47 protein-coding genes and 1 riboswitch (2 of these 48 cut by a window edge) are annotated in these 57,671 nt (G+C 68.3%); of the genes, 30 read left to right on the top strand and 17 right to left on the bottom strand.

Features of this window, described 5'->3' with window-relative positions:
- The 10 genes from POL67_RS24065 to POL67_RS24020 form a co-directional block, all read left to right on the top strand.
- Positions 1–785 carry the 3' portion of an SDR family NAD(P)-dependent oxidoreductase gene (locus POL67_RS24065; protein WP_271920928.1) on the top strand. Its footprint begins 76 nt before the window's first position, so only the last 785 of its 861 coding nucleotides appear in the window; its start codon lies beyond the left edge, outside the window; the stop codon is at positions 783–785.
- Between the two features lie 336 nt (positions 786–1,121).
- On the top strand, positions 1,122–1,400 hold the full coding sequence (locus POL67_RS24060; RefSeq protein ID WP_271920926.1) for a hypothetical protein: 279 nt from the start codon (positions 1,122–1,124) through the stop codon (positions 1,398–1,400).
- A gap of 24 nt (positions 1,401–1,424) precedes the next feature.
- Positions 1,425–2,210 carry an aldo/keto reductase gene (locus POL67_RS24055; protein WP_271920923.1) on the top strand — a complete coding sequence of 262 codons (786 nt, stop codon included), beginning with the start codon at positions 1,425–1,427 and terminating at the stop codon, positions 2,208–2,210.
- Between the two features lie 396 nt (positions 2,211–2,606).
- The gene (locus POL67_RS54300) at positions 2,607–2,963 is read left to right on the top strand and encodes a DUF6968 family protein (protein WP_373372369.1); all 357 of its coding nucleotides are present in this window, start codon (positions 2,607–2,609) and stop codon (positions 2,961–2,963) included.
- A 539-nt stretch (positions 2,964–3,502) separates the two neighbouring features.
- Positions 3,503–5,197 (top strand): serine/threonine protein kinase, encoded by a 1,695-nt coding sequence (locus POL67_RS24045; RefSeq protein ID WP_271920919.1) that lies wholly within the window; start codon positions 3,503–3,505, stop codon positions 5,195–5,197.
- A gap of 206 nt (positions 5,198–5,403) precedes the next feature.
- Positions 5,404–6,897: a serine/threonine protein kinase gene (locus POL67_RS24040; RefSeq protein WP_271920917.1), complete on the top strand. Its 1,494-nt coding sequence runs from the start codon at positions 5,404–5,406 to the stop codon at positions 6,895–6,897.
- A gap of 43 nt (positions 6,898–6,940) precedes the next feature.
- A complete protein-coding gene (locus tag POL67_RS24035) occupies positions 6,941–8,242 on the top strand; it encodes a tetratricopeptide repeat protein (protein WP_271920915.1) in 1,302 nt (433 codons plus the stop codon).
- Positions 8,242–9,711 carry a PGRS family protein gene (locus POL67_RS24030; protein WP_271920913.1) on the top strand — a complete coding sequence of 490 codons (1,470 nt, stop codon included), beginning with the start codon at positions 8,242–8,244 and terminating at the stop codon, positions 9,709–9,711. Before POL67_RS24035 ends, POL67_RS24030 begins: the two co-directional genes overlap by 1 nt.
- Positions 9,712–9,917: 206 nt before the next feature.
- Positions 9,918–10,340 (top strand): hypothetical protein, encoded by a 423-nt coding sequence (locus tag POL67_RS24025; RefSeq protein WP_271920910.1) that lies wholly within the window; start codon positions 9,918–9,920, stop codon positions 10,338–10,340.
- Between the two features lie 50 nt (positions 10,341–10,390).
- Complete coding sequence (locus POL67_RS24020; protein WP_271920908.1) at positions 10,391–10,810, top strand: SpoIIAA family protein; 420 nt, start codon at positions 10,391–10,393, stop codon at positions 10,808–10,810.
- Positions 10,811–10,814: 4 nt separating this feature from the next.
- On the opposite strand, the gene POL67_RS24015 is transcribed toward POL67_RS24020, so the two are convergent.
- On the bottom strand, positions 10,815–11,576 hold the full coding sequence (locus POL67_RS24015) for a glucose 1-dehydrogenase (RefSeq protein WP_271920906.1): 762 nt from the start codon (positions 11,574–11,576) through the stop codon (positions 10,815–10,817).
- A gap of 126 nt (positions 11,577–11,702) precedes the next feature.
- Between POL67_RS24015 and POL67_RS24010 the strand changes: the two genes are divergently transcribed.
- A complete protein-coding gene (locus tag POL67_RS24010; RefSeq protein ID WP_271920904.1) occupies positions 11,703–12,965 on the top strand; it encodes a serine/threonine-protein kinase in 1,263 nt (420 codons plus the stop codon).
- Positions 12,966–13,035: 70 nt separating this feature from the next.
- Here the strand turns inward: POL67_RS24010 and POL67_RS24005 are convergent, their stop codons facing one another.
- Complete coding sequence (locus POL67_RS24005; protein WP_271920902.1) at positions 13,036–13,401, bottom strand: hypothetical protein; 366 nt, start codon at positions 13,399–13,401, stop codon at positions 13,036–13,038.
- Between the two features lie 377 nt (positions 13,402–13,778).
- Positions 13,779–16,304 carry a hypothetical protein gene (locus tag POL67_RS24000; RefSeq protein WP_271920900.1) on the bottom strand — a complete coding sequence of 842 codons (2,526 nt, stop codon included), beginning with the start codon at positions 16,302–16,304 and terminating at the stop codon, positions 13,779–13,781.
- A 159-nt stretch (positions 16,305–16,463) separates the two neighbouring features.
- Between POL67_RS24000 and POL67_RS23995 the strand changes: the two genes are divergently transcribed.
- Both POL67_RS23995 and POL67_RS23990 read left to right on the top strand, forming a co-directional pair.
- The gene (locus POL67_RS23995; RefSeq protein ID WP_271920898.1) at positions 16,464–17,240 is read left to right on the top strand and encodes a crotonase/enoyl-CoA hydratase family protein; all 777 of its coding nucleotides are present in this window, start codon (positions 16,464–16,466) and stop codon (positions 17,238–17,240) included.
- A 126-nt stretch (positions 17,241–17,366) separates the two neighbouring features.
- Positions 17,367–17,708 (top strand): helix-turn-helix domain-containing protein, encoded by a 342-nt coding sequence (locus tag POL67_RS23990; protein WP_271920897.1) that lies wholly within the window; start codon positions 17,367–17,369, stop codon positions 17,706–17,708.
- 24 nt (positions 17,709–17,732) lie between these two features.
- Here the strand turns inward: POL67_RS23990 and POL67_RS23985 are convergent, their stop codons facing one another.
- Both POL67_RS23985 and POL67_RS23980 read right to left on the bottom strand, forming a co-directional pair.
- Positions 17,733–18,554, bottom strand: a complete 822-nt coding sequence (locus POL67_RS23985) for an NAD(P)H-binding protein (protein WP_271920895.1) — start codon at positions 18,552–18,554, stop codon at positions 17,733–17,735.
- 137 nt (positions 18,555–18,691) lie between these two features.
- A complete protein-coding gene (locus tag POL67_RS23980; RefSeq protein WP_271920893.1) occupies positions 18,692–19,384 on the bottom strand; it encodes a helix-turn-helix transcriptional regulator in 693 nt (230 codons plus the stop codon).
- A gap of 203 nt (positions 19,385–19,587) precedes the next feature.
- Here POL67_RS23980 and POL67_RS23975 point away from each other — a divergent pair, with 203 nt between their 5' ends.
- Entirely contained in the window at positions 19,588–21,972 is a 2,385-nt protein-coding gene (locus tag POL67_RS23975) for a pyridoxal-dependent decarboxylase (protein WP_271920891.1), read from the top strand.
- A 168-nt stretch (positions 21,973–22,140) separates the two neighbouring features.
- Positions 22,141–23,868 carry an amidohydrolase family protein gene (locus POL67_RS23970; protein ID WP_271920889.1) on the top strand — a complete coding sequence of 576 codons (1,728 nt, stop codon included), beginning with the start codon at positions 22,141–22,143 and terminating at the stop codon, positions 23,866–23,868.
- A gap of 43 nt (positions 23,869–23,911) precedes the next feature.
- Here POL67_RS23970 and POL67_RS23965 read toward each other — a convergent pair whose 3' ends face one another.
- Positions 23,912–24,655, bottom strand: coding sequence for a hypothetical protein (locus POL67_RS23965; RefSeq protein ID WP_271920887.1), 744 nt, complete (start codon positions 24,653–24,655; stop codon positions 23,912–23,914).
- A gap of 145 nt (positions 24,656–24,800) precedes the next feature.
- Here POL67_RS23965 and POL67_RS23960 point away from each other — a divergent pair, with 145 nt between their 5' ends.
- Positions 24,801–25,403 (top strand): glutathione S-transferase family protein, encoded by a 603-nt coding sequence (locus POL67_RS23960; RefSeq protein ID WP_271920885.1) that lies wholly within the window; start codon positions 24,801–24,803, stop codon positions 25,401–25,403.
- A 69-nt stretch (positions 25,404–25,472) separates the two neighbouring features.
- Here POL67_RS23960 and POL67_RS23955 read toward each other — a convergent pair whose 3' ends face one another.
- The gene (locus POL67_RS23955; RefSeq protein WP_271920883.1) at positions 25,473–26,099 is read right to left on the bottom strand and encodes a hypothetical protein; all 627 of its coding nucleotides are present in this window, start codon (positions 26,097–26,099) and stop codon (positions 25,473–25,475) included.
- 2 nt (positions 26,100–26,101) lie between these two features.
- The gene (locus POL67_RS23950) at positions 26,102–26,995 is read right to left on the bottom strand and encodes an alpha/beta hydrolase (protein WP_271920881.1); all 894 of its coding nucleotides are present in this window, start codon (positions 26,993–26,995) and stop codon (positions 26,102–26,104) included.
- 184 nt (positions 26,996–27,179) lie between these two features.
- Positions 27,180–27,390: riboswitch (cobalamin riboswitch) on the top strand.
- Positions 27,391–27,647: 257 nt separating this feature from the next.
- On the opposite strand from POL67_RS23950, the gene POL67_RS23945 reads away from it, so the two are divergent.
- The 7 genes from POL67_RS23945 to POL67_RS23915 all read left to right on the top strand — a co-directional run bounded on the left by POL67_RS23945 (position 27,648) and on the right by POL67_RS23915 (position 36,352).
- Complete coding sequence (locus POL67_RS23945; RefSeq protein WP_308789551.1) at positions 27,648–30,146, top strand: ribonucleoside-diphosphate reductase subunit alpha; 2,499 nt, start codon at positions 27,648–27,650, stop codon at positions 30,144–30,146.
- Positions 30,143–31,165 carry a ribonucleotide-diphosphate reductase subunit beta gene (locus tag POL67_RS23940; RefSeq protein ID WP_271920879.1) on the top strand — a complete coding sequence of 341 codons (1,023 nt, stop codon included), beginning with the start codon at positions 30,143–30,145 and terminating at the stop codon, positions 31,163–31,165. The genes POL67_RS23945 and POL67_RS23940 overlap by 4 nt, the downstream gene beginning before the upstream one ends.
- 87 nt (positions 31,166–31,252) lie before the next feature.
- Positions 31,253–32,878, top strand: coding sequence for a hypothetical protein (locus POL67_RS23935; RefSeq protein ID WP_271920877.1), 1,626 nt, complete (start codon positions 31,253–31,255; stop codon positions 32,876–32,878).
- 42 nt (positions 32,879–32,920) lie between these two features.
- On the top strand, positions 32,921–33,919 hold the full coding sequence (locus POL67_RS23930; RefSeq protein ID WP_271920875.1) for an NAD-dependent epimerase/dehydratase family protein: 999 nt from the start codon (positions 32,921–32,923) through the stop codon (positions 33,917–33,919).
- Positions 33,920–33,923: 4 nt separating this feature from the next.
- Positions 33,924–35,231, top strand: coding sequence for a hydroxyacid-oxoacid transhydrogenase (locus tag POL67_RS23925; protein WP_271920873.1), 1,308 nt, complete (start codon positions 33,924–33,926; stop codon positions 35,229–35,231).
- A gap of 29 nt (positions 35,232–35,260) precedes the next feature.
- A complete protein-coding gene (locus POL67_RS23920; protein WP_271920871.1) occupies positions 35,261–35,761 on the top strand; it encodes a cupin domain-containing protein in 501 nt (166 codons plus the stop codon).
- 114 nt (positions 35,762–35,875) lie between these two features.
- Positions 35,876–36,352 carry a hypothetical protein gene (locus POL67_RS23915; RefSeq protein WP_271920869.1) on the top strand — a complete coding sequence of 159 codons (477 nt, stop codon included), beginning with the start codon at positions 35,876–35,878 and terminating at the stop codon, positions 36,350–36,352.
- A gap of 249 nt (positions 36,353–36,601) precedes the next feature.
- On the opposite strand, the gene POL67_RS23910 is transcribed toward POL67_RS23915, so the two are convergent.
- The 4 genes from POL67_RS23910 to POL67_RS23895 form a co-directional block, all read right to left on the bottom strand.
- Positions 36,602–36,883, bottom strand: coding sequence for a hypothetical protein (locus tag POL67_RS23910; RefSeq protein ID WP_271920867.1), 282 nt, complete (start codon positions 36,881–36,883; stop codon positions 36,602–36,604).
- Positions 36,880–37,413, bottom strand: coding sequence for a hypothetical protein (locus tag POL67_RS23905; protein ID WP_271920865.1), 534 nt, complete (start codon positions 37,411–37,413; stop codon positions 36,880–36,882). The genes POL67_RS23910 and POL67_RS23905 overlap by 4 nt, the downstream gene beginning before the upstream one ends.
- Positions 37,414–37,507: 94 nt before the next feature.
- Positions 37,508–38,644, bottom strand: a complete 1,137-nt coding sequence (locus POL67_RS23900; protein ID WP_271920863.1) for an alpha/beta hydrolase family protein — start codon at positions 38,642–38,644, stop codon at positions 37,508–37,510.
- Positions 38,645–38,716: 72 nt separating this feature from the next.
- Entirely contained in the window at positions 38,717–39,052 is a 336-nt protein-coding gene (locus tag POL67_RS23895; protein ID WP_271920861.1) for a hypothetical protein, read from the bottom strand.
- A 154-nt stretch (positions 39,053–39,206) separates the two neighbouring features.
- Here POL67_RS23895 and POL67_RS23890 point away from each other — a divergent pair, with 154 nt between their 5' ends.
- The 3 genes from POL67_RS23890 to POL67_RS23880 all read left to right on the top strand — a co-directional run bounded on the left by POL67_RS23890 (position 39,207) and on the right by POL67_RS23880 (position 44,192).
- The gene (locus POL67_RS23890; RefSeq protein WP_271920859.1) at positions 39,207–40,418 is read left to right on the top strand and encodes a S41 family peptidase; all 1,212 of its coding nucleotides are present in this window, start codon (positions 39,207–39,209) and stop codon (positions 40,416–40,418) included.
- 129 nt (positions 40,419–40,547) lie between these two features.
- Positions 40,548–42,101 carry a vWA domain-containing protein gene (locus tag POL67_RS23885; RefSeq protein ID WP_271920857.1) on the top strand — a complete coding sequence of 518 codons (1,554 nt, stop codon included), beginning with the start codon at positions 40,548–40,550 and terminating at the stop codon, positions 42,099–42,101.
- A 39-nt stretch (positions 42,102–42,140) separates the two neighbouring features.
- Positions 42,141–44,192 carry a serine hydrolase domain-containing protein gene (locus POL67_RS23880; protein ID WP_271920855.1) on the top strand — a complete coding sequence of 684 codons (2,052 nt, stop codon included), beginning with the start codon at positions 42,141–42,143 and terminating at the stop codon, positions 44,190–44,192.
- Here the strand turns inward: POL67_RS23880 and POL67_RS23875 are convergent.
- The 5 genes from POL67_RS23875 to POL67_RS23855 all read right to left on the bottom strand — a co-directional run bounded on the left by POL67_RS23875 (position 44,179) and on the right by POL67_RS23855 (position 53,325).
- Entirely contained in the window at positions 44,179–49,143 is a 4,965-nt protein-coding gene (locus tag POL67_RS23875; RefSeq protein ID WP_271920852.1) for an AAA family ATPase, read from the bottom strand. The two genes, POL67_RS23880 and POL67_RS23875, sit on opposite strands and share 14 nt — an antisense overlap.
- A 115-nt stretch (positions 49,144–49,258) precedes the next feature.
- Complete coding sequence (locus POL67_RS23870; RefSeq protein ID WP_271920850.1) at positions 49,259–51,304, bottom strand: DUF4215 domain-containing protein; 2,046 nt, start codon at positions 51,302–51,304, stop codon at positions 49,259–49,261.
- Between the two features lie 73 nt (positions 51,305–51,377).
- Complete coding sequence (locus POL67_RS23865) at positions 51,378–52,319, bottom strand: DODA-type extradiol aromatic ring-opening family dioxygenase (RefSeq protein WP_271920848.1); 942 nt, start codon at positions 52,317–52,319, stop codon at positions 51,378–51,380.
- Positions 52,320–52,432: 113 nt separating this feature from the next.
- Positions 52,433–52,693, bottom strand: coding sequence for a hypothetical protein (locus tag POL67_RS23860; RefSeq protein WP_271920846.1), 261 nt, complete (start codon positions 52,691–52,693; stop codon positions 52,433–52,435).
- An 83-nt stretch (positions 52,694–52,776) separates the two neighbouring features.
- Positions 52,777–53,325, bottom strand: a complete 549-nt coding sequence (locus POL67_RS23855) for a hypothetical protein (RefSeq protein ID WP_271920844.1) — start codon at positions 53,323–53,325, stop codon at positions 52,777–52,779.
- A gap of 167 nt (positions 53,326–53,492) precedes the next feature.
- Here POL67_RS23855 and POL67_RS23850 point away from each other — a divergent pair, with 167 nt between their 5' ends.
- The 4 genes from POL67_RS23850 to POL67_RS23835 all read left to right on the top strand — a co-directional run.
- Positions 53,493–53,939, top strand: coding sequence for an acyl-CoA thioesterase (locus POL67_RS23850; protein WP_271920842.1), 447 nt, complete (start codon positions 53,493–53,495; stop codon positions 53,937–53,939).
- Between the two features lie 89 nt (positions 53,940–54,028).
- Positions 54,029–55,618, top strand: a complete 1,590-nt coding sequence (locus POL67_RS23845; protein WP_271920840.1) for an ABC transporter substrate-binding protein/permease — start codon at positions 54,029–54,031, stop codon at positions 55,616–55,618.
- Between the two features lie 11 nt (positions 55,619–55,629).
- Positions 55,630–56,322 carry an amino acid ABC transporter ATP-binding protein gene (locus tag POL67_RS23840; RefSeq protein ID WP_271920838.1) on the top strand — a complete coding sequence of 231 codons (693 nt, stop codon included), beginning with the start codon at positions 55,630–55,632 and terminating at the stop codon, positions 56,320–56,322.
- Positions 56,323–56,378: 56 nt separating this feature from the next.
- On the top strand, positions 56,379–57,671 hold the start of the coding sequence (locus POL67_RS23835) for a trifunctional serine/threonine-protein kinase/ATP-binding protein/sensor histidine kinase (RefSeq protein WP_271920837.1). Its footprint extends 4,203 nt past the window's final position; only the first 1,293 of its 5,496 coding nucleotides appear in the window; it begins with the start codon at positions 56,379–56,381; its stop codon lies beyond the right edge, outside the window.

Raw genomic sequence — 57,671 nt, 5'->3', positions numbered from 1 at the left:
GGCGCGGCGCACACCTCGTCCTCACCGCGCGTGATCGCGCCCGGGCCGACGCGACGCGGGTGCTGCTCGCCACCACCGCGCCGGGCGCGCGCGTCGACTTCATCTTCGGCAACCTTGCGCTCATGCAGGACGTGCGCCGGATGGGGGCGCAGATCGCGGACACCTATGGCCGTGTGGATATACTGATCAACAACGCCGGCATCCACGCCTTCCAGCAGCGCATCACCGCCGAGGGCTTCCCAGAAATGGTGGCGGTGAACTACCTTTCGCCCTGGCTGTTCACCCAGAGCCTGGGGGCGTGCCTTTTGGCGGCGGGCTCGGCGCGGGTGGTGAATGTCGCCTCGGAGGCGTCGCGCCGCCACGGGGCGCTCCGGATCCCCAACGACCTGACCGACACGACGCCCTTCACGGCGCGGGAGTCGTCGCTGCGCTACGGCACGACCAAGCTCTTCGACATCATGTTCACCGGGGAGCTTTCCCGCCGGCTTTCGGGCACCGGCGTCACCACCAACGCCCTCGACCCCGGCTTCAACGTGACCGGCCTGGGCCGTGAGCTCAGCTTCGCGGCCGGCCTGGAGCGGGTGCTGCGCTGGCTACGGATCGGCGACCCGGAGCGCGGGGCGGGGATCATCGTGCGCCTTGCCACCGACCCGGCGTTCGGCGCGGTGAGCGGGGGCTACTTCTCGGTGAAGGGCGCGCGGCCGCTGACGCCCGCGGCCCCCGGCGCCGACCCGGCGCTGCAGGCCGAGCTCTGGGATGCTACCGCGCAGCTCTTGGCTCGCTGAGGGCCCCTGGTTGTATAGGAGCGTTACCAGCTACGGCCGCTCGTCCGCCAGGAGGGACCATCCATCCGGAGCAGCAGCTTGATACCTCCCGCCGAAGGAGGCGATCCTCGACGCCGCCGCGGATCTCGTGCGCCGGGGCCGCGCGCGTGCGCTCATGATCTCCTGCCACAACCGCCCGGCGTTCAAGCACTTCGCCCGTGATCCGCGCATCGACCTCCTGATGGTCCCAAGGACGTCTTTCCGCACCTGCCGGATCCGCGCCCTGGCATCATCACGTACACCTCGACCTCGTGGGGCCAGCTCCTCGATCGCAAGCTCGTCCCCGCGGACGAGCGCTTGCCGCGCGCGGCGGATTGTTATCGGTTCGCCCTCTCGAACCCGAACATCGGGGCGTGCTGGGCCGGCGCGAAGGACGCGGCGCAGATCGACGAGGCGCTGAAGGCGCTCGAAGAGGGGCCGATGAGCGAGGAGGAGCTCGCGTGGATGCATCGGATCGGGGCGCGGGTGCGGGACACGACGCAGCTCCAGGCGCGCGGGATGGGGATCGCGGATCGGCTGGTCAACCTCTACTCGGGGTTTGGATTCCGCACGACATCGGAACTCGGCGAACGCTGACCGGACCGTGATAACGTGGGGGGCATGAACGACTGGTTGCATGCGACCCCCTCGGCGCTGCGCGGCAAGCGCGCGTTTCGGCTTGGCCTCGCGGCGAACTACGGCATCGACGAGGACGGCGTCCGCGCTGCGCTCGATCGGGGCGTGAACGTCTTCTTGTGGACCTCGGGGAACAAGGGGATGCGCGCGCCCGTGAAGGCGGCGATGGGCGCGCGGCGCGACGAGGTGTCGGTGATTGGCTTCGCGAAGATCGGCTGGTTCGGCTGGGGCGTGCGCTCGGGCGCTGAAAAACTCCTGCGCGAGCTCGGCACCGATCACCTCGACGTGTACCTGCTCGGCTGGCTCGGCACGGGCTCGGCGTGGACGGAGGCGACGCAAAAGGAGCTCCTCCACCTGCGCGAGAGCGGCAAGGTCCGCGCGATCGGCGTGAGCATCCACGACCGCCCGCGCGCAGGGACGCTCGCCGCGGACTCGCCGCTCGACCTTTTGATGCTGCGTTACAACGCGGCGCACCCGGGCGCCGAGCGCGACGTGTTTCCGCACGTAAAAGACCATGCGCCCTCGGTGCTCGCGTACACGGCGACGGCGTGGCGCAAGCTCCTCAAGCGCCCGAAGGGCTGGGACGGGCCTGTCATGAGCGCGGGCGACTGTTATCGATTCCAGCTCTCGAGCCCGCACGTGGACATGGCGCTCACGGGGCCGAAGAACCGGGCCGAGCTCGAGGACAACCTCGCGGCGCTCGAAAAAGGCCCGCTCACCGAGGACGAGGTGAAGTGGATGCGGGCGTTCGGGCGGACGGTGCACGGGTAGGGGCGCACCGAGAGCTGCCAGCACGGCTTCTGGCTGATTCTGGGGTTGGGCGCGCTCCTCTTGTCTGGGACGTTTGGCGGAAGATCCGTCGCGTTCGGCTCGCCGCAAGAGGCTGGATGGATGTCTGCAACGATTGCAGCACAAGCGAGGTTGCGGGACACAGCAATCCAAGCCGAGACGTGTAGCGTGTGCGAGTCGAATTGTTATCGAATCTATGAGCTGCTGTCGCGAGAGTGTGCAGACAAACGAAAGTACAGAACGAAGCTGCAACAAAGCTTGTGCCGGGGGGCGGCATCGGAGGAACACGGGCGTTGCTTGAAGCAATGTAACCACAACAAGTGAGCACGGAACATCTCGGCCGTTCGCAAAACCCACACCGGAACAGAGAGAAACGCCATGACAGCGACGCCCCCCATCGCTCTCGATCCCATCGCGGAACGCGAACTCGAGTATCGGGACACGCTCGACGCTCCTGTGCGAAAGGCTGTCATCAGGATCGGGAGGCCTCGACACGTGCCACCACCTCCAGGGGAGGAAGACGTGACGGCTGACTACTGGGTTTGCCCCTACGAGATAACGATCGAGGAGGGAAATGTCCGCTCATCGCACGCCTACGGCGCAGATTCGATCCAGGCATTACAGCTTGCCATTTCCAAGATCGGAGTGGAATTGCGGCATCTTTTTCCCGGACATTTCACGATGGACGGCAACTCCGAAATAGGCTTTCCGGTGACCGACGATGGCGTGACGTAGACGGGGCCCGCGTGCGGGCACGCTGGCTGCGGACTCGCCGCTCGACCTCTTGATGCTGCGGTCGTCCTAGCGAGACCCCCTTCGCGTCCGAGCCCTCGGCGTTCGCGTCCTAGCGAGACCCCCTTCGCGTCCTAGCCCTCGGCGTTTACGTCCTAGCGAGACCCCCTTCGCGTCCTAGCCCTCGGCGTTCGCGTCCTAGCGAGACCCCCTTCGCGTCCTAGCCCTCGGCGTTCGTGTCCGAGCGGTGCCCCCTTCGCGTCCTAGCCCTCGGCGTTCGTGTCCGAGCGGTGCACCCTTCGCGTCCTAGCCCTCCGCGTTCGCGTCCGAGCGGTGCACCCTTCGCGTCCTAGCCCTCCGCGTTCGTGTCCGAGCGGTACCCCTTTCGCGTCCGAGCCCTCGGCGTTCGCGTCTGAGCCGTTTCCCGACCGCGTGTGAGCCCTTGGCAAGCTTGACTTCGTCCACGACAGGCCGTACTGCACAGAAAATCGTTTGCGTGCAAACCATGCAACCGGAAGATTTCCGCATCGACGGAGCGCGTCGTGTCGTCTGATCTAGCAACCGGGGCCATTTTCGCGGGGTGGTACCGCGTCGAGCGTCGTATCGCCTCCGGGGGCATGGGGGCGGTGTACGAGGTCGTCCACCAGGAGACGAACCGCCGCCGCGCGCTCAAGGTGATGCACGCGAACTTCGTGCAGAGCGACGACCTCCGCGGGCGATTCCGGCAGGAGGCGCGGGTCGCCGCGGAGATCGAGAGCGAGTACATCGTCGATGTCTTCGACGCGGGCATCGACGACGCGACCGGGATGCCCTTCCTGGTCATGGAGCTCTTGCGCGGCGAGGACCTCGGCAAGCGGCTGAGCCAGACGGGCCCCTTGTCGCCCGCCGAGGCGCTCACGTACCTGCATCAGACCTCGCTCGCGCTCGACAAGACGCACCGGGCGCACATCGTTCACCGCGATCTCAAGCCGGACAACCTTTTCCTCTGCGAGCGCGAAGACGCCCCCCCGCGCATCAAGGTGCTCGATTTCGGCATCGCCAAGATCGTCGCCGCCGGCTCCACGGCGGCGGGCGCCACGCAATCCCTCGGCACCCCGCTTTACATGGCGCCGGAGCAGTTCTTGATGGAATCGTCGGTGACGCCCGCGACCGACATCTTCGCGCTCGGGATGATCACGTTCACGCTGCTCGTGGGCAAACCTTACTGGGACGAGGAATCCCGCGGGGGCGCGAACGTCTTCGCCTTCGCGACGCGGGCGGCGCTCGGGCCCCGGGAGCCGGCGACGGCGCGGGCCGCCCGGCTCGGCACAACCCTGCCGCCCGCGTTCGACGCCTGGTTCGCCTGCGCCACGGCGAAGGGGCCCGCCGAGAGGTTTCCTTCGGCCACGAGCGCCGTGAAGGCGCTCGCCGAGGCGCTCGTATTGCCACAGCCGGGGCTCGCCGGCCCTGGAATCGCGCCGCCCGTCTCCCATCCGCGGCCGAGGTCCCCTTCCCTGCCGTCCGAGGTGCCGATCGCTCCCATGCCGACCCACGGGACGACGGTCCCGATGGCGCCGCTGCGTGCGCCCGCGCCGAGCGGCGTGGCCCTCGAAGCGGCGACGTCGATGGGGCCGCCCGTGACGCCGATGGGACAGGTCGCGACGCCGATGGGCCCGGTCGCGACGCCGATCGGGAGCGGGGTGACGGCGGCTCCGGCGACGCGTCGGCCGCGGCCGACGGGGCTCATCGCCGCGGGCGTGGGGCTCGCGTGTTTGCTGGTGGCCCTTTTCCTCTTCGTGGCGGTCTTGCCGGCCGGGCATGTCGAGGCGCCCGCGCCGGCCGCTCCGGCGACGGAGCTTGCAGAGCCGGTCGCGGCGGGCGCGCCGGACGTCGCTGCGAGCGCCGATCCACCTGGCCAGGTTGCCCCCGAGATACACGACGAGCCTGCCGTCCTCGCGTCGGCCACACCACCGCCGCAGGAGGAGGCCGCCGACACGAACGCGGCCCCGGCGCCGAGCAGCGGCCCCGGGAACGGCGACCCCTCGGTCAAAGCCGCGCAGCCGGTCGCGACGCCGAATTCGCGCATGTTCACGAATTATGACGAGTCCGCGATGCGCCGGCAGCTCGAGCCCAAGGTATGGTCCGGCCGGGCGACCGAGCGGGAAATCAAGCTGCTCATCGCCATCTGCCGTCACCAGCGCGACCAGGGGTGCAGGACGCGCGCGACGGCGGCCCTCAAGCAGCAGCAGAGCAAGTAAGCCTCGCTCCGTCTCGCGCGCAGCCCGCCGCATCGCGTCCCAAGGGCCCGGCGAATCAGGATCCGTCCGAGCCCTCCCCGCGCCGCGTCCGCGCCCTCCCGCACCCCCCCGAATCTTGACTTCGCTGGCAACTGGCCGTCTACTGCATCGGAAAACCGTTTGCATGCACACATGCGGACGGTGGTTCTTTGTCGAGGGAGCGCGTCGTGTCGTCTGATCTGGCAGCCGGATCCATTTTCGCCGGGCGTTACCGCGTCGAGCGTCGCATCGCCGCAGGGGGCATGGGGGCGGTGTACGAGGTCATCCACCTCGAAACGAACCGCCGCCGCGCGCTCAAGGTGATGCACGCGAACTTCGTCCAGAGCGACGACCTGCGCGGCCGTTTCCGGCAGGAGGCGCGTGTCGCGGCGGAGATCGAGAGCGACTACATCGTCGACGTCTTCGACGCGGGCATCGATGACGCGACCGGCATGCCCTTCCTGGTCATGGAGCTCTTGCGCGGCGAGGAGCTCGGCAAGCGGCTCCGCCGGACGGGCCCCTTGCCGCCGGCGGAGGTGGTCACGTTCCTGCACCAGACCTCGCTCGCGCTCGACAAGACGCACCGCGCGCACATCGTCCATCGCGACCTCAAGCCGGACAATCTGTTCCTCTGCGAGCGCGAGGACGGCCCCCCTCGGATCAAGGTGCTCGATTTCGGCATCGCCAAGATCGTGGCCGCCGGCGCCACGGGGGCGGGCGCGACGCAATCGCTCGGCACGCCGCTCTACATGGCGCCCGAGCAGTTCTTGATGGAATCGTCGGTCTCGCCCGCGACCGACATTTTCGCGCTCGGGATGATCGCGTTCACCTTGCTCGTGGGCAAAGCCTACTGGTTCGAGGAGTCGCGCGGCGGCGCGAATGTCTTCGCGTTCGCCGCGCAGGCCGCGATCGGGCCACGGGAGCCGGCGAGCGCGCGGGCCGGCCGGCTCGGCGTGAGCCTGCCGCCTGCGTTCGATGCCTGGTTTGCGCGTGCGACGGCGAAGACGCCCGCCGAGAGGTTCCCGTCGGCCACGAGCGCTGTCCAAGCGCTCGGCGAGGCGCTCGGGTTGGCGCAGGCGGGGCTCGGCGGCCCGGGGATGTTGCCGCCGGGGGCGAGCCCGCGGCCGTCGTTCGCGTCGCACCCGTCCGAGGTGCCGATCCACGTGCTCGACGCGCAGGTGACGACGCCGATGGCGCCAAGGCGCGCGCCGCTGCCGAGCGGCGCGGAGCTCGGCGCGATGACGCCGGCGGGGCAAGCGGGCATGCCCATGGGCCCTTCGCTGACGCCCCTCGGGAGCGGGATGACTGCGGTTCCGACAGGGCGAAGGGCGCCGACGGGGCTCATCGTCGCGGGCGCGGGGCTCGCGTGTTTGCTCGTGGGGGTCGTGCTTTTCTTGGCGCTCTCGTCGCGGGAGGAAGGCAAGACGCCGGAGCCGGCCGCGGCGGCGTCTTCGGCGCAGCCTGTCGTGGCGACGGCCGTGCCCGAGGTCGTGCCGGCGGCGCCGGTGGAGACGGCGGAGGCGGCGGCCGCGCCGATCGTGTCGGCGAGTGCTGCGCCCGTGGTGAGCGCGGCTGCGAAGGCGACGACGAGCACGCCGGCGACGACGACGCAATCCACGAAGACCAGCGGGACGCCGGCCGGGAAGACGGCGAAACCGAAGTCGACGTGGAGCAGGGATTGAGGGGCTCGGACGGCCCATCCCGGCGGCGAAGGTAGAGGCGATTATGCGGCATGTACGATGGTTCTTCGTGGGGATGACCTGCACGTGCCTCGCGCTCCGGGCCGGCTTGGCGTACGGTCAAACGACCCCGGCACAGGTCGCGGCAGCGGAAAAACTCTTCGAAGCGGCCGTCGCGGAGGTGCAAGCCGGGCGTTACGCCGAGGCGTGTCCGCTGCTCGAACAGAGCCACGTGCTCGATCCGAGGCCCGGGACGTTGCACGCGCTCGCTGAGTGCGAGGAGAAGGCGCGGCACCCGGAGCAGGCTCTACGGCATTACAAGGAGTACCTCGAGCTTTACGCGAGGATGAAGAGCCCGCTGAAGGAAAAACACACCGAGCGCGCGCGGCTCGCCGAGGCGCAGGTGAAGAAGCTCAAGGCGGAGATCCTGTTCAACCAGGCCGTCGCGCACCGGGAGGCGGGCCGTATCGCCGAGGCCTGCGCCGCGCTCGGCGAGAGCCTGCGGATCGATCCGACGCCGGGTACTCTGTATTCGCTCGCCGAATGCGAGGCGACGCGGGGTCGGCTCGCCACGGCGCTCGGCCATTACAAGGAATACCTCGGCCTCTTCGCGTCGATGAAGAGCCCGCTGCGCGAGCGCCACGCCGAGCGCGCGCGGATCGCCGAGGAGCAGCGGAAGAAGCTCGACGCGGAGGCGCCTCGGCTCAAGCTCGTGTGGGCGGGCGAGGTGCCCGAGGGAGTCGTGATCAAGCGGGGGGATGCGACGCTCGATTCGAAGATGCTCGGCACCTCGGTGCCGATGAATCCGGGGGAATATGCCTTCCTCGTGGAGGTCCCGGGGCAGCCTCTGCAAGTGCGAAAGGTACGGCTGGAGAAAGGGGATCGGAAGATCCTCGAGCTCACGCCGGGCGCGACGCAGGTGGTGAAGGACGAGGCGCAGCCTTTGCTGAAGGATCCTTCGTCGACGATGCCGCAGCCCGTGGAGGCGCCGAAGCCCGGGATGCATCCGTGGAAGGTCGGCGGCATCGCAGCAATCGGCGTCGGCGGCGCGGGGTTCATCGCGGGAAGCGTGCTCGGCGGGCTCGCGGTGGGGGCGAAACGCGAGGTCGACGCAGCGTGCGACGAGAACTTCGCGTGTGGCGAAAAAGGCATGAAGGTGGTCGAGCGGTTCCAGACGCTGGGCAATGCGAGCACGGCAATGTTCATCGTGGGAGGCGTGGTGCTGGCGACAGGGGTGACGTTGTTCGTGCTGGCCCCGAAGACGCCGGCGGAGAAGGTGGGTACAGTCCGGCTGCGGGGTCTGGCGGCGCCGGGGGCCGGGTATCTGGGTGTGGAAGGGGCATTCTGATGCGTACCTGGAAGCTCTTATGGGCCTTCATTTTCGTCACGACGGCGAGCTGCGTGCAGATCCTCGACGGGGACAATCCTTACAGCGTGGAGGGCGTGCCACCGGACAAGAGCGCCGATCCGTGCGAGCGGTTTTCGCCGTGTGGGCTCTACGTATCGGCCTCTGGCAAAGACGAGGATCCGGGCACCCCCGAGCGGCCGCTGCGGACGCTCGGCAAGGCCCTCGAGAAGGTACACGCGGACGGGGCGAGGCCCATTCACGTGTGCGCGGATACGTTCATCGAGCCAATCACCTTGCGCGGCGGCGAGGAGATTCACGGCGGGTATGACTGCACGAGCGGCGCCCCGTGGAGCGCGCAATCCGGGGTCACGACCCTCTCCGCGAGCGCCAACGAGGTGCCCTTGCGCGTCCGCGCCGACGGTTCGACGGTCCTGACGAATTTCAAGGTCGTCGCTGCGGATGCCGCCCAGGCCGGGGCGTCGTCCATCGCGGTGATCGCCGAGGGGGCCGATTTGAAGCTCGTCCGGTGTCACCTGGAGGCAGGCAATGGCGCCGACGGGGAGAACCCGCCGAGCGAAGCCGTGGGCGCCAGCGACGGGGCGCCCGGGAAACTGGGGTTCGCCGCGTGCACGTACTCCACCGCGCAGGAGGTCGTGACGAAGTGTGGAACCGTCGACTCCATCGGCGGCTCGGGCGGCTTCGGGACGTCGCCCTGGGGAAAGGCTGGCCGAAATAGCTCGAACGGCAAGGACGTAAGCGGCGGCCACGGCGGCGAACCCGAAGAATTCACGCTGACCGAATGCACCGCCGGCGGGCCCGGCGCCCCTGGAGCCGTCGGCGCCCCCGGGGCCCACGGCTCCTTGCTCGGGACGATCACGGTGAGCGGTTATGAAGGGGCCGCGGGCACGAGCGGCAGCGATGGGGCCGTGGGATTGGCCGGAGGAGGAGGCGGCGCCGCGCTGGGTGGGTCCGGGACGAACAAATGCCCCACGGGCAGCGCGACGATTTATGGCGCCGGTGGCGGCACCGGAGGTGCGGGCGGCTGCGGCGGAAAAGGCGGTACGGGCGGGGGTGCGGGCGGCGCGAGCGTCGCATTGATGAGCCTCGACGCCAGGATCTCGTTCGAGGACGTCACGATCGTCACCGCGCGCGGCGGAAAAGGCGGCGACGGCGTCTCCGGCCAGGCGGGCGGAAAAGGAGGCATGGGAGGCGTCGGCGGCGCGCCGCCCCTGATTTCCCCGTTGAAACCTGGTTGCAAGGGTGGAGACGGGGGCAAGGGCGGCGATGGCGGCCACGGCGGCGGCGGTCGCGGAGGCCACTCGGTCGGCATTGCCTACATCGGCCAGGTTCCGGCGATCGCGGCGGGTGTCACCTTCGAGCTAGGTCTCGAGGGGCTGGGTGGACAGGCCGGCGATCCCCAGACTCCGGCGCCCGCGGGCGTCCGCGCCGAGACGCAAGCTTTCGACTGACGACCCCACGATCGAGGCGTCGCCGCACTCCCCGGCGCGTGCAAGCTCGACAACGGCCAGGCCTGCGACAACAACAGCGACTGCGTGAGCAACAAGTGCCCGGGCGGCAACAACTGTGTGCCGTGACATCGCAGAGGCCGCCGTCCTGCGGGGGATGACGGCGGCCTCGTTCCCCTCGAAGACCCGATTGCAGAACGAACGCTGAAATGCCCCCCTCCCCTGACGAAAGCCACGTCCTCACCGAGGAGCCCGATCTCGTCCTCTTCCATTTCCGCGGCCACATCACCACCCGGGACGAAGCGCAGCGCCTCTACGACGTCCAGCTTCGTTTCTCCGACGGCAAACCGCACATCTTCCTGATCCTCGACGTCCGAGCGCTCGACCAGATGACCGCCGAGGCGCGTCGTGTCGTCATCGACGGCCCCGCCAACAACAGACCCGTCGTGCCCGTCCTCGGATGCGCCTTCATCGGCGCCACGTTTCACTTTCGCGTCCTCGGCACCATGATCTTCCGCGCCGCGCGCCTCCTCCGCGGCGCGAACACCTTCCCCGTCCGCTTCTGCGATACCGAAGCCGAAGCCCGCGCCTTCATCGACGAGCTCCGCCGCGATCTCCCCCGCCCTCGCTGAGCCGCCCCCCGCTTGCCCAGGTGTGCGCTCGGCCGATACCCTCCCCCACAATGACGTCCCCGCCCGGTGAAAGCTTCGCCCTCACCGAAGAACCCGACCTCATCGTCTGGCGCATGATCGGGCACGTCTCCGGCGACGACATCCGCCGCCTCTTCGACGTCCACCAGCGCTTTTGCGAGGGCCGCCCCCATGCGCTCGTGCTCATCGACGTCCGCCGCGCCGCGCACGTCACCCCCGAGGCGCGCCGCGTCGCCGCCGAAGGGCCCGCCGGCGGCGCCGTCGTCATGCCCATTCGCGCCAACGCCGTCGTCGGCGCGAGTTTTCACATTCGTGTCCTCGGCACCCTGGTGAGCCGCGCCGCGGCCCTGCTCAATCCCGTGAACACGGTCCCCTTGCGCTTCTTCGAGACCGAACCCGAAGCCCGCGCCTGGCTCGCCGAGCGAAGCCGCGAGATCAACGCCCGCCGCTGACGCGTCAGCTCGCGAGCAACCCACCGTCGACGAGCAGCTCCGTGCCCGTCACGAATTTCGCGTCGTCCGACGCGAGGTACGCGACCGCCGCCGCCACGTCCTCGGGCTCGCCGAGCCGGCCGAGCGGAATGGGCTTCGCCAGGTTCGCCTTCGATCGCGCCGGATCCTCGGACTTCTCGACCATCGCGTCGACCATCGGCGTGTCGATGAACGACGGGTGCACCGAGTTCACCCGGATCCCATACTTCTTCCGCGCGCAATGCATCGCGACCGATTTCGTGAACGTGCGCACGCCGCCCTTGCTCGAGCCATACGCCGCGAGGTTCGGCGCGCCGATGAGCCCCGCCACGCTCGACAGGTTCACGATCGCCCCGCCCCCGCGCTCCTTCATCACCCGGATCGCGTGTTTGCAGCCGAGGAACGTGCCCTCCGCGTTCACCGCGTGCACGAACCGCCATTGCTCGAGCGTCGTCGATTCCACGTCGCCCACGACGCCCACCCCCGCGTTGTTCACGAGCACGTCGAGCCGACCGTGTTTCGCGACGACCGCGTCGAGCACGTCGATCCACGCCGCCTCCTGCGTCACGTCGAGCACAGCGAACTCCGCCCGCGCCCCGAGCTCCGCGGCAAGCGCCTCGCCCCGCTCCCGCGCGAGGTCCGTGATCACCACGACCGCGCCCTCCGCGTGCAACCTTCGCACAGCCGCTGCCCCGAGCCCCGACGCAGCCCCCGTGACGAGCGCTACCTTTCCCTCGAATCGCTGCATGGGCCGGAGGAGAGCGGAGCCGCCCGCTCCGTGTCAAGCTCGCTGCAAGAAAGGCGGTGCCCGGCCGGGACAGACGAGCGGTTTTCCGATCGCGCCCCCCGGCGGGTACTCTTGGCGGTACTCCCCATGACCCTGCTCGAATCGATGAACGCCGAGACCTTGCTCGCGCCTGGGGACGATGGCTTCGCCCGGGCCAAGACCGCGATGGCGCCCGGGAGGCTCCTCTCCTCGCTGCCTCCGCCCCCGTCGGCCCTGCGCACCACCGTGCTCCCGCGCGTCGAAGGCGAAGGGACCGAGGTGCGCCTCGTGCCCGAGTCCAAATCACGCTACGAGCCGATCAAGACGCTCGGCGCGGGCGGCATGGGCGAGGTCGTGCTCGTGCACGATCAGGACATCGCCCGCAAGGTCGCGGTCAAACGCCTGCTGCCCGAGGCGAGTGATCCGGGGATGCTCGCCCGCTTCGTGGACGAGATCCGCACCGTCGGTCGCCTCGAACACCCGAACATCGTGCCCATCCACGACGTCGGCGTCGACGAGCTCGGCCGCTACTTCTTCGTGATGAAATACGTCGAAGGCGAGACGCTCGAGACGATCATCCGCAAGCTCGCCGACGGCGATCCCGAGTCCCACGCCAAATACACCTTCGAGCGCCGCGTCGAGATCTTCATCGCCGTCCTTTCGGCGCTCGCCTACGCCCACGCAAACGGCGTCGTGCACCGGGACGTCAAGCCCGCGAACGTGATGGTCGGCCGGTACGGCGAGGTCGTGCTCATGGACTGGGGCATCGCCAAGCCCATCGCCGCCGAGCGGGATCTCGCCCGGGGCGCGGACGCGACGCTGGGCGACGAGACCGACCGCGGGCGGATGTTCCTGACACACGTGGGCACGCTCGTCGGCACCCCCGCGTACATGTCGCCCGAGCAGGCGCGCGGCGAGGTGGACCAGCTCGATACGCGGAGCGACCTCTACAGCGCGTGCGTCCTCTTCCACGAGCTCGTCACCCTGCGCCACTACCTGGCAGACCGGCAGACGCTCGGCGACATCCTGACAGGCGTCATGGAGCACGAGCTCACCGTGCGGGACATGAAGCGCCACGGGCACCCGGCACAGGAAGGGCTGCCGCCCGAGCTCGTACATTTCGCCGTCGATGGGCTCGCGAAGGACCCCACGAAGCGCTACCCCTCCGCGGGGCGGATGATCGAGCTCTTGCGGCAGAGCCTCGAGGGCCGGATCCACGTGGCCTGCAGCGGGACCCTGGCCAAGCGGTTCCTGCGCGAGGCGGCGCGGGGCGTGGACCGGCACCCGCGCCTCATGTTCTGGGGCCTCGTGGGGACGTTCGTGGCCGTCATCTTCGCCTTCGCCCAGCTCGTGCGGATGCTCGTGGCCTAGCGCACGGCGATGGCACGTGTGCCGGGCACGTGCTGGCACGTGTGCCAGGCTGGACGGCACCCGGCCGGGGTCAGGCGGCGATGAGCCGCGAGCGAAGAGCCTTGGCGAGCTTGCGGCCGTCCTCGGGGACTGGCTCGAAACGCAGGGTGCGCTCGCTCGTGTGTTCGTTTGGACGCACCGAGAGCCTGTGCCCGCGTGCCAGGCCGACCTGCAGGCCCGGGAACCGCGCGTGCAGCTCCTTGGCGAGCTCCAGCCGGTCGCCGGTCGGCAAGGCCAGCACGACGAGCGCGCAATCGAAGTGGCCGGGGCCGTCGAGCGCGACAAAGGCCTCGCGGCGGGTGCCCACAGGCACCACCTCGAGCCCCTCCGCTCGCAATCCGCGGGCAATGATCTCCGTCCGGTCGTGATCGTCGTCGATGAGCAGGACACGCGCCATGGGTCCGCACCTCTGTTGGTAGCGCCGACCTCATTGCAATCGTCGTGCCGCCCCGAGTCCCTCGCTCGGGCGTGGCGTGACCTGGGCTCCGGCGTTCACGTAGTGGGATGGCTGAGGAGCCTGGACCTCAGTCCTGCGGCTCCCGGTCCGCAGCCCACCGATGACGCGGGCGGCGGGGGCGGATGGCGCGCGCGGGAGCCGGGTCCACACGGCCCGCCCTGACGAATGCCCCAAAAATCCTTCGAGATCGGTGGGATCCGCTATCGGACCTCAGGCGGGTTCTCGCAAGGCCGTCCCCTGCAAGGTTTGCATGAAGGGTCGCGCCGCAGGTGCCGGGACGACGTGGCGATGCCGCCGCGGGCGCGGGGCCGTGCGCGTCACGGCGAAGGTTTTGCGCTCGCGGGGACGATCGACGGCAGCGCCTCTTTCAGCAGGTCGAAGGAGCGCTTGCGGTAGGCGTGGTAGGTCGGGATTTCCCACTCGGCCCAGGTGTACGAGACCACCCCGTCCGCGGGGATCACCCACGAAGTGCTCTCCTTCTTGGCGCGCGGCAGCGTGTCGACCACCACGCCCTCCGCCTCCGCCGTCCCTCCGAGCGCGGCCACCATGAGCCCAAAGCCGGGGGTCTTCGTGGTGGTGAGCTCGATCTGCTTGCTCTTCGGCCCGGGCACGTAGTCGTCGACCACGAGGCGCTGCGAGGGATCCGTCACGTTGAGCAAGGTCCAGGGAATGCGGACCTCGATCGTCCCGTCCGCGAGCGAATACCAGAAATTGCTCGTCGAGCGCACGGCTTCGGGGCCCGTCCGGAAGCGCCCCGTGTCCTGCCAGAGGATCGGCGCGAGCATCTCTCCCTGGTACCAGAACGAGTTGTTCGTGATGGTGCGGACCGGGTTGAACAGACCGTCCGCGTTGGGGGCCGTGTGATAGAGCTGCCAGTCCTTCCGGTCCTTGTGCCAGATGCCGAAAAGGTCGTACGGCGGGTCGACGAACAGCGCGACGTCCTCCTCCGACTCGATACGGAGGAGGAACTCGATGCCCCGCTCGGTGCGGAGCGAACACTCGGGATCGAGGCACGCGTCGCCCGCCTCGGGCAGGAAGGTGTCGAGGCCGACGACGTAGTCCACGTGGTCCCAGTCGACCTTTCCATTGCCGTCCGGGTCGAGCGACTCGACGCGGATCAGGACGTGTAAGAATCCCTCGTCGGAGTCCACCTTGACCTCGCGGAGGGTGCGCAGAGGATCGTGCACGTCCCCCTGCGGGGCGAGAGGCACTCCTTCTTGCCAGGCGTTTGGCTCGACCAGGAAGTCGTCCCCCTTCCCGTCGAGCACGTGGTGGATCCCGTCCACGCCGGGGCGCACGGCGATGAGGCCGAAGTTTCGCTCCGGGCTCATCGGGTTGTACCAGACCCTCCGCCGATCCGCCGGCAGCTCCACGCGCTCGACCACCCAGGCCCGCTTGAACCACTCGTCGATGAGCTCGAAGAGGAACGCGCCGTCCATCTCGGCGCGGCGGATCGTCCGGAGCGAGCGCTCGACGGCGTTGGCTTGCTCGACCTCGTCGAAATCGCCGTGGTGCAGCCCCGATTTCGCGTAATGCGCGGTCCCCTGGCTCGAAGGGTGCCCGATCTCGGCGATGAGCAAGGTGCGGCCGGCGTAGACCTTCCGGAGGTCTTCGAGGTAGCCGAGGTAGGAGTTCGGCCCGACCTCGTCCTCGACCTGGTAAGCGGGCTCGTAAAGGACGAACTCGGGGTAATACGGATAGGCGTGGTAGGAGAAGAAGAGCCCGGGGTCGAAGCTCGGGGCGACCTCGATCTTCAGCAGATCGAGCTGCTCCATGTCGTCGACGGACTCGGGGTACTCGTACTCGACCACGTGATCGATGGGATCGAGCGTGGGCCAGTTGGAGAACCCGATGGTGTGCTTCTCGTCGTACCGCTCTTCCTCGTAGACCGTGAGGTAATCGAGGTGCTCGGTCGCGAACGCCTCCATGGGCGTGGCGTGCTCGATGGAGAACCACGTGCCCGAGAAGGAGACCTCGCACGGCTGCCCCTGGCAGTGGTCGTCGTAGTATTTTTGGTGCGTGGTCATGATGGTGAGCGGCTCGACCTCGCGGCCGACGAGCCAGCCGAGGAGCCACGGGGAGACATCGGCCGTGAAGCTGCCGAAGGCGCGGCCGTAGTTCATCGGGTTTTCGGGCGTGCCGTAGGGGATCTCGCGGTTGCCGTGGACGACGTCGACGACCTTTTCAATCTCGTCGCGGAACCAGACCTCGCTCCATGTCGCGAAGTAATCGGGGATGCCCGAGAACGACGGATCCTCGTCGGGCTCCTTGAGCCAGGCCCCTTGCAAGAGGAAGAGCGGGTGGTCCGGGTGCTCGGTGTTGTACCGGAGGAGCTCCTCGTAAAAGATCGGGGATTGCACGGTGTAGATGCGAACGGAATTGACGCCGAGCTCCGCGATGGCCTCGATCCACGCGACGATTTGCTCGCGTGTCGCCAGAAACTCGCCGGGCGACGTGCCGGGGATCGCATGGCTGTAATTGATGCCGATCGGCCAGAACGGCTCGAATTCACCGCCCTTCACGCTGATCTCGAAGCCGTTCTCGCCTGCACGGAACGTGTAGGGCCGCGCTTCCGTCGTCCCGCCGCCGCTGCCGCCCGTCCCGCCGCTGCCGCCCGTCCCGCCGCTGCCTCCCGTCCCGCCGCTGCCTCCCGTCCCGCCGCTGCCGCCGTTCGCACTGCCCGACGTGGCGCCGCCCGAGATCACGCCGTCCGAAGTCCCACAGGCTGCCGTCACGACGGCAAAAAGCACCACGAGAGGCCCTGAAAGGACGCGAAGGACGGATGCGGGGTGGAGACGATTCGTGCGCCATTCCATGACCACCACCATAGCAATGCAGGTCATGAAATCCCGAGACATCCCGATCCTGGAAACGAAATCATTTCAATGTTCGGTGGTGACATATGCCGCGCGCCACCGGCGCCCCGGGCGCAGCGGCGCGGTGTACGGGGCGGGTTTCGATTCCCGGCGCGGCCGAGCTCCAGGGCGTGGTAACGTCCGCCCATGGCACGTGTCACAGTGGAGCGTCTCGGTCATGTCGTCCGCATCGGCCTCCGCAGGCCGGAGAAACGCAACGCATTCGATCTCGCCATGCTCGACGAGCTCGCGCAGGCGTACACGGCGTACGAGGAGGACGAGGGCCTCCGTTGTGGCCTCCTCTTCGCGCACGGAGGCCATTTCACGGGAGGGCTCGATCTCGCGGAGGTCGGGCCCGCGGTCGCGTCCGGGCGCGCGCTCTATCCGAAGGGGAGCGTGGATCCGCTCGCGATCGGGCCGCGGCGCCTCACGAAGCCGATGGTCGTCGCTGTGCAGGGGTATTGCTTCACGATCGGGATCGAGCTCGCGCTCGCCGCCGACATCCGCGTCGCGGCCGAGGACACGCGTTTCTCACAGCTCGAAGTGCAGCGCGGCATCTTCCCGTTCGGCGGCGCCACGCTCCGGTTCCCGGAGATCGCGGGCCACGGCAATGCGATGCGCTGGCTGCTCACGGGCGACGTGTTCGACGCGAAGGAGGCGTATCGGATCGGGCTCGTGCAGGAGGTCGTCCCCGCGGCCGAGCTCTTCGATCGGGCCACGTGGATCTGCGAGCGCGTCGCGGCGCAGGCGCCGATCGCGGTTCGCGCCACGCTCGCGTCCGCGCGCGCGGCGATGACCGAGGGCCCCGAGGTGGAAGCCGCGCGCCTCGAAGAGCGCGCCCGCGCCCTCATGGGCACGGAGGACGCAGCCGAGGGCATGCGATCGTTCGTCGAAAGGCGCGCCGGCCGCTTCCAGGGGCGCTAGATCATCGATGAGAAAGGGCTGTCCCGGCGAAACGGCTTGTCAAGACCAACCGGCTGGGGGCGAGGCGATGCGGCACGCGCATAGGTTTGTCTCGACCGTCGGTTTGTCCTGTGGTATGTCCTCGCCATGCCTCGACGAACCGAACCCGAACCCCACTGCGCGAAGGTAGGCGCACGCCTACGTGAACTCCGCATCGAGCGTGGCCTGTCCCTCTCCGCCCTCGCGGACGCCACCGGCATGTCGAAGGGCCACCTCTCGAGCTTCGAGCGTGGCCTCGTGGCGCTCAACGCCATCTCGCTCGTAGTTCTCGCTCGCGGCCTCGGCCTGCCGCCGCTCTACCTGCTCACCTTCCCACACGAGGACGAACGCGCCCACATCGCCGAGCTGCTACGCAAGCTGCCCGATCGTGATGTGCTCAAGATACGCCAGGAGCTGACCAAGGAGGCGGACCGGAAGAGCGACAGATGAGCCTGGATCAGGGGGATTGTTCACCTACGCAGTGAACGCTCCGGCGTGCTCTGCCGCCCACTGCGCGAACGTCCGCGCCGGCCGGCCCGTCACTTGCTCGACCGTAGGCGTGACGGTGTAGCCGACGTCCGGGGTGTTTCCGTAAACGAACACGAGGAACTCGATTGCTTCGGACGATAACCCCATCGCCTGCCACCGGTCGCGTGCCTCCTGCTCCGTCAGCTCCAGGAGCTTGATCTCGCGCTTGGCGGCGTCGGCGAGGATGTTGATCTTCTGACGCAGGCTGAGCACCTCCGGCCCCGTGAGGGTGTACGTCTTGCCGGCGTGGCCGTCCTGTGTCAACGCGGCGACCGCGACAGCGGCGATATCCGCCTCGTGGACCACCGCGCTCAGCCGATCGGGAAACGGCTCGCGCACGAGCCCCTCGCTGCGAATCGACTCCGCCCATTCGAGGTGGTTCGCCATGAACTCCACCGGCTGCAGGAATGTCCAATGGATGTTCCCGGCGGCGACCACTTCGTCGAGCGGCGCGGGCGCGCCGCCGAGCAGCAGCGAGATCCGCCGCACCCCGGCCTGTTCGGCGAGCGCAACGATCCGTGCCCCGGTCTGCAGCGGTGCCTGATCGTCGCCGCCGAAGTTGATCAAGTGCAGGGCCTCGATGCCTTCGAAGGCGCTGGCGAAGGTCTCCGGCGTGGTCAGGTCGCCAGCCACGGCGTCGACGCCTGCCGGGAAACTCGCTTTGGCCGGATTGCGGGACAGCGCGCGGACGTGGTGACCCTTCGCGACAAGCTGCTTGACGATCTCGCGGCCGACGGTGCCGGTCGCGCCTGTGACGAGTATTTTCATCGGTTCTCTCGAAATGGGTGAACGGTCCTCGTGGCGCCTTGGAGGTGGACGCCCGACGAACCTGCACCACCCCTCCTGACAAGACGTGGCAGCAGCAAACCACGCGCCTGCCGTGGGCCCTCCGGCCGTGACGCGGGTTAGCTGTGCTCGCGCTCCCAGGCCTCGATCCACGCCTGGGACAGCGTTCGGCGTGGCTTGCCGTAGGGTCGCTCCGTGGGCGCAAGGCTCACGATCCGATCGGTGCGGAAGTGCCGGAACGCCGCGCGCAAGCAGCACCATGCCGCGACGATCTGCTTCCCCTCGTAGTACGCGATCTGCACCGGCCAGATCTCGCGCTCGGTGGTGCGATCGGACTCGTCCTTGTAGCGCAGCGCGAGCGCCCGCTCCTTCCGCATCGCCTGCCGTACGAGGCTGAGGACGGGCACCTGCGCAGCGCCGGCCCCGGGGAGCACGACCGGCCAGAGCCCCACGTCGGCCATGTGCTCGCGTAGGTCGCGGGGCGAGACGGTCGCGATCTTGGCGAGCGCGTTCTTCGCAGCGCCGGCGAGCCCCTCGTCGACCTGCGAGCCGACCCAGCGTGCGCCGAGGACGAGCGCCTCGAGCTCCTCCGGCGTGAACATCAGCGGGGGCAAGAAGAAGCCAGGCCGGAGCACATAGCCGACGCCCGCTTCGCCTTCGATCGGCGCGCCGAGTCCGATCAACGTCTGCACGTCTCGATACAACGTGCGCACCGAGACGCCCTGCTCGGCCGCGAGCTGCGCCGCGGTGACCGGGCGTCGATGGCGTCGGAGCGCGTCCATGACCGCGAAGAGGCGTTCGGTCCTGTCCATCGCCAACGACCCTTGCAGGGCGGGCAGCCTTCGTCGAGCCCGATTGTCGTCGCCCGACGCGCCGCCCCGGGGACCCAGCAGAACCAGCCGACGCTCGTCGTGTGGGTCCCTCGCGTTTGGCCACGGGAGCGACCCTCCTGTATAGGGGCTTCGCCCTCGCCGCGGGAGATGCTGGCGTGCGGGGCAGAAAGGGGCGCGGAACAATGAGCGACGAAAAAGCCCGGACAGGCAAGCCGAGCGTGAAGCAGTATTTCAGCTTTGGCGAGAGACCCTTCCTCAAGGGCGCAGGGACCCGGTCGCCGGAGGCTTGGTTCTTGGGCACCAAGGCCGAAAACGCGGATGAGCTCGAGAAGCTCATCGTGGAGGCCATTCGGGACCATTCCTTCTGGAGGCGGAACTTCCATCCCCAGGATCCCACGCACATCACCGAGCAGGCCAAGCGGCACCCGTCCTACCTCCACGCGATGGACACGCTGAAGGACAACCTGCGCTCGCTCATGTCGTTCCTCAAGAAATCGGTGCCCTTCTTCAGCGGCCGATATCAGGGACACATGAATTGGGACACGTCGCTCCCCAGCATCCTGGGGTATTTCGCGGCGATGCTTTACAACCCCAACAACGTCGCGTTCGAGGGGTCGACCTCGACGACCCTCCTGGAGATGATCGTGGGGGACGATCTGTGCCGGATGCTCGGCTACACCGTCCCGGAGGATGGCGACGCCACGAAAGGGCTCATCAGGCCCTGGGGACACATCACCTCCGGCGGGACCGTGGCCAACATCGAGGCCCTCTGGTCAGCGAGGAATCTGAAGTTTTACCCGCTCTCGCTCCGTGATGCCTTGAAGGCCGAGTCCTCCCTCGCCGCGGCGCGCGACATCGAGGTGAGCACGTGCGACGGCCGGCGCGCGCGCCTCGCCTCGCTCGACGCGTGGTCGCTCTTGAACCTCAAGGTGGACGACATCCTCGCGCTGCCCGAGCGCCTCACGGAGGAGTACGGCATTTCGAGCGATACGATCACGAAGGCCATGTCGTGCTACTCGCTCCAGCACCTGGGGATGCACGAGCTCTACCGCCGCTGCGGGGCGGACCTGCCCGCTTCACCGGTGATCCTCGTCCCCGCCACCAAGCATTACTCGTTCCCCAAGGCGGCGGCGGTGCTCGGCCTGGGCTCGGCCAACGTGCTCGATGTCCCCGTCGATTGCGACGCGCGCATGAGCCTGGCCGCGCTGGAGAAGATGCTGCGGGATTGCCTCGCGCAGCGGCGGCCCGTCATCACGGTGGTGGCCGTCATCGGCAGCACCGAGGAGAGCGCCGTGGATCCGCTCAAGGGGATTCTCGAGCTGCGCCACAAGCTCCAGAAAGAGGGCCTGTCGTTCACGGTCCACGCGGACGCGGCATGGGGTGGGTATTTCGCGTCCATCCTGCGTCCCGACGAGGGGCCGCGCCCCCGAGACGAGCGCCCCGGACCGGCGGCCGAAATCGGAATGAGCGGGTACGTGACCTCGCAGTTCTCGGCCCTCGGCCGGGCCGACTCCATTACCGTGGATCCGCACAAATCGGGCTACATCCCTTATCCGGCCGGGGCGCTCTGTTACCGCAATTCGGCCATGCGCGACATGGTGACGTTCAAGGCGCCCTACATCCTCCACGGGGATGCCGAGCCGACCGTGGGGATTTACGGGCTCGAAGGCTCCAAGCCAGGCGCGGCGGTGGCGGCGGTGTACCTGAGCCACAAGGTCATTCGACCTACCCGGAGCGGATACGGGCAGATTCATCGGAAGAGCCTGTTCAATTGCAAGCGCTTCTACGCGCGGCTGCTCAGCATGGCGGACCTGGAGGATCGGTTCATCGTGGTCCCGGTCCCGCGGCTGCCCGCGGAGATCTCGGGCGCCGACGTGGAGACCGAGCGGCGCTTCATTCGTGATCGCATCGATCAACGCAGCGTCGAGGATCTCCTGTCCGACCCGGAGGCGATGGCGCTCCTGCCCGAGATCGGCCCCGATCAGAACATCCTGACCTACGCCGTGAACTTCAAGCACCCGGACGGGTCGCTGAATACGAACCTCGACCTCGCCAATCGGTTGAACAAGGCCATCTACGATCTCCTGAGCATCGATCCCGGCGACGATATCTATGGGTATCGAATGATCGTGAGCACGACGGATTTCAGCGAAGAGCACTACGGGAGCGTCTTCATCGAAGACTACAAGCGACGCCTCGGGGTCTCGTCGTCCCCCGGCACCACGGTGACGGTGCTCAGGTCCACGACGATGGAGCCATGGATCCTGGAGACGCCCGAGGGGTCGATGCTCGACGTGCTGGAGAAGGAGCTCCGCGATGCGATCTTCAAATCGCTGATGCGCGACTCGATGTTCCAGATCTTCGAGGAGATCGACGCCAACCGGGATGGCGTCCTCGACGTGGGCGAGGTGATGGCCAAATTCCGGGAGAAGGGCTATCGGGACATCGAGATCGACGAGTTCTTGCGCCTGTGCGACATCGACAGGAGTGGAACCGTGTCGATGGACGAGTTCCTCGGCGCATTCTCTCAGTTCGTGGCCAAGGGCGCGCTCACCGCCAGCAGGTGAAGCGGGCTTCCTTCGCCCTCCCCCTCGCCGCGTCGATTACATCTTGCAATACAGATCCGAGGACGCTATACGCTGCGTCCCCGTGCCGGACGTCTCCGTGCGCGGGCGACATCGACGTCTTTCGCCCCGTCGGCGACGCGGGCGATTTTGATCTTGGAGAATTGCACCATGCAACGTAGCATTGTTTTGTCCGCGCTCTGTGCGCTGCTCATTGGCACGACCGGCTGTGACGGCAACGGCGAGGGCACGGGCGGCAACGGCGGCAGCGGCGCGGAAGGCGGCGCTGGCGGAAACGGCGGCGAGGGCGGCGCCGGTGGCAACGGCGGGAACGGCGGCGAGGGCGGCGTCGGCGGTGGAATGGGCGGCAGCGGCGGAATGGGCGGCTCGCTCGAGGAGAAGGTCGCCGAGCAGCTCGAGGCCGTTCGCAACGATCATGCGGCCCTCGTGGGGTTCGTGCGAAACATGCCGAAAGGCGCCGATTTGCATAGCCACACCTCGGGCGCCGTGACGCCCGAGAGCATGATCGAGTGGGGGGCGGCCGACGGGGCCTGCTTCAACAAGAGCACGGGCTTCGCCTCCGCCGGGCCTTGCATGGGAGACGCCGTGCCCATCTCGAACGCGCTCAATGACCAGGCCCTCTACGACAGCATCCTGATGGCCTGGTCCATGGAGGGCTTCATGGGCACCCTGCTCCAGGGCCACCAGCACTTCTTCGACGCGTTCGGCAAATTCGGCGCCGTCCTCAACGAGTCCCGCGGCGACGACATGCTCGCGCAGGTCCGCTCGACGGCGGGGCACAACAACCAGGTGTACATCGAGCTGATGCAGGGCTTCGGCTCCGGCACCGTCGGCAACATCGCCGAGACCAAGGTCATGCCGGGCGACGGGTGGGATGAGCCCTACCTCTTGCAGAAGCGCACCGAAATCATCGCGGACCCCGGCTTCCAGACCGCGATCAACAATGCGAAGGCGAGCATCGCGAACTCGCTCTCCGGCTCCGACGTGCTGCTCAACTGCGGCACCGCCATGGCCGATCCCGGCTGCAACGTCGAGGTGCGTTTCATGGTCGCCGGCACCCGCACGCGAACACGCGCGTACGTCTTCGGCCAGTGGGTCTTCGCATTCGAGCTCGCGCAGGTCGTCCCCGAGCTCGTGGGCGTCAACCTCGTCTCGCCGGAGGAGGATGCGAACTCCCTCCTCTATTACAACGACGAGATGCTCGCCGTGAACGTCCTCCGCACCTTCAATGACCAGGAGCCGAACCGGAAGAAGGTCCACGTCGGCCTGCACGCGGGCGAGCTCATTCCCGAGGTCCTGCCCATGACGCAGGCAGGCCAGGCGGAGCTCACGTATCACATTCGCAATGCCGTGGACATCGCGGGGGCGGAGCGAATCGGCCACGGGGTCGACGTGCTCGGTGAGACGGCCGGCGAGGGCGCCGACGAGCTCCTCGCGACGATGGCCCAGAAGGGCGTCATGGTGGAGATCTGTTTGACATCCAATGACACGCTGCTCGGCATCGCGGGCGACAAGCACCCGCTCAGCGCGTACATGGCGAAGAACGTGCCCGTGGCGCCGTCGACCGACGACCAGGGCATCCTTCGGATCGAGATCACCGACGAGTACGTGCGCGCCGTCGAGGAGCACGGCCTCGGCTACGTCGCGCTCAAGAAGCTCGCCCGGACGAGCCTCGAGCACGCGTTCATCGAGGGCAAGAGCCTCTGGAAGACGCGCGACGACTTCACGACGCGTGTCGACGAATGCGCGGCCGACGTCCCGGGGGCGACGCTGTCCGCCGCGTGCGACGCGTTCCTCGGGGCGAACGACAAGGCGCGAATCCAGTGGCAACACGAGAGCGACACGGCTGCGTTCGAGCAATCCGTCGTGCAGCCGTGACCCCCGGGCGCGCCGAGCCGTTCTCCCGCAGGCGGACGAGGCGTCAGTCGTAACGAGCGAGGATGAAGTAACGCGCGTTCTCGTCGCCGAGCTCTTTCACGCGCTCGGCGTGCGCGGCCTCGCCGAGATCGACCTCCTCGCTCTCCGGGCTCTCGTACTGCACATACGCGACCTTCTGGCCCCACACGCCCTCCTCGTGGGGCATCTGCTCCATGTCCACGCCCCGCATGTACTTGCCGGGCCCTTCGCCGTCCTCGGTCCCGAGCACGCCGAACGCGAGCGTCGCGGCCGTGAGAGGTCCTACGCACGTGAAGTACATCGTCACGGTCGCCTCGTCCCACGCCTCGCGCGCGTCCCCTTCGAGCTTCTCGCCGATCGCCGCCCACACCTCGGCCGGCACCGCCTTCGCCTTTTCGAGCACGTGCAGCGCCACGTCGCGCGAGATCGTATCCGGCCCATACGTACCGCCGCGCCCGCCCTCGAAGCCGATGTGCACCTCCGTATAGGCGGTGTCATCCGGCGCGGGCCCCGTGTCCGTCAAGTCGCCCGAAGCCACGATCGTGACCGCATGCCCCGTCTTCTCGGCGACCGCCTGGACGTGCTGCGCGAACTCGCCGATCTGCTTGCGCGTCATGCGGCTCGCCGAGAAACGCTTGCCCGCGACGAGCACACCTTCCGTGTCCTCGTCGAAGCTCACCTCATGCGGGCTCTCGGCCTCTTCGCCGTCGCCCTCGTCGCCTTCGCCTTCGTCCTCGTCCTCGAACTCGTCCGTATCTTCGTCGCTCATTCGACTCCTCCGGGCGGCGAACGGTAGAGGAGTTCGTGGGGATTCGCACGAGGGAAATCGGGGGCGACGTACACCTTCGGGCGCCTCTTTGGCCTCGGGACCTGCGGGCTTCTCGGGCTCGACCCTTCCTGGTAGAAGGTCGGGCATGTCCACTTCCTACGAGTTGCTCTATTTCCCGCTCCGTGGCCGCGCCGAGCCCATCCGGCTCCTGTTTGCCACGGCGAACGTCGCCTTCACCAACACGCCCGTCACGAACTGGCCCGAGTTCAAGCCGAAGACGCCCCTCGGCCAGCTCCCCGTGCTCGTCGAGCGCGGCGAATCCGGCGAGCGCCAGATCGCGCAGACCATGGCCATCGTGCGTCACCTCGCGCGCGTCTTCGACCTTTCTGGCAAGGACGAGACCGAGAAGACGAACACGGACGTCGCAGCCGAGACGATCAACGACTGGCGGGGCAAGTTCGCGCCCGTGCAGTTCGCCGCGCTCATGCACACCGACCAGGCCGTGATCGACAAGTACTGGGCCGACTTGCCGGCGACGCTGCGCACCGTGGAAGGTCTGCTCGGAAGCTGTACCTGGTTCGGCGGCGGAGCGTCGCCGACCTACGCAGACGCGCTCGCGTTCGACACGCTCGACAGCCACCTCGGCACGAAGCCCGAGAGCCTCGCGGACTTCCCCAAGCTCCGCGCGCTCCACGACCGCTTCCGCGCGCTCCCGAGCGTCGCGGCCTACCTCGAAAAGCGCGCCTGATTCGTCCCCCGGGCGGCCGGCGGACGTATCCCCGCGGATGCGTCGCCGGCCCCCTCGCGCTCCGCCCGATCAGTTTTGTGGTTTCCGAGAGGTCACGATTCGCCAGTCATCGAATCGCACGCCGATCTCCGGGCCGATGCCGAAGATGATGTCGGTCAGGCTGGCCAAGCCCTGGACGCCGACATAAAGCGGCCCATAAACCTTCGCGCCCACCGCGGCCTGAACCCCGACCCGCATGTTTTCCCCGAACATGAACTGCGGGCCGAAGCGCGCGTACAGGAGGGAACCGTCGATGCGGACGGCAGGCGTGACCGCGAGGCGGAATTCTGGAAAGCCCCACGCGTCCTTGATGGGGATCATTCCCGAGACCGCGAGCTCGATGGCGAGCGACCTCCACACCCGAATCGCAGGCGCGATGTCGATCGGGACCCAGCCGCCATTGTCCAGGGAGTGAACCTCGCCATACCCGAGCGTGACCATGCTGTAGCCGACGACGGGCGTGACGCCGACGCCGATCCGGAACGGGAAGGAGATGCCAGGGGTCGGACGAGGCTCGGGGGCCGGCGTCGCAGCACGCGCCGACGCGAGAGACGTCTCCGGCGCAGGGACGGCCTCCTCTGCCGCCAAGCGCCCGGCGCCGAGCAGGACGACCGTGGACGCCGCCACCCACGCGGGAAATGTTTTTCGAGTGCACATGGTCAGAGCCTCGTCGACAGCCAGTCGATGGCGCGGTTGCTCTCCTCGATCGCGTCGATACCGTGGCCGACGCCTTCCAGGAACTCGATCGAGACGTCTTGGCCCGCCCCTTCCGCGGCAGCACGGAACCCGCGCTGCGTCTGCGGCGGGACGATCGTGTCGGCGGTCCCTTGGAGGATGAGCGACGGGATCTTTGGCCCCGTCCGCAGGTAACTCGCCGGGTTTGCATCCGCAAACTGCGCCGCGTCGTCCGCCGTGCGGGCGCCGTCCGGAAGATCGAGCCAGCGGGTCATGTACGCCCTGACCCACCACTCCTCCGACGTGTCGTACACGGCAGCGAGGTCGTTCGCGCCGTAAAACGACACGACCGCCCGCACCGCGACGCTCTCTTCGTGGGGGCACCACGTGGGCTCGAACCTGGGCTCGTTCTGCGCATACCCCGCCATCATCGCGAGGTGCCCGCCGGCCGAGCCGCCCGCCGTGGCGACGCGGCCCGTGTCGATCTTGAAGGTCTCGGCATTGGCCGAAAGCCATCGAAGCGCGCAACGCACATCTTCTATCTGCGCGGGCCAGGGGGAAAGCGCGCTGCCCTCGTCGTTGGATTCGTTCGCGAGCCGGTAATTGATCGAGACGCCCACGAAACCCCGGCTGGCTGCGTTCTCGATGGCGCCGCGGTATGTGCTCAGATCCCCGAACATCCAGCCGCCGCCGTGGATGAAGACGAGCGCGGGGAACGGGCCCGGCCCTTCCGGGACGCGGATGTCGAGCGTCAAGGGATGCTTGCCCTGGGGCGTCGGGGCTTCGGCGTACGTGATCTCTCCCTCCACAGGGGCCTGTGCGCAATGCATCAACCCCATCGCCATCAGGCCTACAGCTCCCTGCATTGCACGTGTCATGTCGACGCACCTCCTCCGTCGTGCCCTGGTGCACGCCACGGCGTCCAGGCTAGCACATCCTCGGGAGGGCCCCGCGCCGTGACCTCGGGGCCTCCCGGTCGACGGACGGCCTGAAGTTCACACGTACATTCAACGACTTGCGCATCGTCCCAACATCCCGGTTGACACCCTGCGTGATCCGACCATAGGGTGCGCCCGTGCTGGTGGTTGGGCGTCGGCCCGGCCTTCAAAAGGGAACCCGGTGAAACTCCGGGACTGCCCCGCAGCGGTAAACGAGAACGAAATTCGCCTCATGCACTGGGTCCTTCGGGTCCTGGGAAGCGGCGGAAAGTAGGAACCCGGCAATCGCCGAAGTGCTCGTGAGTCCGAAGACCTGCCCGCACCCGACACCGGGGAAACATCCGGCGTCGGTTTCGACCTGGGAGCCTCGTGGGAAGGCGGGAAGGTCCGAGCGGCGCACCCTCGTGCGCGCGTCCCGGTCTCGACCTGTCCCCTCGCGCTGGTGTTCCAGTCGTCCGCGGGGGCGAAGGTCGGTCCGAGGGCTCCAACGTTCCCAGCGCGGGCGCGCCTCGACTGGCTTCCTCTCTCGCGGGTTTCAACCCGAGCGGTCTGGTCCTGCTCGGAATCCCGAGGCCGGAGAGGAGGCAGCCTGGTGCAGAACGAAACGAGCCCGAACAACAACGGCGCGGCGCCGTTGCGGACGACCCCGCGGACGACGAGCTCGACGTCTGGCGAGACCTACACGCAAACGACCATGCGCGTGAAAAAGCGCAATGGTTCGAGCGAGCCAGTCGACGTCAACAAGATCGTACGCGCCGTGGGCCGATGCTGCATGGGGCTTTCGGACGTCGATGCCCTGCGCATCGCGACCAAGACCATCAGCGGCCTTTACGACGGCGCGACGACCCGCGAGCTCGATCAGCTCTCGATCCAGACGGCGGCCGGGCTCATCGTGGAGGAGCCGCAATACGCGCGGCTCGCGGCCCGGCTCCTCTCGACGTACATCGAGAAGGAAGTCCGCAATCAGGAGATCCATGCCTTTTCGCAGTCGATCGCCGCGGGGCATCGCCTCGGCCTCGTCAACGAACGCCTGCAAACGTTCGTCGCGGCGAATGCCCGCAAGCTGAACGACGCGCTCGTCCAGGAGCGTGATCGTGAGTTCGAGTATTTCGGCCTCCGGACGGTCTACGACCGCTACCTGCTCAAGCACCCCGCCTCGCGCCTCGTCCTCGAGACGCCGCAGCAGTTCTTCATGCGCATCGCGTGCGCCCTGTCGGAGACGGGGAAGGACGCGCTCGGGCTCTACCACCTGTTCTCGTCGCTCGAATACCTGCCGAGCTCGCCGACGCTCTTTAATGCAGGGACGCGCCACGAGCAGCTCTCGAGCTGCTTCCTCCTCGATTCCCCCGAGGATCACCTCGAGAACATCTACCGGAGTTACACCGACGTCGCGATGCTCTCGAAGTTCTCGGGCGGGATCGGGCTCGCGTACCACCGTGTCCGCTCGCGCGGCTCCCTCATCGAGAGCACGAATGGTCACTCCAATGGCATCGTGCCGTGGCTCAAGACGCTCGACGCGTCCGTCGCAGCCGTCAACCAGGGCGGCAAGCGCAAGGGCGCGTGCAGCGTCTATCTCGAACCGTGGCACGCGGACATCGAGGAGTTCCTCGAGCTGCGCGACAACACCGGCGACGAGGCGAGCCGTACGCACAACTTGAACCTCGCCAACTGGGTCCCGGATCTCTTCATGAAGCGCGTCGAGGCCGACGCGAACTGGAGCCTCTTCGACCCGAAGACCGTGCCGGACCTCCCCGATCTCTACGGCGAAGCCTTCGAGCGCCGCTACGAGGAGGTCGAACGAGCAGGCTTGGCGCTCAAGACCGTCAAGGCGCGTCACCTCTATGCGCGCATGATGCGCACGCTCGCGCAGACCGGGAACGGGTGGATGACGTTCAAGGACAAGTCGAACCGCGCCTGCAACCAGACGGCCCTCCCGGGGCGCGTCGTGCACCTCTCGAACCTCTGCACCGAGATCATCGAGGTGACCTCGAAGGACGAGGCGGCCGTCTGCAACCTCGGCTCGATCAACCTCGCGCGACACACGATCGTGGTCGACGGCCGCATCGTGGGATTCGATTTCGACAAATTGGCCCGCACCGTGAGGACCGCGGTCCGGCAGCTCGACCGCGTCATCGACCTCAATTACTACCCCATCGCCATCACGCGGGCGTCGAACCTGCGCTGGCGACCGATCGGGCTCGGTCTCATGGGGCTTCAGGATGTCTTCTTTCAGATGCGTCTCGCGTTCGACGCGCCCGAGGCCCGCGCGCTCTCGAAGCAAATCTCGGAGGAGGTCTATTTTCACGCGCTCACGGCGTCCGTCGAGCTCGCGGAGGAAAAGGGGCGTCACCCGGCATTCGAAGAGACCCGCGCCGCGCGGGGCGAGCTTCAGTTCGACGCGTGGGGCGTGACGCCGGACGACCTCGGGCGCTGGGAGCTCCTTCGCGCCCGGATGGTCGAGCAGGGCATGCGCAACTCGCTGCTCTGCGCCATTGCGCCGACCGCGACGATCGCCTCCATCGCCGGCTGCTACGAGTGCATCGAGCCGCAGGTGAGCAACCTCTTCAAACGGGAAACCCTCTCCGGCGACTTCCTCCAGGTGAACCGTTACCTCGCCCGCGAGCTCAAGGCGCTCGGGCTCTGGACGGAGGCCATGCGTTCGCGCCTCAAGCTCGCGGAGGGCTCCGTGCAGCGGTTCGACGAGCTGCCGGAGGAATTGCGCGCCATCTACCGCACGGCGTGGGAGATCCCGATGCGCTCGCTCATCGACATGGCTGCCGATCGTGGGGCCTTCATCGACCAGAGCCAATCGCTCAACCTCTTCATGGAGAGCCCCAACATCGGCCAGCTCTCGTCGATGTATTTCTACGCCTGGAAAAAAGGCCTGAAGACGACCTATTATCTGCGGTCGCGCCCCGCGACGCGCATCGCGAAGGCCACGGTCGAGGAGCCGAAATCGACATCGAGCGGAGAGGGCCATCCCGGCGGCACGCCCGGATGGACGCCGCCGCCTCCCCGCGCTGCGACGACGGACGACGCCGCCGTGGCGTGCTCCCTCGAAAACCCCGAGAGCTGCGAGGCCTGCCAATGAGCGCGGCGACCCGTCCCGCCCGCCTGCTCGACCCGGGCCTTTGCCTGACGCTGCGGCCGATGTCGTACCCGAAATTCTTCGAGATGTACCGCGCGGCCATCAAGAACACGTGGACCGTCGAGGAGGTCGATTTCTCGACCGACGTCGGCGACCTCAAGAAAAAGATGAGCGACGCCGAGCGGCACCTCGTGCAGCGCCTCGTCGCCTTCTTCGCGACGGGCGATTCCATCGTCGCGAACAACGTGGTCCTGAACCTGTACAAGCACATCAACGCGCCCGAGGCGCGGATGTACCTGTCGCGGCAGCTCTACGAAGAGGCGCTCCACGTGCAGTTCTATCTGACGCTCCTCGACACGTACGTCCCCGACCCGGAGGACCGCCACCGCGCGTTCGCCGCGGTCGAGAACATCCCCTCCATCCGGAAGAAGGCCGCGTTCTGCATGAAATGGCTCGACGCCACGCGAACGCTGGATCAGCTCGATTCGCGTGCGCAGCGGCGCGCCTTCCTCCTGAACCTCATCTGCTTTGCCGCTTGCATCGAGGGCCTCTTCTTCTTCGGCGCGTTTGCGTACGTGTATTTCCTTCGCTCCCGCGGGCTCCTCCACGGGCTCGCGGCGGGGACCAACTGGGTGTTCCGCGACGAGAGCGCGCACATGGCGTTCGCCTTCGAGGTGGTGAAGACGGTGCGGCGCGAGGAGCCGGAGCTCTTCGACGACGCGCTCTCCAGCGCGGTGAACGACATGATCGAGGAGGCCATCGACTGCGAGATGCAATTCGCCGAGGACCTGCTCGGCGACGGCATCGCCGGCATGTCGACGCGCGACGTCCGCCGTTACCTCGAATTCTGCGCTGATCAGCGCCTCGCGACGCTGGACCTCCCGAAGCGCTACAAAACAAAAAACCCGTTTTCGTTCATGGATCTCCAGGACGTGCAAGAGGTCACGAACTTCTTCGAGCGGCGCGTCTCGGCCTACCAGGTCGGCGTGTCCGGCGAGGTCGTGCTCGACGCCGCGTTCTGACCTTCCCCTGGCGTTCTCCGCCTCCGCCCGCGCCTTCGCCTCCCCCTTCCCGTCGCCCGCACGCGTGGTAGCATCGCGCTTCCTGTGATGCTCACCGAGAATCCCTTTCAGCGTCCCGAGACGGCGGCGATCGCCGGGGCCCTCGGCGGCGCGGCTGTGTTTCTCGTGGGAATGGTCGCCTGGGCGCTCGGGACCGCGTTTTCGGCGCGGCGCGAGGCGCAGGCGGCGCGGCGCGCGCTCGGCAAGGCGCGGGCCACGCTCGCGGGTCTCGAGCCGGAGACGAAGGTCACGCTCGAAGGCGTGCTCGAGGTCGTCGGCGAACCGGGAGCCCGGTTCGAGGACGGCGCGCCCGCCGCGGCGGCCACGGCCGCGGGCCCGTTTTGCGCGGCGAATGCGCGAGCGCCCCGGCTCCGCCTCGTGATGCGGGACGGGACGGTGGATCTGCGCGGGAGAACGCGGGTCGTGGCGGGATCACGCGAGGCGCGGGACGGCGCGCTCGACGTGCTGCCCAAGGAAACGGCGACGCGGATTCGCGCGGCGTGCGGGGCTCGTGATCCCCTCCCCGCAGGGCCGCTCCGCATGCGCTCGGTCGCGCACGGCGATCGGGTCGTCGTCGCGGGGAGGATCGTGCAGGCGGAGGAGGCGCCCGGGGCCGCGGGGTATCGCGAGCGCGGCGCGCCGTGGACGCTGGAGGCGCCGTCGTCTGCGGATCGAGCGTCCGAGGTCCTACGAATCGCGTTCGCGGGTTCGCCCGTGGTGTCCGGCGTGATGCGGGCGGCGTTCTCGCGATGGCGCCTGCGAAAGATCGCGCCGTTTGCCTTGCAGGTGGCAGCGTTTGGAGCTGCGCTCGGCGTCGGGAAGGCCACGTATGACGTGCACGTGCTCGCGGCGCGGGCCGACGCGCAGGCCGCGGCCGAGGCGAGGGCGCGGAAAAAGGCCGCGGCGCGGATCGGGCCTCCCGCGTACTGCAAGGAGTTCGCGGATCAGTACGCGATCGCGATGGATCGCGCCTCCACCTGCACACACGACAACGACTGCCGCACCACGTTGCGCGGCGAGCAATGGTACGACCTCGACGGCTGCTTCCGGTTCGAGAATCGACACGCCTCGACCGAGGACGCGGATCGCATCGCGCGTGAGTGGCTCGAAGCAAAGTGCGTTTCGACGTACGAGGTGTGCAGCGCGCAGCCCTCCCCGATGTGCCGGCGGGGCCACTGCGTCGAGCGCCCGCCGAGCGGCGTGCCCGAGACCTGGGTCCGGCAAACCTTCGCGCGGCAATTCACGTTCTTCGCGCCGCCCGACGTCGAGGTCTCCAGCAAAAACGGCCTCTCCTGTGGCCCGGGCGCGATCCTCCACCTCGACCGGCATGATGTCAGCGCGCATTTCCTCCTCGATCGAGAGAGCGCGCGCCCCGACCCCGACCTCGTCACCGCCGACGTGCGCCCTCCTTTGCCTGTTCGAATCGGCAGGTACCACGCGGTCGCGCAGTGGATGGATCCGGCCCATATCTACGCGACGGGCGAGGGATTCACGCAAGCCTTCGCCGTCCACTTCTCCGAGGAAGAGGCCGTCTGCCCGCCGTTTTGCCTCCCGAGCTTGGGGAGCTTTGGCGGCGGCGTCGATGTCGGGTATCTGCACTTCACGGCCCGCTGCCGGACCGACGCGGCGTGCGAGGAGGCCTTCAAGATCCTGCAGACGCTCACGCTCCTCTGATCGGCTCTTGCCGCCCCGCGCCAGTTGAGGCAAAGCGGCGACGTGGAAGAGCTCGGAATTTCAACCGGAAAAGTCCTCCTCACGGGCGCGAGTGGCTTCATCGGGGGGCGCTTGCAAGGCGCGCTCGCCTCGCGCGGCGTGGACGTCGTCTCCTTGCGGCGGCGCGGCTCGCCTCCGGCGAAGCAGGGGCGCTCGGTCGAGGTCGAGTACGACGATCGCGCGGGCCTCGAACGCTTGTTCGGCGAGGAGAAGCCGGACTACGTGCTGCACGTCGCGGGCGCGACGAAGGGCGTCGCGTACGCCGACTTCCAGCGCGCGAACGTGATGCCCACGGAGAACCTGCTCGAAGCGCTGCGCAAGAAGCACCCCGAGGTGCGCCGCTTCGTCCTCGTCAGCTCGCTCGCGAGTTACGGCCCTTCGAGCGCGGCGCGCCCGCACATCGAGACGGACGCGCCACGCCCCATCGAGTTCTACGGGCAAAGCAAGCTCGAAGCCGAGCGTGTGGTCGAGCGCGCGGGCGACGTGATCCCCTGGACCGTGCTGCGGCCCGGCGGCGTGTACGGCCCGGGCGACGTCGACTACTTCAACCTGTTCCGCGAGGTCGAGCGCGGCCGGAACGTCTTCTTCGGCAACAAGAAGCGCTGGTTCTCGGGCATCTACGTCGACGACCTCGTCGCGGCGACGCTCGTCGCGTCCGCGCACGACGGCGCGAAGGGCCGCGCGTTTTTCGTGTGCGACAACGACCCCGTCACCTGGGAGCGGTTCCAGGGGGCGATCGTCGAGGCGAGCGGCCGGCGCGTGCTCACCATGGATCTGCCGGAGATGCTCGTCGACGTGGCGGCGTTCGGCGGCGAGATCGCGACGCGGTTCGACAAGAAGCCGCGCCTCTTCAACCGGCAGAAGGCGAAGATGGGCGCGCAGGAGGCGTGGACGTGCAAGAGCGACGCGCTGCGCGAGGCGACGGGCTGGCGCTCGAAGGTCGAGGTCCAGGAAGGCGTGCGCCTCGCGCTCGAATGGTACCGCCGCGAGAAATGGATCTGAGGCGATGGGGTATTGCCTCGGTTATGCGCTGATCGAGGGCGGCGACGCGGCGTTCTCGATGGACGCGTCGGCTGTCACGTTCGGACCGGGCGCGCTCGCGGAGGTCGGCGAGGAGGCCGCAGCGCTCGGCCTGCGTCGCGTCGCGCTCTTCACGGATGCGCGGCTCGCAGAGCTCGCGCCCGTCGCGGAGGCGCGTCGCTCGCTCGGGCGCGCGGGCGTGGACGTCGTGGTGTACGACACGGTGCACGTCGAGCCGACGGATCGTTCGTTCGCCGAGGCGGCGCGGTTCGCCGCGGAAGGCCGGTTCGACGGGTACGTCTCGGTCGGCGGCGGATCGGTCATCGATACGTGCAAGGCCGCCTTGCTTTATGCGACCTACCCGGCCGATTTTTATGCGTACGTGAACCGCCCGATCGGCGAGGGCCGCGAGGTCCCGGGTCCCCTGCCCCCGCACATCGCTTGCCCGACGACGACCGGCACGGGCGCCGAATGCACGGGGATCGCGGTCTTCGACGACACGGGCCGCAAGGCGAAGACGGGCATTGCCTCCCGAAAACTCCGCCCGACCCGGGCGATCGTGGATCCATGGGCCACGCGGACGATGCCGAAGAGCGTGGTCGCGGCGAGCGGGTTCGACGTGGTGACGCACGCGCTCGAATCGTACACGGCGCGGCCCTATTCGACGCGGCCGCGGGCGCCGGAGGCGAGCAAGCGGCCGATGAGCCAGGGGGCGAACCCGTGGAGCGACATGGGCTGCAAGAGCGCGCTGGAGCTCGCGGGGCGTTACCTGCTCCGCGCCGTCTCCGATGCGGAGGACGAGGAGGCGCGCGAGGGAATGGCGTGGGCTGCGACGCTCGCGGGCATCGCGTTCGGCAATGCGGGCGTGCATTTGCCGCATGCGATGTCGTACGCGGTCTCGGGCCTGTGCCGCTCGTTCACGATGCCGGGATATCCCGAAGGCGAGCCGCTCGTGCCGCACGGGGTGTCGGTCGTGGTGAATGCGCCGGCGGTGTTCCGCGCGCTCGCGAAGACGAGCCCCGCGCGGCACCTGGACGCCGCGGCGCGGCTCGGCGCGGACGTACGCGGTGCGGGGCCGGAGGACGCGGGCGAGGTGCTGGCGACACACCTCGGCGGGATGATGCGGGCCGCCGGCGTGCCGAATGGGCTCTCCGGGGTCGGATACGGGGAAACGGACGTGGACGCGCTTGCAGCCGGGACGATCGTGCAGGCGCGGCTCGTGTCGAATGCGCCGTGCGCGGTGGACGAGGATGTGCTGCGCGGGCTCTTCCGGGGGGCGTTTGCTTATTGGTGAAGCCGAGGCGTGCTAGCCTCGGCGCCGCCATGAGTGACCAAGCCACGGACCTGCGACAGCGCCTGATTCGCAACTTCAACACGGCGCCCCTCGAACGTTTCCAGCGCGCGCCGCTGTACGACACCTCGTTCGCCGGCCTCGCCCCGGGCACGGCGGCAAAGAAGCTCGGCGCCTCGATCGACATCATGCCCCCGGGCGGCCGCGGCTGCCCCTACCATTACCACTACACGCAGGAGGAGATGTTCATCGTCCTCGAAGGCGAAGGCACGCTGCGCGTGGCGGGCGAACATTTGCCGATCGTGGCCGGCGACGTGATCTTCATCCCGCCGGGCCCCGAATACCCGCACCAGATCCTGAATACATCGAACGCGCCGCTCAAATACCTGTCGATCAGCACGATGGAGTACCCCGAGATCTGCGAGTACCCCGATTCGGGCAAGTACCTCGCGAAGGCCGAGGCAAAGCCCGGGGCCTTCCGCGTGGTGCAGCGTAAGGAGGCGTCGGTCGATTACTGGGACGGGGAGCCGTAGAGGACCGGCGGCGCGTCGCACCTGGACCACAAAATTCCTGTTCCCTTGCTCCTGGGGGTCTGCTACGAGGCCGCCGCGTCCCCCACGAAGCAGGGAAAGGAACCGCTACCCCCCATGAAGAGCTCGATCCATGCCGCCGCATCCATGTTCGTCGTCGCCGCTGCCCTCACGGGGTGTGGCAAAGGCGAAGAGGCCCTCGTCCGCGTGCAGGTGCCGGAGGCGAAGTGCGAGGTCGCGATCCCCGGAAACATGACGATCGCGGATGCGAGCGCGTCGGGCTTCCACGTCGTCGAGAAGGGCAAGAACGCGAAGCTCGACGGGATGCTCCTCGCCGTGACGCCCGTCCCGCCCATGGGCGATATCGCGCCCCCCGGCGCCAAGGACGTCAAGCTCGACAAGAACGAGAAGAACCCCGACGGCTCCGTGGCGCGCGAGGGCTCGTACAAGAACGAGATCCAGAGCTTTTACGTGGCGGAGTACGCCTATCCGATCGGCAAGGACTGGCTGCATTGCACCATCAAGGCGGCGAAGCCCGAGCGACGGGACGAGGTCGCCAAGCTCTGCCGCGTGCTCGCGCCGAAGGCGCTCTAGTTTCCTGGGAGCGATTCCCTCCCCCCATCGTCCTCCCAACGCCCACGATGACCGGCAGGAGTCGACGCGTCTCGACCCCCTCGGCTCACGAGGACCGGCGAGGGTCGACGCGAGGCGACCCCTTCATGCCACGATGACCGGCGGGGGTCGACGCGAGGCGACCCCCTCGGTCCACGAGGACCGGCGGGAGTCGACACGAGGCGACCCCTCGGGAGACCGTCGCGACCGCCCCGAAGCCAGGGCTCGCGGCTACGGGAACGAGCCGGCGCAAGACTCCAGGGCGGAGCGCTCCACCTGGCAGGACTGCACCCAGGAGCACCTCGCGCCCGCCACGCAATCGATGTACTCCTCGAACGGCTCGTCACAGCCGCGCGACTCCGCGGACGACTGAAGCGCACGCCCATCGGAGAGGCAACGGTCCGGGACCACGTCGGGGCATTCGCCGAGGTCCTCGCAGACGCCATCGACCGTGTTCTGACAGCCCAGGCTCAGCATCACGAGGCCGAGCGCCACGAAAAGAACGCGCTTCAATTGTTACCTCCCATTCCACCGGCGCCACCCGCGCCCCCGATTCCGCCCGCGCCCCCGATTCCACCCGCGCCGCCGAGTCCGCCAGCGCCGCCGATTCCGCCAGCGCCTCCGATTCCGCCAGCGCCTCCGATTCCGCCTTCACCTCCGACTCCGCCTTCGCCTCCGGCGCCACCAAAACCTCCGACGCCGCCGTTGCAGAACGAGCCGCAGTTACAGACCTTCTTGCCGGGCGATTCGCTCCCGAAGGGATTGTCGGGGGGCATCGTGGTGCGCTGGATGCAGAGCGCCCCGCCCGGGCAATCCGCGTTGGTATCGCACTCCGTCGCAGCGATACACGCGAGGCCGAGCGAGAACGTGTCCTGGGCGCAGATGAGCCCCGGCCCGCACTCTGCGTCGCCGTGGCAGTTGTCGAAGTTGAGGTTGCAGCTCGGGCCCTGGTAGCACGAGCCAGCGAAGATGATGATTGGGAGCAGGGCGAGCCGCCCAAGCTGCCGGATGCGAGGCGTAGACCATGGTCGAAGTAAGCTCATGTCCGCGAAGATACCACGGCTCGCGTGCTGCTGGCAAAGGCGCGTCCCCCAGGAGGCGCCCCGCACGTCAGCGATGGGCCCTCCAGCGCTTCCATCATGGGCATTGTCCTTCCTCCAACTGCGACGAGAGCCAATGATTCATGGTCGTTGTCATTTCTCGGGCGTGGCTCAACCACAGAAAATGGTCTGCCGGAAACGTTTCCATCTCGACCCGAGCGACACGCCCACGCAGCGTTTCGGCGGCGCTCTGGATGTCGTGCAGCGGAAACCGCGCGTCGTCGGAACCTGCCATCAGAAGGACGTTCGCCCCCGCGTTCGGCTGCGCGACCTCACCGATCCCGGAAACGAGAACGAACCCCCGGAAGTGCCGTGATAGATCTGGATCTTGCAGGATTGCCGTTGCGCCGACGGCGCCATTCGACAGACCGACGAGGAAGACACGCGAGCGATCGACCTCGGGGGGCAAGTGCTTCGTGACGAGAGCGCTGACCACCGCCTTGCCGTGTGGTGTCCAGAAGGCCCCCGTGGAGTCGAGGAAAGGCGCAACGATGGCGAACCGGTCGCCGAACGCCTGGTGGAGCACCCGTAGGTACGCGGTGAGCTGACCGCCGAAGCCGTGGAGGAACACGATACATGGGACGGCCGTGGAGCCCCTTGGAACATGCTCGAGATGTCTCGAAGCGTCGGAGGACGACGCGATGAGGACAGCATTGGGCCACGGAGGCGATGATGCCGCGTAGGCATTGCGAAGTAGCTGGTCGAGGTGCTCCGTCTCGGGACCCTTGACGAGCCCCAGCAGGTCCGAGAAGTACAACCCAGTCAGGACCGTTTCCCGCTCGTCCACGAGCCGGCTGGGCCATGGAGGGGGCGCATTGCGACGACCGTTCTCGGCGAAGTGAAACTCCTGGGGCGGAGGTACGGCACAGAGTCTTGCAATGACGAATATCGAGACACTCACCAAGCACAGCGCTGCGGCCGTGAGCAGTGCGACCCGCCTGGATCCGCGGGGCGGAATCCGTACCATGGTCATCAGGCCGATCGCTACCAACAGGGCCCCGAGGGCCAAGGTGGACGTCGTCACGCCGTTTGCCGCGACGAAGAGGATCAGCACCGGAGCCAACACGACCATGGAGATGGCGCCGAGAATCCACCCGACAATACGCATGCGCCCAGGCGGCTTGATGGCGGCCGCTTCGCGATCGATGTCGTCTGTGGGGGTCGCCTGCTGCATCGTTGGGGGCCTGTACCCTTGGTGCTTTTCGTCGAGCCTACGCCATGCTGGGCGGTCTCTCCCTACGTTCCGTCAGACGCGAAAGAATTGTACCGTGAACGATGCGAATCCATCCGGGTTCGGGACGACGCGCAAAACCACGCGGTGGTAGTCGAAGTCCCACGCCGCGCTGCACAGCTCCGGCGCGGCGGACGTCGAGGGAGTGGGACATCTGACGGTTGGGAAGTCGGGCTCTCCAAAACGTCGAACGAGCGTCAGCAAGGCGAGCACGAAGAGATCCATCGCCGCGGGACCGGCAAGCATCACCAGGTCCCCTGGTCCGCTCGCGCGCGCGGAATCGAACGGGAACACAATCGACTGCGGGTCCGTGCTCGGATCGGCGGTCTCGAGGTCGCTGAGGGATAACATGCGCATCTTGCCTGCGTGAAGTATGAGTCGGGTTCAATCGCTCGCGCAGCAAAAACGTGCTCCCGAGCGGTGGTTTTCCCCGGGGCCGGTTGCGGATGGGCGAACGCTCGGCTAGGTTCGCGCCGGTATGCGCGGTTTTGCCGTCCCATTCGCCATGGCTCTCCTCGCTGCGCTCTCGGGTTGCGCCTCGGCGCCGCGTGGGGTCGCGGCGGACGTCGATCAGCTCGTGATGGCGATCCGCGAGAACTACGGCTATTTCGCGGAGTCGTCGATCGACTGGGACGCCGTGCGCCGAAGGCACGCCGCGCGCGCCGCCGAGGTCCGCACCAAAGCGGAGCGGATCGCCCTCTTCGAGCTCGTGCTCGAGGAGCTGCACGACGCCCATGCGCATCTCGGCACCAATACCGCGCATTCCTTTCGCCTCGTGCCGAGCGGCGCGGATCTGTGGGCCGAGCTCGAGGGAACGCGCGCGATCGTCACGCAGGTCCGGCCGGGCAGCGCCGCGGCGCAGGCGGGCCTGCGAGCGGGCCAGGAGATCCTTGCAATCGGCGGCGTCCCCGTCGCGCGGGCCATCACGGAGCGGCTGGGGACAGCGACGGCGAGCACCGACCCCACGGCGCATGCATGGGCGCTGCGCAGCCTCCTCGCCGGCCGCCATGACGAACGGCGACGGCTCCGCATCGCGACCGCCCAAGGTCCACGTGATGTCGAGCTCGGCGCCCCCGAGGTCCCGTCCGGCGACGGGCCGCTCGAGCAGCGAAGGCTCGCGGGCGGCGTCGGTTATCTCCGGATCCACAATTCCCTCGGCGACGACGCGCTCGTCCCTGCGTTCGACGCCGCGCTCGCCGCGCTCGCCGATTGCCGCGCGTTCATCCTGGACTTGCGGGATACCCCGAGCGGCGGCAACAGCGCCATTGCCGAGGCGCTGCTCGGGCGCTTCGTGCGGGAGCCCCTGCCCTACCAGAAGCACGAATTGCCGGGCGTCGGCTGGCAGGGGCGGAGCCGGGTGTGGGTCCAATACGTGCTCCCGCGCGGCCCCTTCACGTACGAAAAGCCGCTCGCCGTGCTCGTCGATCACTGGACAGGGAGCATGGGCGAGGGCATGGCCATCGGCGTCGACGGGATGCGCCGCGGCGTCGTGGTCGGCACGGCCATGGCCGGGCTCAAGGGCGCCATCACGTCATCCACCCTGAACCAAAGCGGGATTCGTTTCGCGATCCCGGTCGAGCGGCTCTTCCATATCGATGGCACTCCGCGGCACCGCTGGCTCCCGCCCGAACGCGTCGACCTCGTCGGCCACGACGCGCCGGGCGAGGACGTGATCCTGGCGCGCGCGCTCGAGATCCTCGCGGCGTCCTCGCATTGAGCCGTCTCCGCGCGGTATCGATTCTTCAGGCAAAAGCTTCCTGCTGGACTCCGCCTTCGCCCCCCTTCCCCGTGGGCGCCCCTCTTGCTTCCTCCCCGCACCCGGGCTCGGCCCGGGAAGGAGGTTTCCATGCAAATCCTCTTGCTCCTCGCCACGCTGGTCCTTTTTGCGCGGCCAGCCCTCGCGGCTCCCCGTGTCGACGTCTCCTGGCGTTACGAGCGCGCAGACAATGCACGCACCGAGTCCGGTTCCCGCTCCCTCGACATCCCGGCTCTCGGCGCCCCCGGGCTCACCGCCACCGATCCCGGCATCGAAAAGACGATTTTCCTGGCGCAGACCGCGCAGAGCGTCGTGGATTTCCTCGGTCGATACCAGGAAGCCTGCACCGAGCCCGTTCGCCCCCGCGACCGAAGCATCTTCCCCGTTTGCACCGCGCCCCGCAGGGCCGTCGCTTCCGCGTTGCGCGCCGAAATCCAGACCCTGGATGCCCGGATCCTGGCAAATCCGCGCCTCCGCGCGGATCAGGACGTCATGGAAGTCCTGGACCTCGCGCGCGCGCTCGCGGCGAACATGCAGAAAGCAGAGCCCCCGATCGGCGGGTATTCGCCTCCGACGCCATTGCCGTGGTACGGGGTGCGGGTTGCCGCGCGGGCGGCAGCGCCCGGGGGTGGGCTCGCCCTGGGCGGCGGCGGTGCGCAGGGATTCGGGTATTACCGCAAGATCGTGCGGGATGGAAGCGTGCCCAAGGCCGCCGTGCTCACCGTCGAGGGGTTCTTGCGCGAGTTTTCCCTGCCGCTCACGCGCGCCGAGGCGTGCCGGGACCTCGTTTGTGTCGATCCGGCCGTGGCCGTCGATTCCGAGAAACGCAGGCTGTACGTGCAGCTCGGCATGAGCTCCTCGATGACGGCCGAGACCTTCCAGCGCGATCCGCTGAACCTCGCGGTCGTGCTCGACGTCAGCGGCTCGATGGGCGCCACGGACGCCACCGAAAAGTCGCGGCTCGAATGGGCCAAGGACGCGCTCGTCCAGACGATCCAGGAGCTCGACGAGGCCGATATGCTGTCGATCGTCCTGTTCGACACGAACAGCGAGATCCTCGTCCGGCCCGCGCCCGTGCGCGACAAGCAGGCGCTCCTCACGAAGGTGAAGGCGCTCCAGACGCGCGGCTCGACGAACCTGGAAGCCGGCCTGCGTGATGGATTCAAGCTCGTCGGAGAAAACGTGGACCGCCTGGCGGGCTACGAGCACCGCGTGCTCCTCATCTCGGACGCAGGGCTCAACACCGGCGTGACGGATACCTCCTCGCTCCAGCGGCTCGTGACCGAGCAGGCGAGCCGGCGCATCGGCCTGACCGCGCTCGGGCTCGGGGAAAACTTCCACCAGTCGGTGATCCACGCGATCTCGAACAGCCGGGGCGGCAATTACATGTTCGTGCAATCGGGCGAGGACATGCTCCGCTATTTCAAGGCGTTCAACTACCTCGTGACGCCCGTCGCCTACGAATTCAACGTCGAGGCGCTCGTGCAGGATCTCGGCGTCGAGCTCCTGCGCACCTACGGCGTCACGACGGAGGCCGGAGCGCAGCCCACGCGGAGCCTGATCGATCTGAAGACGTTGTTCTTCACCGAGGAGGGCGGCGCAATCTTGCTCGAATACGCGCTCCCCGAGACGCGCCGAGAATAGCACTTTCCCCGCCCAGCGCGCGCGTGTAGGTTGCGCGCCATGCGTTCGTCCCTACCCGTTTTTGCGCTCCTCACGCTGGCCGCCTGTGCGTCTTCCCCAGAGCCCACGGTCCCGACGCCCGCGGAGCCGGCCCCGTCGTCCACGCCCACCGCCTCGGCCGCGCCCGCGCCCGAGGCCCCGGCCCCGCAGGCGGTCGCGAGCGAGCGGCTCGCCGCGGATACACCGAAGACCACGGTGGCTGGAAACACGTTCATCGCGCCGAGCGGCTGGAAGATGACCGTGAAGGGGCAGGCCACGATCCTCGAAGCCCCCGAGGCGGGCTCCCGGATCGCGCTCGTCGACGTGCAGGCCAAGGACGCGGACGCCGCCGTCGCGCTCGCGTGGGCCGCTTATGGCGCCGAGGTGAAATGGCCGCTGAGGCCGACGATCGACGCCCCCGACAAGGACGGCTGGACCCGCGTTCGCATTTACGACTACCAGACCTCGCCCAACGAGAAGCGCGGCGTCAGCGCGATGACCCGGTTCGCGAACGACACGTGGACCGTCGTGATCTACGACATGGATGACGCCGTCGGCGAGAAGCGCGGCGCGCAGGTCTCGCAGATTTATGGGCGCCTCTTGCCCAAGGGAAAGGCGCGCGAGTCGTTCGCGGGCAAAACCGCGAATACGCTCGATGCGGCGCGTATCGCCGCGCTCGGGAAGTTCGTCGAGACCGCGCAGCAAAAGCTCGGCGTGCCGGGCGTCTCGGTCGGCCTCATCCAGGGGGGCAAGGTGGTGTTCGCCGGCGGGTTCGGCGTACGCGAGATCGGCAAGAAGCCGGCCGTGGACGCGGACACGAAGTACATCATCGCGTCGAACACGAAAGCGATGACGACGCTGATGCTCGCGAAGCTCGTCGAGGAAAAGAAGCTCACGTGGGAGACCGCGGCGACGGGGCTCTTGCCTTCGTTCAAGCTCGGGGATCAGGACACGACGAGCCGCGTGCTCGTGAAGCATTTGATCTGCGCTTGCACGGGGCTGCCGCGGCAGGATCTCGAATGGATCTTCCAGTTCCAGGGCCTGACGCCCGACGGCGCGCTCGCCACGCTCGGGACGATGCAGCCGACCAGCAAATTCGGCGAGCTCTTCCAGTATTCGAATCCGCTGGCCGCCGCGGCGGGGTTCATCGGCGGGCACGTGGCGTTCCCGAAGCTCGAGCTCGGCAAGGCCTACGACGAGGCGATGCGCACGCGCGTGTTCGAGCCGCTCGGCATGAAGGGGGCCACGCTCGATTTCAAGCGCGCGCAGACGGGCAATTACGCGGTGCCGCACGCGCCGGACCTGGACGACAAACCGGCGCGGGCCATCGCCGCGGTGAACGACGCCGTCATCCCGGTGCGCCCCGCGGGTGGCGCCTGGGCCACGGTGAACGACGTGCTCAAGTACGTTCAGATGGAGCTCGCCGAGGGCAAGCTGCCGGACGGAAAACAGTACATTGAAAAAGACGTCCTCCTCGCGCGCCGCGCGCCCCAGGTCTCCATCAGTCCGGACGCGACCTACGGCATGGGCCTGATGGTCGACAAGAAATGGGGCGTGACCGTGGTGCATCACGGCGGCGACATGATCGGGTTCCACAGCGACATGATGTGGCTGCCCGAGTACGGGGTCGGCGCCGTGGTGCTGACGAACGGCGACCCGGGCTGGTACATTCGTTCGGTCTTCCAGCGCAAGCTGCTCGAAGTGCTCTTCGACGGTCGCCCCGAGGCGGACACGGAGATCGCGACGATGGGCAAGATGTACTTCGAGCACAGGGCCACCGAGCGCAAGCTGCTCACGTCGCCAGCCGACGCCGCGGCGTCCGCGAAGCTCGCGGCCCATTACACGAACGCAGCGCTCGGCGACATCAAGGTGTCCCGCGCGGGCGCCGCGACGGTCTTCGATTTCGGCGAGTGGAAGAGCGAGGTCGCCTCGAAGAAGAACCCGGACGGGACGATCTCGTTCGTCACGACGGTGCCGGGCATGAACGGGATGGACTTCGTGGTCGGCAGCGGCGAAAAGCGGACGCTGACCATCCGCGACGCCCAGCACGAGTACGTGTTCAACGAGAAGTGACGCGCGCGAGGCGCGTGGCGTGCGCGACGCCTCGCTTGAGGCTTCCGAACGTGAGAATCCCGCCGAGATCGATCCCCAAGGCAATCAGCGTCTGGGCCACCTCCTGACGCACGCCCGTCAGCCACGCCTGCATCCCGAGCAGGCGTAACGCGGAGGCCGTGCGAATCAGCGCGGACGCCGCCGCCTCGTCGACCGTCTTCATCCCCGTGATATCCATGATCACCACCCGGGCCCCGCTCCCGGACGCACCGGACAGGACCGTGTCCATGACCCGCTCGGCGCGCCGCGCATCCATCGCGCCGATGAGCGGCATGACGAGGATGTCGTCCGTGATGGGAATCAGGGGGGTGGAGAGCTCGACGAGGAGGTCGGTCTGCACGCGGATGATTTCCGCTTGAAGCGCTGTGCGTTCCTGCTCGGCGCGTTCTCGCTCGGAGAACTCGCGCGTGAGCTGCGTGTTGGCCTCGAGCAAATCGTGGGTTCGCTCGGCGACCTCCGCTTCGAGCCGCTCATTCGATTGCCGGAGCGCCTGGCTCGCCTCCTGGAGGCGCCCGACGAGGAGCGCATTCTCCAGCGCGGTCGCGGCCTGCGCGCAGAGCAGGTCCAGAAACTCGACCCGATCGGCGCTGAAGGCGTCGCGGACGAGCCCATTCTCCAGGGAAAGCAAGCCGACGAGGCGGCGCCGGTGCACGAGCGGGAGGCATACCATCGACAGGAGCCCGCGGCCGCGCAACGAGCCGTCCTTCACGAAGCGCGGATCGGCCGAGGCGTCGCCGAGCACGACGACCTCCCGCGTGCGCGCCGCATATCGGATCACCGAGATCGGCAGGTCGGTGCAAGCATCCATCGGGCCACGATCGCCTACCGTGACGACATCGGGCCCGAGGGTGATCGTCGCCTCGATCCGCAGCACGCCTTCCCGGTCGAGGATCAGGGCCCCTCGCGTGGCGCCTGCATTGCTGAGCACGATGCGCATGAGCTGCTCGATGACTTTGGGCAGCTCCATCTCGCCGGCGAGGGCCTGCCCGAGGCGCAAGACCGTGGCCATGTCGACCATTCCGCCCACGCCCCGGCCCGCGGAGGTGCTCGTGCTGGCCGAGGCGTGTGTCGCCGGTACACGCGCGAGGCCGTGGGCGACGATGTGCGGGTGCTCCTTCGTGAGGAGCTCGGCCTTGTGCGCCGCGCCCCAGCGAACGTACGCGGCGTGCGCCTCGCGTAGGTACACGGGCGCGAGGAGCTGCCTGCCGCGCGCGAGGAGCGCTCGGCCGGCGAGCTCGTTCGCGAGCGCCTCGTACGGCGTGAATCCGTGGGTCCGCGCGGAGAGGATCGCCCGATCGTAAAGGTCGTCCGCTTCGAGGTGCCTCCCTGCGACGCGCGCCGCCTCTGCGCGCACGAGGAGATGTTTGTGCTCGTAGTTCTCCGGGCCGAATTCGGCATACCGCGCGAGTTTGGCGAGGGTCGTGTCGATCCGCGTCTGGTCCCGCCGCGCGGCCTCCACGTCCCCGGCGGGGCCACGCGCGAGCAGGGCGAGCGCCTCGTACAGGTAAAACGTCGGCTCGATGGGCAGGGTCGGCACGGCGTCGAGGACGTCGCGCGCGCGGTCGGCCGAGGCCACCGCCTCCTCGTAGTGCCCGACCGTGTAATGCAGCATCAGCAACGTGATGTGGTAGAAGGCGATGCCTGTGCGGAAGCCGGCGCGCGTGAAGGTCGCGAGGATGGAGTCCCCGCAGAATCGATCGTCGTCGAGGGGCCGATCCGGGAGCCAGGGGCGCGTGAGGGTCCGGGCAAACTGCTGCGTGATCTGAATGGCGAGCAGGATGAGCTCGTTGCGGCTCCGCTTCGCGAAGGCGGCGAAGCGATCGGAAAACTTTATGACGTCGTCGAGCGCATCCCCCCGCTCCAGGGCGAGCCACGTCACCGCGTGGGCAATGAAGCCCGCGTTGACGAACTCCCCGACGGCGAGGCAAGCGTCGAACGCGCGCTCGACGATGGGGAAACAGGTGCGGTAATGGTTGACCCAGAAATGGATGTGGTTGCCGTGCACGTGCAGCACGCGGCCGCGCGACGCGGCATCGTCGAAGCGCTCGTTCAACGCCATCGCCATCTCGGAGGCCGCGACGGCGGTCGGGATCTGGTCCCATGTGACGAGGAGGACGGCGTAGCAACTATACGAATAGCTGGACGCGGGTGAATTCCCGTGGTGGAGCGAATGGCGGACGGCCCGCATGACGCTGAGCGGAAACACCGCGGGGCGGCCGATGTACGAGCAGGACAGGAGCTCGTTCAGGATGCACATCACCGCGATCTGCTCGGGATCGGCCATCACCGGCGCGTCGAGGAGCGCCTCGATGGGCCTCTCGCCGAGGAGCGCCTGGACCTCCTGCATCTCGCGCGTCGTCGCCGCCTGCAGGGCTTCGTCGGTCTCGGGCATCTCGAGGCCGAAGCGTCGCAACGCGCGAAAGCCGACATCAACGGCCTCGGCGTACTTGCCCGCGACCTGGTAGAGCTGAAGCTTCAGGGCGAACACGTTCGCCAGATCGGCCTTGGACCGGGCCCGCTCCACGAGGCGCTCGAACGAGGCCTCGGCGCGATCGAAGTTGCCGCAGAGGGAATCACACGCCGCGAGCTCCTTGTGCAGGGCGAACGTGAGCGCGTAGAGGTCTTGCCAGGACGATTCCGGGAGCAGGGTCGTCCCGATGCGGAAATGGTAGGCCGCCGCCTCGTACGCATTCGACGCCTTGGCTTTGCGGCCGACGTCGAGGTTCCGCTCGGCGAGCGAGATCCTCTCGGCAGGGTCCTGCATCTGCGCTTCGCCTCGATTGAGGTGGAAGGCGATCTCGAAGTGGGCCCGATCCGGCGCGCCAGGATCCATTCCCGCGAGGAGGAGCCGCCCGATGCGCAGGTGCGTCGCGGCCCGGTCGGCCTCGTCTATCGTGGCATACGCGGCCTGCTGCACGCGGTTGTGCAGGAAGCGGTACCGATCTGCCTCCTCCGGCACCACGAGCCCCTCGCGGATCGCGGGCAAGAGCGCATCGGCGGTCCGGTCGGGCGATAACTCGTCGATCGTGGAGAGGGTTTGCAGCGTGAAGTTGTGCCCGATGCACGCGGCGAGGCGGAGGACGTGCTGCGTTTCGCCTTCGAGCAGCGCGAGGTTTCCGACGATCAGATCCACGACGTTGTCGGTGACCTCGCGCGCCTCGATGGCCTCGATGTCCCAGCGCCAGGCGCTCTGCTCGGCGTCGTAGCGAATCTGCCGACCTTCGTGCAATGCGTGCAGGAACTGGCCCACGAAAAATGGGTTTCCTTGGGTCTTCGCCTGGACGGCCATGGCGAGCGGCCTTGCGCGGAGCGGTTCCACGGCGAGCGCATCGCCGAGCAAATGCGCGACCTCCTCGACGCCGAGCGAGCCGAGCCCGATCTCACGCACCACGACGCCGTCGTCCCGCAGCGCGGTGAGGGTCGTCGTCAAGGGATGCGCCGCGTCCACCTCGTTGTCGCGGTAGGCGCCGAGGATCAAGAGGCCGGGGCAATCCCGATCGGCGAGCAGGACCCAAAGGAGCTTGAGGGTGCCCGCGTCGGCCCACTGGAGATCGTCGAAGAAAAGGACGAGCGGCCGCTCCGGGCTCGTGAAGACCTGCACGAAGCGCTCGAGCACGAGGCGCATGCGGTTTTGCGACTCGGTCGGCCCGAGGGCCGGGAGCGCGGGCTGCGGGCCCAGGATCGTCGCGAGCTCCGGGACGAGATCCACGAGGACCCGCCCATTGCCGGCGAGCGTCTGCGAGAGCCGCGCCTGAAAGGACGCGAGCTCGGCGGCGCTCTCCCCGAGGAGCTGCTGCGAGAGCTCGCGGAACGCGTGAATGACGGGGCCGTACGGGACGCCTCGGCTCAGGAGATCAAATTTGCCGGCGAGGAAACGCGCGCCGTCGCGAGGGAGGCTGCGGCGAAAATCCTGGATGAGCGCCGATTTGCCGACGCCGGAGGGGCCCACGAGGAGGACGAGCTCCGCCGGCCCGACGCGCGCCCGCTCGAATGCGTCGCGCAAGCTTCTTTCTTCGTCCGCGCGGCCATAAAGCCTCTCCGGGAGGTGCAGCTCGGCGGCGCTGTCGTGGCGGCCGAGCGGAAACACCTCGACGGTGCCCGTGGCTTCGAGCTGGCGAAGGCACGCGGCGAGGTCGAGCTCGACGCCACGAGCGGTCTGGTATCGATCCTCCGGCGCCTTGGCGAGGAGCTTCATGACCAGCGCGGAGACGACCGCGGGGATACGCCCGTCGACCTCCCGCGGCGCGATGGGGACACGGGCGATGTGGCTATGCACGAGCTCGACGGGGTCGGTGGTCGTGAACGGCAGCGCCGCGGTGAGCATGTGGTAGAGGGTGACGCCGAATGCATACAGGTCGGCGCGGTGATCCACCGGCCGATTCATGCGGCCCGTCTGCTCGGGCGCGAGATAAGCGAGCGTCCCCGCCAGACCTTCCACGCCGAGGCGCTCGGGCGCCTCCGACATTCGCATGGCCAGGCCGAAATCGAGGAGGTGAAGGCTCCCCGTCTCCGGTTGATGAAGGATGTTTTGCGGCTTCACGTCGCGGTGGACGATCCCGCGCTGGTGGACGCTCCCGAGAATGCCCGCGATGCCGTGGGCGATCGTGAGCGCCGTCGTCACGTCGAGGCGCCGCGCGCGGAGGAGCGCAGCGAGCGTCTCACCCGGGAGCGCCTCCAGCACCAGCGCGACGCCGCGCTCGGAGGGCTCGAGCGCCAGGGCCTTCACGACACCTGGCGCGTCGAGGGTCTTCAGGATCGCGTATTCGTGCCGGAGCCGCTCGATGTCCCGCGGGGAGACGTCTCCGCGCGGGAGCTTGATGACGACGGGGGTGAGGTCGTCATCCCGCTCCCCACGATAAAGGACGGTGTTCGAGCCTTCGTGGATCGCAGCTCCGACGATACGGTAGGCCATAATGTGTCAACAGACCACGTTCGCTCGGTAGCTGCCAAGCCCAATCTTGCCCACCTCCCGTGCAGTTACGCACGGATGCCCATGACAATCCCCCCCGAGGGGGGTGGTGTCCGTCTCACTTGAGGATGACGCGGCCCATCGCGAAGCGGAAGAAACTCGAATATGCGGCCGCGTCGAGGCAGGTGGAGACGTTCACCGACGCGTTGTTCTTGTCGGTGCAGCTCGCCACGATCTTCTGCGCATTCACGGTCAGCTTGTAAGGCGCGCCGTCGCCGCCGACGGGCGCGGCCGGATCGGCCTCGTCCGGCTGCGTCGCGTTGATGGCTACAATCGGGAACCCAAAGGGGTTGATCGAGCAGCCGGTCACGAGCACGTCGAGGAGCGAATTCGACGCGCTGTAGCCCTGCGTGCACGCCAGCGGGCCGCCGGGGAGGAACTCCGACGGAATGGGGGCTTGCGAGAGCGACCTCGCGGTGATGTTGCCGCAGAGCAGACCGGAGAACGTCGCGTCTTTTTGTCCCAGGCTCGCGAAGCTCTGCAACGCGGGGTTCAGGTGCTCGGAGGCGAGGTGGCCGGGGGGCGTTCCATTCGAGACGAGCGGCACCGAGCCAGCATTGACGGAGACGCGGAACTTGGCGCTCGACAGACGGAGGAGCGTCGCGTTGCCCGGGAAGAAATTGAGCGGGAGGGTCATCGAGCCCGGCCCCGCCTGCAAGAAGCCGCCGGTGATGGTGGCGGTGAGCTTGTCGAGCGGATTCCGGGACGCGTCGAGGGTCGCCGTGTTCGTGTTGTACCACCAATCGAGATCATTCGCGCCGCTGTAGCCCGCGCCCGCCACGGGCGTGCCGCGCACGACGCCGACCTCGACCGACGGATCATCGACGCCGACGAGGCTCGCGAGGCCGAACATCTTGACGAGGAAGCCCGTCGTCCCGGTGCCGATGCCCTGATCGATGTTGGTCTGGAGCTGGCTTCCGGCCACGCCCGCCGTGATCGCTTTGCCGAGCTGGTTCACCGTCCCGCAGAAGGTGTCGGTGCCGAACTGCATGACCAGGTAGTTCGATCGCAGATCCTGCTCGAACTTGCAGGTCCCGTCGCAGCCGTCGAGGTTGACCTGGTTCCCGTCGTCGCAATCCTCGCCGACCTCCCGGATGGCGTTGCCGCACGTGGCCAAGGGGACGGTCTTGCACATCGCGTCGCAAAGGACGGTATTCGGCGGCTCGCATTGCTCGCCCATCGTGGGGTCGACGCAGCCGTCGCCGCAGGTGGACGCCTTGCAGGCGCCGGAGGCGCAGACGCCCGAGGCGCACGCCGTGCAATCGAGGACCTGCACGCCCGGCATGCACTTCTGCCCGACGTTCGCGCCGTTCATCACGGTCGTGCACGTCTCGACGCCGTTGCACGTCTCGGCGTCGGGGCAGGAGTCCGGCCCCGTGGTGCACGAGAACGTGCAGTTCGTCTCGCACCCCGCATTCGGGCCGTTCGCCGCGCCGAAATCACATTGCTCCCCGTTCTGGACGACGCCGTCGCCGCAGACGGCGGCCACGCAGACGCCGTCCTTGCAGGTCGCGTTCAGGCCACACGAGGTGCCGTTCTGCGCGGAATCAGCGAGGGTGACGCAGGTATGGTTCGCGATGCACGCGCTTTGCTGGCAAGGCGGCGCCGCGGGGCAATCGGCCGCAGGGTCGACGCACGAGAACGTGCAATCCTGATCGCAGCCGTCGCCGTCGACGAGGTTGCCGTCGTCGCACTGCTCCGGGGGGTTTACGACGCCATCGACGACGCAAGCAGGAGAGCCGCCCGAGCCGCCCGCGCCGCCCATGCCCCCTGCCCCACCCGCGCCGCCCATGCCGCCGGCGCCGCCCACGCCGCCCATTCCTCCAGTGCCGCCCATTCCTCCGGTGCCGCCCATTCCTCCGGTGCCGCCCATTCCTCCGGTGCCGCCCATTCCTCCGGTGCCACCGCCGATGCCTCCGCCACCGCCGATGCCGCCGTCGCCACCGGTACCGCCGATGCCACCGGTGCCGCCCATGCCGCCGACGCCGCCGGTGCCGGAGCCCGAACCGGAGCTCGTGCTCGTGTTCGGGTTGTTGCTGGAGCCGTCGCCGCAACCGACGAGGAGGAGACCACCGAGAGAAATGCCGACGAAGATACGCTTCATGAGGCGCATCCTACGCGGATACCTCACCACGAGGCGGAAAAAAATGGCCCGCCTGCCGCCCGCGCCTTTCGCCTCAGCCGAAGTGATAAGCCGACAAACGTTTCCCCCATACCGCGCCATTGTACGCCGTCGTGCCCCGATCGGCGCCCGCCGCGCCGGCGATGACCATCAGCGGCAAGAGGTGCTCCTCCCGCGGGTGCGCGAGGCGCGCGGACGGCGCGCTCGACCACGCGGCGAGCCGTGCATCCCGCTCCTCCGTGGCAAGCGCCATCGTCTCGCGTAACCAGGCGTCGAACGCCTCCGAGACCCCGCCGGCGCCCGGATCCCGGAAGCCCCGCATGTTGTGATACGTCATGCCGCTGCCGAGGAGGAACACGCCCTCGTCCCGCAGCGGCGCGAGCGCGCGGCCCATCGCGAGGTGCTCGGCCGGGTCGAGGCCGAGCTTGAGCGAGAGCTGGAGCGTCGGCACGTCCGCGTCCGGATACGTGAGCATGAGCGGCACGAACGTGCCGTGATCGAAGCCGCGCTTCGCGTTTTCCGCCGTCGGAAACCCCGCTGCGCCGAGGAGCTCACGCACGCGCGCCGCGAGCGCCGGGGCGCCGGGCGCCGGCCATTGCAGCGTGTACGACGCGGGCGGGAAGCCGTAGTAATCGTAGAACATGGGCGGTCGCTCGGCCGTCATCACCGTCGGCACCGGCTCCTCCCAGTGCGCCGAGATCACGAGCAACGCCTTCGGCGGCGCCGCCGGCAGCGCGCGGATCGAGCGCAGGTACCCCGCGAGCTCGTCGTGCTCCGCCTTGCCCATCCCGACGTCGACGAACGGCCACGGACCCCCGCCGTGCGGCAGGAACACCACCGGCAAACGCCCTGCCACCGAAGGCTTCTGGGGCTCGTCCGCCGAAGGCGCGGCGGCGCCGCCCAAGGCGCCCGGGAGCGCCGCGATCGTCGCCGCTCCGGCGATACCCGCGACGATCGCCTGGCGGCGCGTGAGGCCCTCTTCTCGTTCGTGGCTCATCGACTCATCTCCTCGCATGGGACCGAGGAAGGATGCACCCCTGCCCTCGTTCGCACCAGAGCACGCGGGAGAGACACACTGTTCTCCTGCGGGCACCAATCGACGCGGGAGCGCTACGTTTTCTCGACGATCTCGGCCCCGAGCCACCCGAGCGCGGTGGTGAGGGACGTGGTTCGATGGCGCTCCCGATGCCACGAAAACAAGAGGACGAGGGCCTTTCCAGAGACCTCGCCGCTCCTGTCGGCCGCGCGGACGAGCGAGCGTACCCGCTCCACCTCGTCCTCCGGGCAACGGACGGTCAACCCCTCGATCTGGACGAGCACATGCAATGTTCCACTCCCGAGCCAATGCAAGCGGAGCATGACGAAGGCCATGGGCCCCGCACGCGGCGCAGGGCCGGGGGCTCACGTGGCGCTCGTCGCGCGCCTTTCAACGGTGGAAACCGCAGCCGTTGGGCTCAGGTCGAGCCCTGCGACGGGCGCGGCGGGGCTCGGGCTGGATGCGGCGTGCGGCGCTCGAGAAAACAGCCCGCTTCTTCCCGGCGATGGGCGAGCGCTTGGGCGCGCTCCTCCGCGTGGAGGCGCCTCCCTTCGATGCGGGTGGACGTCCATGGCAGCGCGCCGGTGGGAGGGTCGATCGCGGGAGCGTTTGCTTCCGAGGTGCGGGAGCGGGTCGACAACAGGGACGATTGCGAAGGGAGATCCCCCCACTCTTGCACCGCGCCTGGCGGCGGATGTCGATGCAACCCGCTCGACGCCAAAGGCGCGGCCTCGAAGCGACGCCCGCCCGAGGACACGAACCGCGCCGCCTGCGGCACGGCCCTGCGCCCGCTGTGCATCCCCCGCGTGAGGGCCGCGGCAAAGCAGCCTCCCTCGACGCCGAAGAAGACGCCGAGGAGCACGAGGACCGAGAGCACGGTGACCACGACGCCCGCGCGCGTTCTCCCCCACCGCCTCGCGCGGCCGGCATCCACGATCCCCGAGGGAAGAGAAGGGGCGCCGATCATGGGTCCTCCCAGGTTCTAACGGCGGGCCGCGCCCGAACTCAAGGACAAAGCGCGCGACGCGGAGGTTTTTCTGAGGGAACATTTCGGTGGAGGCTGCAGCGCGCATCGCCCCCGCGGGGCGCGCCTCCGGCTTCCGCCTCCGCACCCGTTTCGTGTATGGGTTCGCCATGAGCGAAACGGCCTCGCGCGACGGCTACCCGCACTTCCTGGTCATTCCGACGCGGTGGATGGACAACGACATCTACGGCCACGTCAACAACGTCGTTTATTACTCGTATTTCGACACCGTCATCAATCGCTGGCTCATCAGCGAAGGCGGGCTCGACATCGAGCGGGGCGACGTGATCGGCGTCGCCGCGGAGTCGCATTGTCGGTACCTGCGCGGCGTGTCGTTCCCGACGGACATCGACGCGGGGCTGCGCGTGGGCAAGCTCGGCCGCTCCAGCGTGCGGTACGAGATCGGGCTTTTCCCGCGCGGCGAGGCGCTCGTGGCCGCAGAGGGATATTTCGTCCACGTCTTCGTGGATCGGGTGAACCGCAAGCCGACGCCGATCCCCGCTCGGATCCGCGCCGCGCTCGAGCGGATCGTCGTGCCCCCGAGCGCTGTCGGATGACCTCCAAAGGTCTTGCGTTCGTCCCGCCCGTCCCGCATCCTTCGCGCTCGTTCGGGATCCTTCCCGGTAGGAGGTGCTCGAAGAAAAAGATGCGCAAGCGTCGCCTCGCGGTCACGCTTCTCCTTCTGCTCCCGCTTCTCGCGCTCGTAGCCCCCGGAAGGGCGCTCGCCGAGGAGCCCGCGACAGCGCCCGCGACGGCGAGGAACGCCATCGCCGAGGCGCGCGCCCGCGGGGAGCTCCGCTGGGGGAACGATTCACAAGGCGGCGCGCCGTACGTCTTTCAGGATCCGATGGATCCAAACCACCTCATCGGCTTCGAGGTGGATTTCGCCGCCGCGCTCGCGAAGAAGCTCGGCGTGCGCGCGAGGCCCGTGCAAGGAGCGTGGGACGGGCTGCTCGCGCTGCTCGATCGCGGCGATTTCGACGTGGTCATCAACGGCATCGAGGTCGCCGAGGAGAAGAAGCGCGTCGCCGAGCTGTCGCGCCCCTATTACGTCGCCGCCATGCGGCTCACCGTGCGCAAGGGCGACACAGGCGCGCCGCGCACGCTCGGAGCGCTCCGCGGCCGCAAGGTCGGCACCTTGCCCGGCTCCCTCGCCGCGCGGCTCTCGGAGCGCGAAGGCGCCGAGGTGAAGACGTACGACGGCGGGCAAAACGACATCTACGACGACCTGCGCATCGGGCGCACCGACGCGGTGCTGCTCGACGATCCCATCACGCTTTATTACGGGGCGATCGATCCCGCGCTGGAGGTCGTCGACGGCTCGTTCGGCGAGGTCTCGTATGCGGTGGGCGTCCCGAAGGGCGACACAGAGACGCTCGCCGCGGTGAACGGGGCAATCGAGGCGCTCGCGAAGGAGGGCACGCTCTCCGCGCTGTATGCGCGCTGGGGCCTCTGGAACGAGCCAACGGAAAAAATGCTCGGCGGGCCGAAGCCCCCGTCCACGGTCGTCGCCGAGGCGCACGACGCGTGGCGCGCCGCCGTCGGAAAACCCCTGCCCTTCTGGTCGCGCGTGAAGGAGCGGTACCCGGCCACGCTCGGCCTGTTCGCGCGGGGCGCGCTGCTCTCACTCGTGGTCTCGCTGCTCGCGATGACCGTGGCCGTCACGCTCGGCATGACGCTCGCGCTCGCGCGGGTCTACGGGCCGAAGCCACTCCAATGGCTCGCCGTGGGCTACATCGAGCTCTTCCGCGGCACGCCGCTGCTCGTGCAGCTCACGATGGTGTACTTCGGCCTGCCGGAGCTCGGCGTGACGCTTTCGCCGTTCGTCGCAGGCGTGATCGCGCTCGGGCTGAACTACGCCGCGGCCGAGGCGGAGAACTACCGGGCGGGGCTCGGGAGCGTGCCGGCGGGGCAGATGGACGCGGCGCGGACGCTCGGCCTTTCGAAGCTCGCGTCGCTCCGCCACGTGGCGCTGCCGCAGGCGATCCGCGTGGCCTTGCCGCCGACGACGAACGATTTCATCGCGCTGCTCAAGGACAGCTCGCTCATCTCGGTCGTCACGTTGACCGAGCTCACGAAGACGTACACGAGCCTCGCCAGCGCCATGCGGGATCACCTGGGCCTCGGCCTCGTGGTGGCGCTGTTTTACCTTGGCTTGAGCCTCCCGTTCGCGCGCCTGTCGCGCAGCGTGGAGGAGCGGCTCGGTTCGAAGGTCCGGCGGCCGGCTTCTGCTTAACGGAGGAAACGATGTCGATCTGCGTCACCGATCTGGTCAAGCGACATCCCGGCGCCGCGGCGCCCGCGCTCGCGGGGCTCTGCATGAAGGTGCCGACGGGCAAGATCGCCAGCGTCCTCGGCCGCAGCGGCGCCGGAAAAACCACGCTGCTGCGCTGTTTGTCGGGGCTCGATCCTTTCGACGGCGGGACGATCGACGTCGGAGGCGTGACGTTCGGCGCGGGCGCGAAGCACGGCTCCTTCGGCGGGAGGATCGGGCTCGTCTTCCAGACGTTCGAGCTCTTCCCGCACCTCTCGGTGCTCGACAACTGCACGCTCGCGCCGCGGGTCGTGCGCGGCGAGGCGCGATCCCGCGCGGAGGCGCGGGTCAAGGAGCTGCTCGCGGAGCTCGGCATCGAGGACAAGGCGAAGGCGTACCCGGAGGCGCTCTCCGGGGGGCAGAAGCAACGCGTGGCGATCGTCCGCGCCCTCGCCATGGAGCCCTCGGTGTTGCTCTACGACGAGCCCACGAGCGCGCTCGATCCGGCGCTGAAGCACGAGGTCGGCCGGACGCTGCGGCGCGTGGCCGACACGGGCGTCACGCAGATCGTCGTGACGCACGATCTGCCCGTGGCGCGCGAGGCCTCGGATCTCGTCTTCGTGCTCGACAAGGGGCGTGTGGCGGCCTTCGGCCCGCCGGCCGAGGTGATCGCCGAAGCCGCGTGAAGCGACCGGATCCTTGACAAGGGGAGTCACCTCGTTTCCCCTCGTTTCGGGGATCCATGAGTCTCTTTCCCGGCTACGAGATCACGACGAAGCTGCACGAGACCACGCGGACGCTCGTGTACCGGGGACGCCGCACGCACGACGGGCTGCCCGTGGTGCTGAAGGTGCTGCGTCTGGATCGGCCGAGGCCCGAGGAGCTCGCGCGATTCCGCCGCGAATACGAGATCACGAGCGGCCTCAAGCTCGACGGCGTCATTCGCACGCACGAGCTCCTGCGCCACGACGGCCGCCTCGCGATCGTGCTCGAGGATTTCGGGGCCGATCCGCTCAGCGCGTTCCGGGTCCGCGCGCGGCTGCCGATCGCGGAGCTCTTGCCGATCATGGCCGAGCTCGCCCGCATCCTCGGCGAGGTCCACGGGCGCAACATCATCCACAAGGACGTGAACCCGTCCAACATCGTCATCCACCCCGAGACCCGCGAGATCAAGCTCATCGACTTCGGCATCGCGACGGCGCTCTCGCGCGAGAGCGCGCCGATGCGGGATCTCAACGTGCTCGAAGGCACGCTGCGTTACGTGTCCCCGGAGCAGACCGGCCGGACGAACCGCGCCGTCGATCACCGCGCGGACCTCTATTCGCTCGGCATCACGTTCTACGAGCTGCTCACGGGCCACGTGCCGTTCGAGTCCTCCGACGTCGTGGAGCTCGTGCACCAGCACATCGCGCGCGAGCCCGTGCCCCCGCACGAGCGCGCCCCGGAGATCCCCGCCGCCGTCTCCGACATCACGCGCAAGCTCCTCGCGAAGTCCCCGGAGGATCGATACCAGACGGCCTTCGGGCTCGCGGCCGATCTCGAAGCGTGCGTCGCGGCGCTCGAAGAGGGCCGCCCGATCGAGAAATTCCCCCTCGGTCGCCGGGACGTACCGGACAAACTCCAGATCCCGCAGAAGCTCTACGGCCGCGAGGCGGAGATCGGAAAGCTGCTCTCCACGTTCGACCGCGTGAGCGAGGGCAAGGCCGAGATGGTCCTCGTCGCCGGCTACTCGGGCGTCGGCAAGAGCGCCCTCGTCAACGAGGTGCACGAGCCCATCCTCGCCAAGCGCGGCTACTTCGTCTCTGGCAAGTTCGATCAGCTCAACCGCGACGTCCCCTACAGCTCGCTGATCCAGGCCTTCCGCGACCTCGTCCGGCAGTTCCTCACCGAGAGCGAGGGGCACCTCGCGCTCTGGCAGAAGCGGCTCTCGGCCGCGCTTGGTTCGAACGGACAGGTGATCCTCGACGTCCTCCCCGAGGTCGAGCTCATCGTCGGCGCCCAGCCGCCGATCTCGCCGCTGCCCGCGAACGAAGCG

Source organism: Polyangium mundeleinium (assembly GCF_028369105.1).
Lineage (GTDB): Bacteria > Myxococcota_A > Polyangia > Polyangiales > Polyangiaceae > Polyangium > Polyangium mundeleinium.
Note: the sequence above shows the minus strand (reverse complement) of the source record. Positions and strands in the feature narration are given on the sequence as shown.

Bases quoted from the DNA above. Each gene is read 5' to 3' on its own strand.
- POL67_RS23855 (WP_271920844.1), bottom strand. From the start codon at position 53,325: ATGATCGGCGCCCCTTCTCTTCCCTCGGGGATCGTGGATGCCGGCCGC.
- POL67_RS23920 (WP_271920871.1), top strand. From the start codon at position 35,261: ATGAGTGACCAAGCCACGGACCTGCGACAGCGCCTGATTCGCAACTTC.
- POL67_RS23885 (WP_271920857.1), top strand. From the start codon at position 40,548: ATGCAAATCCTCTTGCTCCTCGCCACGCTGGTCCTTTTTGCGCGGCCA.
- POL67_RS24015 (WP_271920906.1), bottom strand. From the start codon at position 11,576: ATGCAGCGATTCGAGGGAAAGGTAGCGCTCGTCACGGGGGCTGCGTCG.
- POL67_RS23875 (WP_271920852.1), bottom strand. From the start codon at position 49,143: ATGGCCTACCGTATCGTCGGAGCTGCGATCCACGAAGGCTCGAACACC.
- POL67_RS23850 (WP_271920842.1), top strand. From the start codon at position 53,493: ATGAGCGAAACGGCCTCGCGCGACGGCTACCCGCACTTCCTGGTCATT.
- POL67_RS23955 (WP_271920883.1), bottom strand. From the start codon at position 26,099: ATGTGCACTCGAAAAACATTTCCCGCGTGGGTGGCGGCGTCCACGGTC.
- POL67_RS23840 (WP_271920838.1), top strand. From the start codon at position 55,630: ATGTCGATCTGCGTCACCGATCTGGTCAAGCGACATCCCGGCGCCGCG.
- POL67_RS23965 (WP_271920887.1), bottom strand. From the start codon at position 24,655: ATGAGCGACGAAGATACGGACGAGTTCGAGGACGAGGACGAAGGCGAA.
- POL67_RS23890 (WP_271920859.1), top strand. From the start codon at position 39,207: ATGGCTCTCCTCGCTGCGCTCTCGGGTTGCGCCTCGGCGCCGCGTGGG.
- POL67_RS23880 (WP_271920855.1), top strand. From the start codon at position 42,141: ATGCGTTCGTCCCTACCCGTTTTTGCGCTCCTCACGCTGGCCGCCTGT.
- POL67_RS54300 (WP_373372369.1), top strand. From the start codon at position 2,607: ATGACAGCGACGCCCCCCATCGCTCTCGATCCCATCGCGGAACGCGAA.
- POL67_RS24010 (WP_271920904.1), top strand. From the start codon at position 11,703: ATGACCCTGCTCGAATCGATGAACGCCGAGACCTTGCTCGCGCCTGGG.
- POL67_RS23990 (WP_271920897.1), top strand. From the start codon at position 17,367: ATGCCTCGACGAACCGAACCCGAACCCCACTGCGCGAAGGTAGGCGCA.
- POL67_RS23940 (WP_271920879.1), top strand. From the start codon at position 30,143: ATGAGCGCGGCGACCCGTCCCGCCCGCCTGCTCGACCCGGGCCTTTGC.
- POL67_RS23935 (WP_271920877.1), top strand. From the start codon at position 31,253: ATGCTCACCGAGAATCCCTTTCAGCGTCCCGAGACGGCGGCGATCGCC.
- POL67_RS24025 (WP_271920910.1), top strand. From the start codon at position 9,918: ATGCCCCCCTCCCCTGACGAAAGCCACGTCCTCACCGAGGAGCCCGAT.
- POL67_RS23845 (WP_271920840.1), top strand. From the start codon at position 54,029: ATGCGCAAGCGTCGCCTCGCGGTCACGCTTCTCCTTCTGCTCCCGCTT.
- POL67_RS23950 (WP_271920881.1), bottom strand. From the start codon at position 26,995: ATGACACGTGCAATGCAGGGAGCTGTAGGCCTGATGGCGATGGGGTTG.
- POL67_RS23895 (WP_271920861.1), bottom strand. From the start codon at position 39,052: ATGTTATCCCTCAGCGACCTCGAGACCGCCGATCCGAGCACGGACCCG.
- POL67_RS24020 (WP_271920908.1), top strand. From the start codon at position 10,391: ATGACGTCCCCGCCCGGTGAAAGCTTCGCCCTCACCGAAGAACCCGAC.
- POL67_RS24030 (WP_271920913.1), top strand. From the start codon at position 8,242: ATGCGTACCTGGAAGCTCTTATGGGCCTTCATTTTCGTCACGACGGCG.
- POL67_RS23865 (WP_271920848.1), bottom strand. From the start codon at position 52,319: ATGAGCCACGAACGAGAAGAGGGCCTCACGCGCCGCCAGGCGATCGTC.
- POL67_RS23915 (WP_271920869.1), top strand. From the start codon at position 35,876: ATGAAGAGCTCGATCCATGCCGCCGCATCCATGTTCGTCGTCGCCGCT.
- POL67_RS24000 (WP_271920900.1), bottom strand. From the start codon at position 16,304: ATGACCTGCATTGCTATGGTGGTGGTCATGGAATGGCGCACGAATCGT.
- POL67_RS23975 (WP_271920891.1), top strand. From the start codon at position 19,588: ATGAGCGACGAAAAAGCCCGGACAGGCAAGCCGAGCGTGAAGCAGTAT.
- POL67_RS23980 (WP_271920893.1), bottom strand. From the start codon at position 19,384: ATGGACAGGACCGAACGCCTCTTCGCGGTCATGGACGCGCTCCGACGC.
- POL67_RS24035 (WP_271920915.1), top strand. From the start codon at position 6,941: ATGCGGCATGTACGATGGTTCTTCGTGGGGATGACCTGCACGTGCCTC.
- POL67_RS23995 (WP_271920898.1), top strand. From the start codon at position 16,464: ATGGCACGTGTCACAGTGGAGCGTCTCGGTCATGTCGTCCGCATCGGC.
- POL67_RS23925 (WP_271920873.1), top strand. From the start codon at position 33,924: ATGGGGTATTGCCTCGGTTATGCGCTGATCGAGGGCGGCGACGCGGCG.
- POL67_RS23860 (WP_271920846.1), bottom strand. From the start codon at position 52,693: ATGGCCTTCGTCATGCTCCGCTTGCATTGGCTCGGGAGTGGAACATTG.
- POL67_RS23970 (WP_271920889.1), top strand. From the start codon at position 22,141: ATGCAACGTAGCATTGTTTTGTCCGCGCTCTGTGCGCTGCTCATTGGC.
- POL67_RS23870 (WP_271920850.1), bottom strand. From the start codon at position 51,304: ATGAAGCGTATCTTCGTCGGCATTTCTCTCGGTGGTCTCCTCCTCGTC.
- POL67_RS24055 (WP_271920923.1), top strand. From the start codon at position 1,425: ATGAACGACTGGTTGCATGCGACCCCCTCGGCGCTGCGCGGCAAGCGC.
- POL67_RS23985 (WP_271920895.1), bottom strand. From the start codon at position 18,554: ATGAAAATACTCGTCACAGGCGCGACCGGCACCGTCGGCCGCGAGATC.
- POL67_RS23905 (WP_271920865.1), bottom strand. From the start codon at position 37,413: ATGAGCTTACTTCGACCATGGTCTACGCCTCGCATCCGGCAGCTTGGG.
- POL67_RS24005 (WP_271920902.1), bottom strand. From the start codon at position 13,401: ATGGCGCGTGTCCTGCTCATCGACGACGATCACGACCGGACGGAGATC.
- POL67_RS23900 (WP_271920863.1), bottom strand. From the start codon at position 38,644: ATGCAGCAGGCGACCCCCACAGACGACATCGATCGCGAAGCGGCCGCC.
- POL67_RS23960 (WP_271920885.1), top strand. From the start codon at position 24,801: ATGTCCACTTCCTACGAGTTGCTCTATTTCCCGCTCCGTGGCCGCGCC.